The organism is Shewanella electrodiphila (assembly GCF_023283985.1).
GTDB classification, from domain to species: Bacteria; Pseudomonadota; Gammaproteobacteria; order Enterobacterales; family Shewanellaceae; genus Shewanella; species Shewanella electrodiphila.
In genome coordinates, this window is the sequence record NZ_JAKIKU010000011.1 from 1 (window position 1) to 57,671 (window position 57,671).

Here is a 57,671-nt window from a genome sequence, read left to right on the forward strand (position 1 = left end):
CGAGACCCAGTAGACTATTCGAGTGTTTTGCTTGGAGTCCTTTGTCGCGTTCTTTCTTGTTATCGGTCTCTCAATAGAGGAGCCATCGCTCAATCGAACTACGACAAGGAATGCTTTAGTTGCAGCTAAAGCCTGGGTCTCACATTACCCGAAACAGGGAAGTATTTGTAAATTAGGTGGGTTTATTATCCATACAAGCGCATTAAGACGGGACTGCTAACAGTTGGCTCAGTTTCGCTCCGCTACACATTTTAGCCAACAATTATCAGCCCCTTATGCGGGCGTTATATGGCATTCGGGTATCACCTATATGAAGCAAATAGAATTTAAAATGTGGCAATTAAAGGATCGACCCAGCATCAAAGAGCAGATAGACCTTTGGCTACAATTACAAGGTGATTGCTCTAGTGCTTGGAGTAGTTGTGACTTTGAGGCTACTGGAATTAAATTATTATTCCGTAATGAAACCAATGATATTGATGGAAAGTGTTTAGTAATAGCGAGTATATTCTTATCAGATGATATGCAAAGAAAAGGTTTTTTGAAATCCTTACTTAAATATTTGGTTGGTAAATCTCCGTATGAATTTATAGCCTTTGAAGATATAGATAACCCAATTTTACTTAGCTTTTGTAAAAGGAATAGCTTCGAGCCCGTTAGTAAAATGTACCCAAATTCTATGCTCGTCCATAAGAGTAAATTACAAAGTTTATCAGCAGTAGAATTTTCATATTAGTGTACTGGCTAGCCATATAACAAGCGCTTTAAACGGAACGTCAACAGTTGGCTATTGTTCGTTCCTCACAAATTTTAGCCAACTATTTCCGTCCGCTTAAGCGGGCGTTACGATATATACACTTGCCATACATTTCCTAATAGGACTCATTACTTTAAGAGCTTCAAATCCAACAAGCTTTTGTCCAAAAGTGAGTTTGGAAGTGATCAAACTTTATCATCAAAAAATCACATTCATGATCAGATAAATTATCAAATCCGCGCCTGAAAGCTACTCAAATCTCGCTGAACTATATGCTCCACTCGTATGCTAGCTCGCAATTTTCGCCTCAGCGATTGGGTTGGTAGCCAAAAACTCAAACAAGCCGGTTTGCATGTTTACATTCCAAAAGCGCCCAGCAAGGGTGAGTGACAAACTGTCAGTTTCTAATATTGCTAAACCATGTTGCTGCCAGGCTTCGAATAACGGGTGTAAATGGGTCACAACGTCAGCCTCTAGGGCTGTAAAGTTAAGTATTCCAGAGTCTAAGCCGCGCTTAAATATGGCGTCGAAAGCCGCCGACGGATTAGGGCTTAATATCATGCCAGGTACTTTGGCGGGTAAACACTGTGATGCCAATTGGCTATTTACTTCTGCCTCTTTACTAGGGGCTTGCGCTTGATGCCATTCGCTTAAATCTCTGGCATTCATCATGCCGTGACCATGAATACTGCCACCTGCGCCAGCACCAAAAGGGAGAATTTCAATGCCGCTCTTGGCTAACGAGTTATAAATACTGCGCTCTCGATCATCGCGGCGCCAGTGGCAACTTGATAGTCGTTGCCAGTCCTTTGATTCCAATCTGTTAGCACCAAAGGCATACATATTGGCACGGGTTTGACTGTCAGCTTGAAACTCGCTGGCTTGTGTACCTAGCACTTTGCCCTTTTCACTGGCTTTATCGATACGGGTGCCACCTAAGCCAATTAATTGATAGAGATCTACGCCTTGTGCGCCACAAGCCATGGCTGCTTCAATATCTTGTTGCCAGATGTCCATGGTTTGGCCGGGTAGACCAAAGATAAGATCGATAACAATGCTAGCGGTTGGGTGCTGACTAAGTTGCTGGAGTCTATCGAGTAAGGTTTGTTTATCATCAAAACGCCCTGCAGCACGGCGAACATCGGTATCAAAGCTTTGTACACCGAATGAAAAACGGTTAAAGCCGTTATCCAAAGCGCTATGCCACTTATCGTCATCAAAACCATTAAGGCGGCCTTCTAGGGTGATTTCAGCATCTTTCCTTAATGGAAACTGCTGAATGGCTTGACCTAGGGCAGCAATTTCTTCTGCTTTGATATCGGTGGGCGTACCACCGCCGACATAAACGGTATCAAATGGGCGGCTTTGCGCTAGAGGTGTTTGCGCTGCTATGGTCAGCTGCTGACATAGGCTAGCCATATAATCACTGATCCGTTCAGGTTTAGCGCCATTTTCAAAAAAGTTACAAAAGCTGCAACGTTTTCGGCAAAAAGGAATGTGAATATACAGTGCGCGTTTATCAGCGGTAGTCGAGGTGTGCCACCATTGCTGCCACAAATTGCTGTCTACCTTTATCGGCTTACTGCCACTGCGACCTGCATGGGGTGCGCTTTTTACCTTAAAAGCATGTTGTAAAGGATCTGGGCTTGCAATGCCTGTCATGGTCGACGTCAATATCATGGTAATTCTCAGCAAATTAAAAAATAATTACCGTAATGATAACTATTATCATTTGATCTTTTGTTGGGATAGATCAAATTTGCTGGCTTTGCATTGTAAATATTGTCGCACTGGCCCAGTGAAATAGTGAAATAGTGAAATAGTGAAATAGTGAACAGGTGAAATGCTATTAGCTTCACCTGAAGCTTTACCAAAAGTGACCAAGATTCAGCACAAAAAAGCCCCATAGCATCTTTAAATGTTATAGGGCTTTTTATGGACTTTAATTCTAGCTATCGATACTGACTCTCTATACGGCTTTCTTTACAAGCTTTCTATACAAGTTTGCTTTGCGAGAGCTACAGAATGAATGTCGCTACTAAATCATTTAATGATTTTGCCTGCACTTTTAAGTCTTTTGCTTTTTGAACACTGATTTCTGCCGCTTGGGTTATATCATCAGTGACGTCTTTAATCGCAACCGTATTTTGGGTAATTTCGTTAGTGACCTGAGTTTGCTCTTCTGCAGCGGTTGCAATTTGGCTAGCCATATCTGAAATTAGCACTACCGCTTGAGTGATTTCTTCAATGGCGATAGCGGCTTCAGTTGCGTCATTAACACTGTTGCCAGCTAATGCTTGGCTGCTCTGCATTAATGTTACTGCACTCGATGTCGTTTGCTGCAAGGTTTCAATGGTTTCATAAATTTCTTGCGCTGAATCTTGGGTGCGGCGAGACAATACGCGCACTTCATCAGCCACTACGGCAAAGCCACGACCTTGATCGCCGGCTCGTGCTGCTTCAATTGCTGCATTCAGTGCCAGTAAGTTAGTTTGTTCTGCAATACCCTGAATGGTAGAAAGGATACTTGTAATAGCATTGGCATGACGGCTCAGCTCGCCAATCACATCAGTTGCTTGAGTGACTTCGTTCGCCAGTAAGTTGATTGATTGTCTGGTATTATCAACCAAATTTTGACCTTGCTGGCTACTGTTACTCGATTGCTGGGCGGCCGTTGCTGTGCTTTCTGCATTACCGGCAATTTCTTGAGTGGCACTGGCCATTTCTGTCACTGCAGTGGCAACCATAGTGACTTCTTGCTGTTGCACTTGCAGTTCTTTCTCAGTTAAATGGGTGTTAGCAAGGCTTTCATTGGCCTCTTTATCAAGTTTCTGTGCTAGTCCACGGATTTGAGAAATCAATTGGTGCTGACTGCTTACAAATCGGTTAAAGCTATCTGCAAGGGTGCCTACTTCATCTTTCGACTCTATTTCAATGCGTTGAGTTAAGTCACCGTTACCATCAGCAATGCGAGCTAATGCTTGTGATACCCGTGATAGTGGTGCTAAGAGTTGGCTAATTAACCATGAAATCATCGCCATACTAATTAACAATACCAGTGCTGAAATCCCTAATTGCGTCATGAGTAATGAACTTAAAGGTGCTTCAAGGGTGTCTTTATCAAGGACAACAATTAATTCCCAATCTGTATTAGGGATATCTTCAGCCCAAACTAATTTATCACGGCCTTCTGGGTCAAAATGAATTGGGATCAGTTGATCGTCTTTGCGCTGTTGGTTTAGCAGGTTGTAGTCTAGGTCATTATCAATGGCGCTAATATGCCCCATGGCTTTACTGGCATCTTTATAAGCGATGACGGTGCCATCTTTATGCATCATGATGGCAAAACCATTTGACGGTAGTGTCATGCGATTTACATCATCAACTAAATCATCAATGGATAAGTCACCACCGACAACACCGTGATGAGTTTGCTGTGCAATGGTAACAACTAAGATATTGTAAGCCACATCAAGGTAGGGCTTGGTGAGAATAGGCTGATGTTGGTTACTGGCTTGTTGGTACCAAGGACGCGAGCGAGGATCGTAACCAGTACGGTCAATGTTTGGATCAGAATCAATCATTTCACCAGATGACTTGCCAAAATAAGTGAGTTCATATCGACCTGAAGCCTGAGCTTGTTGTAGTGCATCTAGAGTGTTGCTATTCACTTTGTCGCCCAAAGCATTAATCACATCTTTACGAGTAGTAAGCCATTCACTGATCCGTTCTGCTTGCTGAGCACTCAATCGTTGAACTTGCTCAAGGTTAGATTGCAACAAGATGTCTTTTTGGTTCGAATAGCTCTGCCAAGATAACAACGCAATTACCATCGAAAGGGCAATCAGTACGGGAACGAGAATTTTCTGCTTTAACGAATTAGAGATCATATTAACCAAGGTAATGTTCAGTGAATAAAAGCCAATACAGTGATGAGGTCATGTAGCTTATTCCTCTAACTGAGCGGCGGCGGATAATGGCATATGCCAGTATGATTTGATAGCAAAGTGGCGGTAAAACAAGCTAATAAAACATATGGGTAACGAAAGCGACACGAACTGGAAACAAGTTGTTTTTATCAGCAATCAACTATCGATCACTAATCGACTGCCGCACGAGAAAACACCTTATAGGAAAGTAGAGCGACCTGCTTGGAGTCAAACTTTAACGAGGGGATCGTTAAACCTTAGACCTATTTATTTAACCTAAGATTTACCAACCGATAGAAGTGGATCTGTTAAAGAAAGCGTTAATGAACAGGCAAATTGTTCATCAACGCTATATTGTTCATTGACGCTATATTGTTCATTAACGCTGAGGCATTCGAGTTTAGCTGGCATCCACATAAAGTTGTTTAAATAGGCCGGGCTGAGCTTTAAGACTTTGCTCTGTGCCTGATTGGGTTATCTTGCCATCATCCAATACGAATATGCGATCCGCTAGGCGCAAGTTGTTCAGCCTATGGGCAATAATAATCGCAGTGCGTTGCTGTAAAAATGCCTTCAGATTGGATAGTATTTTTGCTTCTGTGGCGGCATCGAGTGCCGAAGTCGCTTCATCTAAAATCACCACTTGGGGCTGACTTAACCACATTCTTGCAATGGCTAACCGCTGCATTTGACCACCTGATAAACGGGTATTCGAGCGGCCTAAATCAGTATCAAGCTTGTCTTGCCACTGAGACACAGTATCACTGAGCTCAGCATGAGCAAGTGCTTGCCATAACTGCTCATCAGTCATTTCAATACCAAAGGTTAAATTGTCACGTAAGGTGCCAGCAATTAATTTGGGATGTTGCGGCACATAGCCGACTTGCTGGCGAAAACGATTAATCCCATAGTCATGAATGTCTTCACCATTAATCATAATCTGACCTGAATGCGGCGTATAGAAGCCCAACAGTAAATTGATTAAGGTGGATTTACCGCCGCCACTCATTGCCAGTAAAGCTATAGACTCGTTCGCTTTGAGATTAAGGTTGAGCTGTTGAAATAAGTTTGGTTGTTGTTCAAATCCAAAGCTGACAGCGTTGAAATCAATGCTAATGGCTGAAGTTTGTTCAAGTGCCGACTTTGATAAAATAGGCTTTTCTTGGAGTGGTTCTACTTCTAATTCTACGTCTAATTCCAATAAGTGATTGAGTCGCTCCATCGATGCCTGCGCCCCAAAACGGGCATATTGAATATTGAGCAGCTCTTGTATCGGCCCCATCAAATACCAGAGATAACTGAAGACCGCGAAAATTTGGCCAACAGTAAGATCTGATACCAATACCATGAAGATAGCCATGGCGCGAAAGCATTCAAAACCGAGTAAGAATGTAGTGAAGCTCAGCTTATTGAGCGCATCGGTTTTCCATTGATTGGCAATAGCATGCTGGCTTAGATCTGTGGCTAATCCAAATACCTTTTGATAGTAATGCTTTTCTTGCTGGGCTAAGCGTAATTCACGGGTGGCATCTACGGTATCGACCAAGGCTTGTTGAAAAGCTTCAGTGGCGGCATTTTCTTTACGGCGCAAACTTTTTACGTGCTCAGCAAAACGAGATGAAAAGTAAATCACTAAAGGATTGAGTAAAATAATCATTAGCCCTAGCTGCCAATTAAGCCATAACAAGACACTGGCAATGGCCACGATAGTGAGCACACTGATGATTAAACGGGATAAGGTATCACTGACAAAGCGTTCAACGGTATCCACATCTGTGATGCAGCGTGAAGCTAAACCTGCACTGCCGTACTTATCGAATGCACTCATCTTAATTTGCGGTAATTGCAGTAACATTCGCTGACGAATCGCTAAACTGATCCGTTTAGCTATCTTGGTGAACTCACGAGCCTGTACCACTTGCGTCAGCATTGTCAGTAAGCGTAATACGATAACCGCCACTAATACGATACTGATATACACCCCAGGCAGGTGCCAAGCTTCAGGTAACACAGGCTGTAAATTATTCAGTAACCAACCGGTTTGTCCTAATAGCACTTCATCCACTAATAGCGGCATTAACATAGGAATAGGCAAACTCAATAGGGTGGCTAAAACAGCAATCAAATTGGCTTGAATTAACTGCCGTTTATGCGTGACGATTTTGTGCTTTAACCAAGACCAATTGAGCCTGGACTGGACTGTATCCTGAGCGTCTTGCTGTGTTTCTGATTGTAAGTCTGATTGTGTTTTTGCTTCTGTTTTAGAAGAAGTTTGCGAATGCTGTTGAGCCAAAACGAATGTCCTTAATGACACGTGCACCAAAATATCGACTCAGACCGTTTGTACGGCTGAAGTCGATATAGATGAACATGATTTAAATAAAAGCTAAAAAATCAGAGGCAGTTTACTGTTAGGGTCGATCACTAAGGTGGGTTTGTAGTGCCAGACTTTTTCGATGATGTCAGCAGTTAATGCCTCGGCAGGTGTACCGTCACTGACGACTTCGCCTTGTTCTAATACCACTAACCTATCAGCATAACGGCAAGCTTGATTTAAATCGTGCAGTACCACGACTACACAGTAGTTATGCTCATGGGCTAATGTATGTGCTAGTTCAAGTACTCTGTGTTGTTGGGCTAAATCTAACGCTGAAGTAGGCTCATCGAGTAATAAAATCGGTGTGCTTTCGGCTTGAGCCAATTGTGTTAGCACGCGAGCTAATTGCACTCGTTGCTTTTCCCCCCCAGAAAGTGTGGGATAACTGCGGTATTTAAGTGCAGATAACGCAACCTGTTGCAATTGCTTATCGACTAAATCCTGTCCTTGCTGTTGGCTGATGGATAATGGATATAACCCCATTTGTACCACTTCATGCACTTTAAATGGAAAGGTCAGCGACGCATGTTGCGGTAACACGGCTAATGACTTAGCTAATTCGGCTCTGTTCCAGTTAACGAGTGATTTACCTAGCATGGAGATGCTGCCTGCTGACAGTTCAGTTTCTTGGCACAAGCTTTTCAATAACGTGGATTTACCTGCGCCATTGGGGCCCAATAATGCAGTGACTTGGCCTGGCATAATCTCAAGGTTGATATCATTTAATACTGGTTTTTTGCCAATATGCACCGAGAGGTTATTAATACTGACGACAGAGTTTTCAGTTGGGGAACGTGAGGTTGAGCTCTCAGTCCCAGCAGACTTTTGTTTAGGCATAAAAGTCGCAGTCTTTCTATCTGAAGGTGCTAATTCAACAGGCTTTATACCAGCAAGTGCTAAACCTGTTACTTGAGGCGCCGACTTATGTGTTTTAAACATTGATTTAAATTCGAGATTTCTCAGCATGTTACACCAACTTATTACGTTGTTTGAGTAATAAAATGATAAAGAATGGTGCACCTAAAAGTGCCGTCACTAAACCAACTGGTAATTCAGAAGGGGCAACAATAGAGCGGGCACCAATATCGGCGACCACTAACATTGCTGCACCTAACATGGCGCTTAATGGCAGCAATAAACGGTGATCTGGGCCAATCATCATTCTGACTAAATGAGGTACGACTAACCCAATAAAGCCAATAATGCCTGTTGCAGCCACTGCAATACCGACGCCGATAGCACACAGTACAATCAGTTTAAGTTTGAGTTTATCGACATCCAAACCAAGATGGCGAGCTTCGGCCTCACCGAGTAATAAGGCATTTAAGGCTTTGGCGCTTTGGTTGAATTGCCAACTTATCACCGCTAATGCGACCAAGCTTAAAATGACGTAATGCCACTGAGCGCCAGCCACTGAGCCCATTTGCCATAAGGTTAAGTCTCTTAACGCCATGTCATTGGCCATATAGGTCAATACGCCAATACCTGCTCCAGCAAGCGCAGCCACAGCCACTCCAGATAGGAGTAATAGCACGACGGAAGTGCCACTTGGACTTGCGGCTAAACGATAAACAATTAAGGTCGTCGCAAGGCCAGCAACAAAGGCACTAAAAGCAACTAAGTATTCACCGCCATTAGGAAATAGCACGATACAAATTGCTGCGCCCAATGCCGCGCCAGAAGAGACACCAATAATGCCAGGATCAGCAAGTGGATTTCGAAATAACCCCTGCATCACTGCGCCACATTGTGCCAGTGTGGCACCTACTGCTAAGGCTAAAATTGTCCGCGGTAAACGGACATTATTAATCACCAATTGCTCATGGGGAGCCACTGATGCTAACTCTTGACCTGTTGCCCAGTTCACCATGGCATTAAAGCTGGTGGAAGGGCTAATTTGTAATGGTCCGATGCTGACAGACAACAGGCTTGTTATCACCAAAGCGGTGAGTAAACAGGGCCAAAGCCAACGTTGATTTTCCATGTTAAATCCTAATAAAACGGGTTGATATTGCGCAAGTCATCACCACTTTGATGGTCATGATGTCGCTACAGCTTTTTAATGCTAATAAAATCGCTAGCGAGGTCATCAGCAGCAGTGATGGCACTTAATCCTAAACCACCAATTAACGCTTGAGATGGCAGGTTTTTAATGTGTTGATGTTCACCTGCTGGGGTGTGCGCAAGCAATGGCATGGCTTTCAATAATGCAGTAACAGGATCGCTTGATTCACTCTCGCTGCGGTTTGAAATCAGGATCACATCGGGTTGTAGCGCTAAAATACCTTCCTGAGAGACACTTTTATAACCGTCAAACCCCGCAATGTTTTGTCCGCCAGCGAGGTTAATAATGATATCTGCAGCGGTATCGTTGCCGCCTACACGTGCAGGTCTATCAGGTTGTAATAGCAAAAATAACACCTTTGGTGCATCGCCTAGTTCATTGAGTTTTTGCTGTTTTGAATCTAATTGATTAAAGGACAAATCAATTTTTTGTTTTAGCTCAGTCGCCTGAGATTCACGATTAAGTAACTTGCCCATTTGCTCAATGTTACTGACGAGCTCTGTTCTGGTATTGGCGCTGGGTAAAGAAACCACTTCAACGTTGGCACTGCTTAATACTTCAAGGGTGTTTTTAGGTCCCATGGCTTCTGAGCCCAATAGGATCGTAGGCGATAAAGCTAAAATCCCCTCAGCAGATAACATGCGGTGATAACCCAACTTCGCTACAGAATCTAACTCGTCTGGGATTTGACTCGTTGAATCTACACCGACTAGTTCGTCACTGGCATCCAACGCGAGCACTAACTCTGTGATGCCTGCGCCCGCACTTACAACGCGATTTTCAGCCATCGCACTTTGGCTTAGTAGGGCACTTGAAAGCAGCATGCTTGCTGTCATCAAGCGAGTCAGTAATGAGTGTTTAGTATTGAACATTGATTGCTTAAGCATAATTAACTCCGAATAAATAAAATCGTTGGAACATTCCTAAATGGATGGATAAAAGATGATTTAGGGTTCCATTAAAATTTGGGTATTAGTGATTTGTTGTCGCTGAAGTAATGCCAATACCGTCATTAATGGCTGAACAGGGGCATTTTTATCAGCAGCGACAACCACATTGATATTTGGTGACGTATCCAAGACTTGAATGAAAGCGGCTTCGAATTGGTCGAAATTGTCGAATTGCTTAGCATCTAACGCCCAATGGGGCGCATCAGTTAAAATATTGATTGAAATATGCTCTTCTTGAGACAAGGCCGTTAAGCTTGAGTCTGTTTCTGTAGGTACATCCACAGGCAATGTCAGCAGTTGGGTATTGGCTGTAAGTAACAGGAATACCAATACTATAAAAATGATGTCGATGAGCGGGGTGAGATCAATTCCTACATTGACCTGAGCTGAAGCCCCAGCTTGACCGTCTGCGCTGATCATCTGTTTGACTCCGCTAGAGTCGCAGTCGCAGCAATAGAGGCTGTTGCTTCGGTAGTGGTATTTACTGTGTTTTGATTTAAAGCATTGCCTTTAAGACAAGGTGCATTGGCGCCACATGGGACATCACAACCAATGTTTAATGCTTGATCAAAGCCGTCTAACCATAGGTTCATTTGGTTTAGGGCGTGGGCAATTCTGTTGCAGCGTTTCTCGGCCCAAAGTGTTAGTAAGTGCGCCATTGTGATTGCAGGCACGGCAATGATTAAACCTGCTGCAGTGGTATTCATCGCAAGCCCCAAGCCTGTTGCCAGTTGCGATGGGGTCACAGGACCATCAGATAGCCCAAGTTGACTAAACATTTCAATCAGGCCAAGCACAGTACCTAAAAGGCCAAGCAGGGGAGTGATCACACCAATAATCTGCAGTACCTTTAGCCCAGATTGCAGCTTTTCTTTTTGCTTAAGTAACCATAAATTTAAGATTTCTTCGCGCATTGCACGAGGTTGGTCACCGTGGGATAGCAAGAGTGCCGTGCCCTTAGCCAGCATACTACGACCTTTGCTTAATAAGGTAATCAGCTGCTGCCTTTGTTCGGGAGTGGCACTGCGAGTTTGTTGTCTTAACTCCGTTAGCCAAACATCCCGTCTTAATTGCTCATTCACTAATAAAGCGAGTCGCTCAAGGATGATCAATAAGGCTAAAAAAGCACAGATAAATAGCGGCCAAGTTAAGTAACCTAACTGCTCTGACAGTTGTAGATATAATGGTTGAGACATGTTGATTTCCTATATTCAGGCTTAATTTAAAGCGAACTTCACAGGTACTCTGACGGTATAAGCAAAAGCGGTTTGTGGAGATGGCGCAGCAAATTGCCACTGCTCAACTGCATTAATAGCTGCTGCATCGAGTAGGCTGTAACCTGAACTATCGACGAGGGTAAGCGAGAGTTGCTCACCAATTTGATTAAACATGACTTCCACTGTCGCGGTGCCTTCAAAGCCACGTTTACGTGCCTTTTTAGGGTAATTAGGTTGTGCTGGTGGTGCTGAAAATGTCGGTTGTTGTAAGGCAACTGTTTCTTGGGTGACTCCTTGTTTAGCGTCGACTTGCTGTTGATTGTGAGTTGCACTGGCATCGGTGCTGGCAACCTCTGTTACTTCGGTTGGAGGCTGATCAGCTGTTTCTGGTTTAGAAGTTTCAGGATTAGAAACTGAGGTTTTAGAAACTGAGGTTTTAGAAACTGAGGGTTTAGCTTGTTCAATTTTGGTAATGACTTTCTCTGCTGCAGGCTTTTTAGGAGCAGCTTTAACCACTTGTTCAGGTTCAGGCTTAGGTTTAACCACAGGTTTAGGTTTAGCCACAGGTTTAGGTTTAGCAACGTGCTCTGGTTTTTTCACTTCTTCTACAGTATTTTCGATACTTGTTGCCTGTGTACTTGCTTGCATAGCAATCATGACACTGACAGCTTTATTTGAGCCCATTGCCGCACCCTCAGATAACTGAATCGATGGCTCACTATTTTGAGAGGCGAGCACCCCTCCTTGGATTAAAATTGTTAAACATCCGAAAGCAAAATATCGTTTAGGTGTCATCTGAAATATTCTTCTACAACATCAATGTGGTCAAATGTTGAACATATCTAAATTAAGCAATTAGTTAGCTTTGAATCTTTACATTCTTTACAAAGCCATTAATAACAATTAGTTAGGGTCTAACATTATCTTTATTGATTTGAATGTACAACAAACTGAATGAGATCGCAAATGATAATGATTTTCATTTGATCTAAGTTTTATTCTCAGGTAAAGTGCGGCAAATAGTTCGTCAGAGATAACACTTTGTGCTGATGTTTTTTCCTACTGATTGGTGATTTACGCGTTTTAACACCACAGTGAGTAGCACACCTAATTCTCTATGAACGACAGAAAAGTCGCATTTATTATTGAGGATATAACAATGACCAAGAAGCCACTCGTTGTAGCAATGGCAATGGTTTTTAGTACCACCGCATTCGCACAAGAAAACCAAACCATTACAGAATTTGATGAAGTGCTTGTTACCGCTACCCGTATTAGCGAAAAAGTATCAGATTCCAGCCGCAGCGTGACGGTGATCAGTGAAGAGAAGATGCAAGAGTCTCAGCCTTCATCTGTCGCTGATGCGTTAAAGAATGAAGCCAATATTAGTGTGACGAATGGTCCTCGTGCATCATCACAAGGCGTCGAAATTCGTGGTTTAAGTGGTCAACGTGTATTACAAACTATTGATGGCGCACGTCAAAATACCAATTCTGGTCACCGTGGTACTTACTTCATGGATCCAGAGTTACTTAGCTCAATCGAAGTGGTACGTGGCCCTGCCAGTAGTTTATGGGGCAGTGGTGCAATTGGTGGCGTGGTCGCACAAAACACCAAGTCAGCCCATGATTTTTTAGATGAAGGCGATACGTTTGGCGGCTACATCAAGCAAGGTTTTGAAACCAATGGCGATAAAATCAAAACCAGCGGTACGCTTTACGGTTTAGCTGACAACATTGATTGGTTGTTAAGTGGTAGCTACCACGACAGCAACAATATCAAAATTGGTAATGATCAAAGCCTTGAAAACAGCTCATCTGAAGCAACCAGTGGTTTAGCTAAAATCGGCTGGGAGCCAACAGACGATCAACGCCTGCAACTATCTGCACGTTTTTCTGATACAGATGAATTAGTTCCAAGTAACCCATCGACCCATGTTGGCAGCTCAGTACCATTAGTGCAGCGTAATACTGAAGATCAAAACGTGACCTTAGATTACAGCCTAAACCCAACAGACAATCCGTTATTAGATTTAAATGCGACTGTGTATTGGAATAGCACTAATTACGATGAAGATCGTGTCACTAAAGATCAATTTGATAGTACTGAATTTGAAACCATTGGTTTTAGTGTCAATAACAGCTCTGCATTTGGCAACACTGTACTGACTTACGGTATTGATGGTTACAAAGATACGATTAACACAGTGCGTGACGACAATGGCCAAGCCAGTGAACGACCAGATGATATTGATGGTGAAACCACAGTTTGGGGCGCATTTACTAAAGCAGATATCAAGCTCACTGACACCGTTGCCTTAGATGTTGCTGTTCGTTACGACACCTTTGAAAATGAAAGCAATAACTTAGGTCTGTCATCAGATGATAATGCCTTTACGCCTTCTGTTGGACTAGTGTGGAACACCACAGATTGGTTAACCTTAAGCGCTCGATATGATGAAGCATTCCGCGCACCAAGCATGGAAGAAATGTACTCAACAGGTACGCATTACTGTATTCCTTCAATTCCTGGCTTCTTACCTGACGGTCTGTGTAACACCTTTGAAATCAACCCAGATTTGCAAGCTGAAAAAGCGCAAAACAAAGAGCTTAAAGCCGATATGCGTTTTGCTGATTTAGCCGGTGATGATGAGTTAGCAATTACCTTAAGTGTGTTCAGAAATGATGTTGATGACTTTATCGAGCAAAGCGTTTCTAACCCGCTATACGGCATTCCAGGGTTGGAACAAACCACCTCTTGGGACAATGTGGATGAAGCTAAACTAACAGGTTTTGAATTCAATACCCGTTACCGTTACAAGCAAACTCGGGTGACATTTAACTATGGCCAAACCGAAGGCAAAGACAAGAATACTGATGAGTATTTATCAAATATTCCAGCTAAGAAAATGGGCATAGATTTATCGCAATCCATCATGGAAGGCGATATGAAATTTGGTACTCGTTTCACTTATGTGGCTGAGCAAGATGACTTGCCTGTAGACAACCTTGAGCAATATGACTCTTACAAATTGTGGGACGTTTATGTGGCTTGGGAACCAGCAATGGGCACATTTGAAGGTTTACGTGTCGACTTTGCAGTAGAAAACATCGGTGATGAGGAATATCGCCAAGCGTGGCAAACCTTGTATGAACAAGGCAGGAATTTCAAATTGTCAGCGCGCTATTCATTTTAATCCCTTACCCGTTTGCGGGTGAATAACGCTGAAGAAAAGGTTGCAGGTTTAATGGCTGCAACCTTATTACAAAAAGCCTCTCAAGCATTAATGCTTGAGCGGCTTTTGCAGTGTTAGCCAGTCGTATATTAGGGTTATCAATTATTGGAAGTATTCCATGACAGTATCAGTAGCACAAATTCAGCAATACTTAAGCGAAAACCCAGCAGCGATGCCAGGTCAAGTGGCACAAGCGCTATCCATCACAGAGCTTGAAGTGGTCACAGCATTACCGACAGAACAACTGGCTTTATTGCCATTAACAGAAAAAGATAACCTGCTGACATCACTACCTGAGTGGGGCAACATGACCACGATTATCTCAGTATCAGGCAGTATTTTTGAATTTAAAGGTAGTTTTCCAAAAGGGAAATATGCCCACGGTTACTACAATTTAATCACTAAAGGTGAGGGGCTACACGGTCACTTGAAATTAGATGACATCAGCGCCATTGCTTTAATCAGCAAACCGTTCAGAGGCACAGAAAGTCACTCTATCAACTTCTTTGGTGCACAGGGCGAAGTGGTATTTAAAGTGTATTTAGGTCGCGATAAAAAGCGTGTGCTGCTAAGCAGCCAAGTTGAGCGTTTTCAAGCACTCAAAGGCAGCGTCACCGCAGCAGTTTAACTGATAATAATTAAATAAAAGGAATGTGTGATGTCGACTGAAAAAGAACAACGCTTACGCGAAAAACTACTACCTGAAATTGAAGAATTTAAAGCTCAACGCTCAACTTTACAGCTTGCCACACAAGATGCAGACGGTGTACCCAATGCCAGTTATGCCCCTTTTGCTTTAGCTGATGATGGCTTTTACATTTTAGTCAGTGAATTAGCCCGTCATGGCACTAATCTACAAGCCTCTGACAAGCTTTCAGTCATGTTGGTTGAAGATGAATCAGAATCGAAAAGTGTGTTCGCCCGTAAACGATTAACGTTTGATGCAACGGCTGAAGTTGTTGCACGAGACAGCGAAACATTTACTAAAGGCGTGGCTGCGTTATCGGCTCGTTTTGGTGAAATGATTGATAACTTAGCTGCGCTAAAAGACTTCAACTTATTCAAACTAAACCCGCATCACGGATTATACGTAAAAGGTTTTGGTCAGGCATTTAGTTTATCTGGTGCAGAACTATTAGATGTTGACTGGAAACGCGATGGTCACCATGGCACCCCGAAACAAGCATAGATAATTTCGTTGAAACAAGTCGAGCCATATTTTGTATGGTTGGGCTTGTTTATATAGGAGTTTATAGAATAAAAGTCGACACTAAGTCATTGAGTGAGTTGGCGTGGCCTTTAAGATCTTCTGCTTTTTGCACACTAGTTGAAGCGGTTTGGGCTATTTCATCTATGACGTCTTTAATCGCCACTGTATTTTGTGTTATTTCGTTGGTTACTTGATTTTGCTCTTCTGCCGCCGTTGCTATATGGGAAGCCATATCAGAAATCAGCGCCGCCGCTTTGGTTATTCCGTCAATAGCTTTATTAGCTTCGTCAGCATCTTTAACACTGTTGTTAGCTAAGGATTGGCTGCTTTGCATCAAGTTAACTGCATTTGACGTCGTGTTTTGCAAGGTTTCGATGGTTTCATAAATCTCTTGTGCAGAATCTTGGGTACGACGAGAAAGCACTCTCACTTCGTCGGCGACCACTGCAAAGCCACGACCTTGTTCTCCAGCGCGAGCTGCTTCAATAGCTGCATTGAGTGCCAATAAGTTGGTTTGCTCAGCAATGCCCTGAATGGTTGATAGAATACTGGAAATGGCATTAGCATGACGATTCAGCTCTCCAATAACATCAGTGGCTTGCGTGATTTCGTTAGCCAATAGATTAATCGATTGACGAGTGTTATTAACTAAACTCTGGCCTTGTAAGCTACTATCACTTGATTGCTGGGCGGCGGTGGCAGTATTTTCTGCACTTAATTTGATTTCGTGGGTTGCGCTTGCCATTTGAGTGACCGCAGTGGCTACCATGGTCACTTCTTGTTGCTGAGTCTGTATGCCATTTTCAGTATGGTGACTACTGGACAAGCTTTGGTTTGCTTGTTCATTAATTTGGCTAGCAAGCTGACGTATTTGACTGATCAGTGAGTGTTGGCTGCCTACAAAGTGGTTAAAATTATCAGCGAGAGACCCTACTTCATCTTTTGACTCAACTTCAATGCGTTGGGTTAAATCACCCGTGCCATCAGCAATGAGAGATAGTGCTTGGGATACTCGCCCTAAAGGCATCAATAGTTTATTCACTAGCCATGAAATAAACGACACGCTAATAACTAATATTAAGAGAGATAAGCCTAATTGGCGTAGTAATAAGGTTGCTAAAGGTGCTTCAAGTGTTTCCTGATCTAGTACTAACAACAGCTGCCAGTCAGTGTGCGGAATATCCTCAATCCAAACAGATTTATCGCGCCCTTCAGAGTCTAAATATAGTGGAATTAGTTGATTTGTTTGGTGGCTTTTCTGTAATAAGTTGAGATTAAAATCACTATCAATGGCGCTAATGTTAGCCATGGATTTACTGGCATCTTTATAAGCGATAACTGTGCCATCCTTGTGTATCATAATTGCGAAACCATCAGCGGGTAGCTTCATTTGTTTAACATTTCCTACAAGGTTTTCAATTGAAAGATCTCCACCCACCACACCATTTTCAACTTGCTTGGCCATTGTTATCACAAGCATGTCAGACGAGACATCTTCATAGGGTTTAGTTAACACTATTTGACTTTGCTCTATGGCTTTTTGATACCAAGGTCGCGAACGAGGATCGATACCAGAAAGATCAATACTTGGATCTGAAGCGGTCATTTCACCAGATGTTTCTCCAAAGTAAGTTAGCCCAAATTGACCCGAGTTTTGTGCCTGTTTTAATGCATCAAAAGTAGGATAGCTGGCCTTGGGGCTGAAAGCTTCAATGACACTTTTCTTAGCTGTGAGCCATTCACTAATTCGCTCTGTTTGTAAGGTACTTAAACGCTGAAATTGTTCAAAGTTGGATTTTAGTAACATTGTTTTTTGAAGTGAATAGCTCTGCCAAGACAGTAATGCGATGATAGCTAAAAGCGCCACGATTGCAGGAAAGATTAATTTAAATTTTAAAGAATGAAACTTCATATCAACCAACTTGAAAACTTACGGTGAAAATTAATCTAGCGAGGTTACATCTCTGCTAAAAAGTGTTAACTAATGTTTCGGATGTTGGCACAATTGTTGTTCATTTCAAAGCAAATTAAATTACCCAAACATAGAAAAGAGACTACGCGCACATACCGTTAATTTCATTGACATTTTTAATACAATTTGATGACATTGTTAGATGGTGATTTGCGAGATGGCCTCTGTTTTTCTTGGTTTTTCTTGGTTTGAATTTGGCTTGTGTACAGGCTGGTTTATACGCTGTTTAAAAGCAAATATAAGCGGTAAACTACTATAACCTACACAAAAAATAAAAGAGAACCCCATGAAGAATTATGTTTATATCGCCACTAGCTTAGATGGGTATATTGCCGATAAAAACAATAATATTGATTGGCTTCACGAAACGCCAAACCCAGAAGGTTCTGACATGGGTTACAGCGTTTTTATGAGCCGTATTGATGCATTGGTTATGGGTCGTAATACTTATGAAAAGGTGATGAGTTTTGACTGTGACTGGCCTTATCACAAACCTGTATTCGTACTTAGCAATACCATGACTACAGTTGCTCCTGAAGTGGCGGATAAGGTGTTTATTGTTAGCGGTGAGCTTGAGCAAGTCGTGAATGAACTTAATCAAAAAGGGTTTAACGAACTGTATATTGATGGCGGGGTGACGATTCAAAATTTTTTAAAGCAAGATCTGATTGATGAACTGATTATCACCACCATTCCGACTCTACTTGGCGGTGGTATTTCTTTATTTGGTGAGTTAGCTGCACCGTTAAAATTTAAGCATATTAGCAGCCAGCAGCATCTAGGTTGTTTAGTGACAAATAGCTTTATTCGAGTACGTGAAAGCTGAACTGACAGAAAAGGTTAGCGAGTTACTCAAAATAGCCGTATATATCGATGACGAATTCTCGCTGTTTGGCGTACTCCCCAGGTGTATTGCCAATGGTGTTTTTTAAATAACGGATTAAGTGGGGCTGATCACTAAAGCCAAACTGCAATGCGACATCACTCCAATCAATCTCATTTTGTTGATATTTTGATAAGTAAGTCAGTAGATTATCGAGTTTATTAATCGACTGGCATTGCTTTAATGTCATGCCAATAACCCGCAAAAAACTACGCTCTAATGTGCGCTGTGAACAATGCAGTTGTTCACCCATGTTTGAAATTGCAACCGCTTGCGGTAAAGCTAAGGCTTTTTTGACTAATGCGCTGTGCTTATCTTCTTTCGCTGTTTGTAGCCATGGCAGTAACAGCTCATCTAATTGGGCTGTACATTCAGTTTGCTGAAACTCAGCCGCTGATAATAGCCCTTCGATATTACAGATTTTGTTTTGAGAAAGTGGCTTAAATATGTCTGAGACATCGACTTGAGCAATATCATTAATTTGCAGCGCAGTTGGCGCAAGGTTTAAGCCGTATAAGGCGCCAGCATGAAACTTTACGCCTAGTAAGGTCATAGGTTCACTATGATCCATCGTGTAGGTTTTGTTATAGGGAAATAACCAATGACTGCCTTTTCCCTGAGTGGTCGTGGCTTCTGAACGATAGTCATACGCTTGCGATTTAGGCGTGATAATTAAGTGGCCACAGGTATCGGGGTTAAGCTTTGGGTGATCGATGCCGTCATCATCTTTATGGGTTTTAATAAACCAATAGCATTCAACAAAATGCGAGACAATGTCATTTTTCGGCGGGATCACCCAGCCTTTCATGCGGTAACCTTTGGCGTACAAGCCTCGTCTGCGCAACATTCGTTTTGTAAAAATCCAATCACAGATTCGAGTTGCTCAAATTCGGCAACGCAAAATAAAGTACGGCCTTCACGTCGCTGCGAAATCAAGCCTGCAGAGGCCAAACTAGAGATGTGGTGAGATAACGTCGAACCAGGAATAGCTAAAGACTCCTGTAATCCACCGACAGCAATGCCCTGATAACCCGCGCGAACCACTTTATTATAAATGGTAAGCCGTGTTGGATGACCCAGTTCTTTCAATGCTTTAGCGATAGTCTCAATTTCCATAACCATACCTTTCGTAAATTATATTTCGATAATACTAGAAATATCTTGATCTATCCAGTTTAAAGGAATATATTTCGACTATTCTAGAAATATAGTTAATTAGGTGTAAATGATGTTTGATTCTAACTTCATCAATATGGACATGCTCAAGGAAACCCTCGACATGTTTATGTTTTTAGCCGTTGAGCTAACCATTTTATTTTTGGCGATCAGCTATTTTGTCGGCGTATTGCAGCTATACATTCCACCGACAAAAATTCAACGTATTTTGAGTAGTAAAGGCGGCCGTGGTTACATTGTCGCTGGTTTTTTGGGTGCAATAACCCCGTTCTGTTCTTGCTCGACCATCCCTTTTTTAAAAGGGCTATTAAGAGCAAAAGCAGGGTTTGGCACCATGATGGTATTCTTGTTTGCAAGTCCTTTGCTAAACCCAATTATCATTGGTTTATTTGCGGTGACATTTGGTCTTAAAGTGACTCTGTTCTACTTTGTGATGGCAATGGGCGTATCAGTTATTGCTGGCTATACTCTTGAAAAACTTGGCTTTGAGAAATATGTGAAACCTGAAGCTTATATCGCCCCTGAGTCAAAAGGCTGTGGCAGCGGATGTGGTGGTAAAGCTAAAGAAGTCAGCAAATGGCGCAAAGTATGGAACAGCACATGGGCAGATTTTAAAACCGTTTTACCGTACTTATTAGGCGGTATTGCGATTGGTTCATTAATTTACGGCTTTATGCCAACAGAGTTTGTGGCCAGTTTTGCTAGCGAAGATAACCCATTTGCCATTCCTGTAGCTGCAGTTATTGGTATTCCTTTGTATATCCGAGCTGAAGCGGTGATTCCATTAAGCGCAGCATTAGCGGCAAAAGGGATGGGATTAGGTGCGGTCATGGCGCTGATTATCGGCAGTGCAGGTGCCAGCTTAACTGAAGTCATCTTGCTTAAATCAATATTTAAAAATCAAATGATTGCGGCGTTTTTAGTGGTCATTATAGCGATGGCGATTGGTGCAGGCTTGTTGTATCAGTTTATTTTTTAAGCTCATTTTATGATAAAGCACTCAACACAGGTTAATCGCCGTGTTGAGTGCTTCACTCTTTTTTGCTCTTTTTTTTTAATGTCTTGTTTATTCGCTTTGCTCTGAGCAAGCGGTAAACGTCTCGGCTGAAACGCCCAATTCTCCGGAAAAGTTTTCGACTAAACAGGCTGTGGTTTTCTCATCATCTTCATCTTGCATATGTTTTTCTACGCAAGTTCGCATCACTGAGCGAAACACCGATTCAACTTTGGCTTCTGACTGATTGGTGCAACTGGCCATATTGGCAAATTCACCTTCTGCTTTCATTTGATTGACCGACATATCAATCATGAGATTCATTTGTTCAGGGCTGATAGTGGCAGCATTGCTCGAGGGCGCTATTGATAACGACAATAGTAATAGGGGTAAAATAATCGCGGCTTTCATGTATTAATCCTTTAATGTAATGTCCATATTGATGGTAAGAAATGAAACCTAAGATAAAGTCAGTCACTGATTCATCTTAGTAGAACTTGCATCATCATTTAAAGATAGCAGCATTCATTTGGTGATTGAACCAGCGATTGAACCAGCGATTGAACTATCGATTAAGTAAGAGTAAATAGCCAATTAACACTTTGTCTTGAATAACGGGAAACATTGATGAAATCAATCATGGAGTATCTACGGCTGATATTATTTGTCAGTGGTGTACTGCTTGGCGTGCAAGTGCCTGCATTTGTCGATCAATATGGTCAGCGACTTCAAGCCCATACCCAAGAAGCCAAGCTCAGCTTGGATGAATTTCAGCGTGATGCCGACCGATTTTTTGCTGGCGATATCCAAAAGTTAATTAGCCACTATCAACAAAACCCAGATCAAGTGATTAACGCCGGCGGCGACAGTATTGAAGCGATTTATCAACGTTATCAATTGCTCAATGGCGCACTGAATCAGTTTAATCAAACGGCTTACAGTCGCTTTGAACAAGTGGCTTTTGAGCCAATGGAAGATATTAGGCAAGAAGTATGGAATAACTTTAGCCATACAATCATGCTAGATACGCGGGCAATTGCTATCGGATTAGTATTGGGTTTTCTACTGTCGTTAATCTGTGAACTATGTTTAGTGGGTTGTGGCAAAGGTTGTAAACATGCTTATCGAGCCCTAAAACCGAAAGGGCAACCAGCCCTTAAATCTGAGCACGACTAACCCATTCAATGACTTTTAATCCGGTCATTATGATTGTTATATTAACTGTTATTTTAATTGTTATTTTGATTGTGACTGTCATTAACCATACAAACCCTCGGTGTTTGTGATGGCCATTTCGCTTTATGCTAGCGCTTAACTAATTAACAGTTCATTTTAATATTACTTTTAAACGTAAATCGAAAGATAAGGATTCCCCATGATAGAACAAGGACAAGCTTTACCCGCTAGTACATTAAGCGAACTGACAGATGATGGCATGCTAAACCATGACGTAAGTGAATTTTTCGCGGCTAAAAAAGTCGTGCTATTTGCTGTACCTGGCGCGTTTACACCAACTTGTTCAGAAGCGCATTTACCGGGCTTTGTGGTATTCGCTGACCAACTTAAAGCCAAAGGCGTGGATTTAATTGCCTGTGTTTCAGTTAATGATGCTTTTGTCATGAAAGCATGGGGCGCAGCACAAAATGCATCTGAACTCACCATGCTAGCTGATGGCGATGCAAGCTTTACCAAAGCACTAGGCTTAGACATGGATACCGCAGGATTTGGCGGCGTACGTTCACAACGCTATGCCATGGTTGTAGATAACGGTGTGGTGACCACTTTGAATGTAGAAGCACCAAAGTCGTTTGAAGTGAGTACAGCAGAAGCGATATTAGCAGCGTTATAAATGGCGCTAGTTTGACTCACTTTTATACTGTTGATTTCATGTCGATTATTTAAAGATACAATCGCAGGGTTCCACCCTGCACTGGTCAAAAGGGAGTGAACGGCTACTCCCTCTTGGATCTCCCACCCGCTCCGAATAAGTGCTGTTTCCTCGACGATAAAAGTGAATTAGCTAACGCTTCAGATGCGCCATCCATGGCTTAACTGAAGCTATGTTGGCATCCATGCCAACCTCACGCTAATTCACTTAATCGTCTCGGGCACTTCTCACGGAGACCATTGAGCCCGACAGTTCATATGAAGTTGCAGACTCTTTATGAAGAGAATGCGTAAGTCCAAACATGGCCTTTCTCGCACATCCATGTGCTTCGAGGCATTTAGTGCATCCTGCAATTAAGATTCGGCTAGCTTTCGAGGTGAAGGGAAGCGCCACGACTTTATGTCTTATTTAAAATGCATTAAATAATGAATAATTCACATCACTAAAACACACTTCTTCTTGCTGTTGTAGCCACAACGACTTCTGTTTCAATTCCTAAGCTTTGCTCAATGGTACTGACACTCTCTGCGACTTCAGTGGCGATAGCTTGGCTTTGATCTGATGCACTTTGTGCATGGGTATTGAGGCTTTCCATTGCGTTGACAAATTCATCTAAATAATTGACTTGTTGGTTAGCAAAGTCAGAGCCTTGTTTTGCGGTGCCGACCATTTCGCTGGCTTGGGCTTGTACCGTTTTGGCAACATCTAACAAGTGAGTTGCGCGTAATTGTTGGCTTTCAGTCGCATCACCAATACCTTGTACGCTTTGGGTTAATGCCTTATTAGATACCGTAAGTTGTTCTAAAATATTCATAATATCTTTAAGGGATATTTGAGTGCGGTGAGATAAGTTACGCACTTCATCAGCGACAACGGCAAAGCCGCGGCCTTGTTCGCCTGCGCGGGCAGCTTCAATAGCTGCATTCAAGGCCAGTAGATTCGTTTGCTCGGCGATGTTGCCAATCACATCAATAATTTTTGAAACATCAGTGACAGAAGTTGATAAGTTGGTCAGTGATTCATAACAGTTAGTCACTGCATGTTGCGATGTTTCAGTCGCTTCTAATACGGCTTCTGCTTGGGTTTGGCTTGCCTGCATATGTTCCATGGTGGCAGTGGCTTTTTGCTCAACAATGGATGAGTTTTGTTCTACTTCACTGGCTAGTTCTCGTAAATGGCTGGTTTGTGTTTGCGCGACATTAACCACTGCTTGAGTTTGTTCTGTGGTGGTCGAGATTTGCTTGATCCTGTCAATTAATGAGCTTAATGAGTGCGATACTTTAGACACTTGTTGACGCTGACTTTCGTCTTCTTGCTCAAATCGGTTTAATAGTTGGTTGAAGTGACCTGCTATTTGGCCTGTTTCACAACGGCTATTAATTTGTAGTTGCTCACGCTGATTGGATTCACTTAGTTTCATAAAGGCCGCATTTAAGCGTTTTAGCGGTTGTACAACTCGGCGTTGTTGCAGCCATAAATAACCAAAGGCAAATAAACCAATGATAATCACCATTGAATATAAAATGGTTTGTAGCTGCTTTTTTAAATCATGATCATATTCAGCGTGCACTTTTCCTAGACGCAGCAACTGTTGCTCCACTTGATCAGTGTCGGCAGACAATTGTGATTGCACCAAAAGATTATCGGCGAGTAAGTTATGGGTATTGGCCACTTCTTTGTCATAGCGCAGGCTTAAACTGAGTAGTTCATCGCGATAAAATTCACCTATTTCAAACTGCTCAGGCTCATCTGCACCTAAGGCAAATTCATCGACTTCTTCTTGTTCAAAAATTCCAATAAGAGAGAGTTTTGTTAATTGCTCATGCCATTGATTTAGTGCTTGTATATTACGTTGTAGGCTAGCTTCTAAGCGACTGTCTTTACCTATTAAATAGCCTTCAGTGAGTTGTGATAACTGAAACACCAATGGTGGTAGCTCACGGGTTAATTGTAAATATGATTGGGCTAAATCAGCATCCACTGCCAAGCCTTTTTCGGCGTAAGCGGCGAGGCGCATATTATTATCAAGCATTTCAGACTCTGAGTAAGCCAGTAACTGCCTTGGGTTACCTGCTAGTTTTCCTGCCGCAAGGTAGCGGTTATTCAAATTTGCGACAAATTCAGCTAAAAATTGCTGTATAGAGGTGGTGGCTGCTGTTGCTGAAGCTAAGTCAATTTGGCCGATTTGATGGGAGATTTCGGTGAGTTCTTGCCTTGCTTGGCTAAGAATTTCACTGTCTCCCGATTGCAAATAGGCATTGATATTGGGGCGAACCTTGAGCAAAAAAGTGTGTTGTATCTGTTGCAGAGTATTTGCTTGTAATTCGACTTGCTGACGTTTGTCTGTGCTCCAAAGGACTGTGGCAGCTAAAAGTCCTGCCAGTAGCAACAATATTGCCGAAGCTGTTAAGGAAAGAGTGGAAATCTTCATTGAAATGTTAGCTTTTTGGAGATTAAGTGTTGGTGATTTTATGAATTAAATATGACAGTAAGATTACATTTTGTGTATCAACTTGTATCTTGTTGCGTAATTAAATCCTTGTTTATTATATGGTTAAATGTAAAAAAGACTAAGATGATTGTAATGAAATAGAGGGTTAACACCTAAGTAGAGTTATTGCTCTATCTCTTATTGGATATAAGGTGTTACTTGCTTATGAACGACCGAATGTATGAGATCAATTGTTAAATGATCGCTAGATAAAATGAAATTAATCTAAAATATATTGATCTAAATCAAATGCATGTTTATTATCTTGTCAAAACATGCATTTTAAATACATATTAGAGGTTGTTTATGTTAGATCAGCATACTAAAGACGTTGTTAAGAGCACTATTCCATTATTAGAAGCGGCAGGTCCTGCACTGACTACGCATTTTTATCAACGTATGTTTGAACATAATCCTGAGTTAAAAGATGTATTTAACTTGGCCCATCAACATACTGGTGGCCAACCTGTTGCCTTATTTAATGCCGTTGCCGCTTACGCAAAAAATATTGATAACCTAGAAGCACTGGGCGCCGCAGTTGAGCGTATTGCTCATAAACACACAGGTTTCTTAATCAAGCCAGAGCAGTACGCCATTGTTGGTGGTCACCTTTTAGCGACACTTAAAGAACTCGGCGGCGATGCTGTGACTGAAGAAGTGTTGACCGCTTGGGGCAATGCATATGGCTTTTTAGCGGACATTTTTATTAATCGCGAAGCGCAGCTATATCAACAAACAGCGGCTAAAACTGGCGGTTGGGAAGGCACACGCCGCTTTGTGGTTCAAGCAAAAACGCCTGAATCCACGGTTATCACTTCATTCCTGTTAGCACCAGAAGACGGTCAGCCAGTCGTCGAATTCACTCCAGGGCAATACTTAAGTGTGTCGCTTGATCACGAGCAGTTAGAGTTTAAAGAAATTCGTCAGTATTCATTATCAGATGCACCTAATGGCAGTACGTACCGCATTAGTGTTAAGCGTGAACAGGGCGGTAAAGTTTCTAACTTACTGCATGAGCATTACCAAGTCGGAGATATCATCGATGTGGTTGCACCTGCGGGTGATTTTGTGCTGAATACCGCTGCTGAAACGCCTGTAGTGTTGTTGTCGGCTGGTGTCGGCCTTACGCCAATGAAGAGCATGTTGAACCAGCTATTATCGCAATCACATACAGCGAATATCACTTGGGTTCATGCCTGTGAAGATGGCGCACAGCACAGCTTTAAACAAGCAATTAAAGCCAAACGAGATGTGAATACCAACTTAGAAAGCTACGTTTGGTATCGTCAGCCTTTAGCGACAGATTTACCTGCCGAAGATTTTGATTTTGAAGGGACTGTAGAGCTTAATAACATCGCCGAAAGTATTGTGCCAAATGCCCAATATTACTTCTGTGGCCCTATCGGTTTTATGAAAGCCATCAAGCAGCAATTACTTGGGTTAAATGTGCCAGAGTCGCAATTACATTACGAAGTCTTTGGCCCTCACGCAGATTTATAATCTGTATTAAACCGATTTTTATATAGCAAAAAGCGACTCATCGAGTCGCTTTTTTGTTGAATGAAATTGACTTAAAACAGGGTTAGCTAAGAGCCACTTACTGGTTTTCTATTGGCAACCATACTTGCGCTCTAAGGCCGCCTTCAGGTCGGTTTTTAAGTTCAATCTTGCCGTGGTGACGGTCGATAATTCGTTTCACAATGGCTAAGCCAAGACCTGAACCTACTGAACCTCGGGCACTATCCCCTTGGGTGAATGGTTGAAACAGCTTTTCAATCTCTGCTTCATTAATGCCAGGGCCGTTATCTTCGATAATAAAACTGACACCTTTAGCGGTTTGATACGAACTGATTTTTATCAAGCCGTTACCGTAGCGAAAGCCATTTTCTACTAAATTACTCAATACTCGTTTAATCGCCACGCTTTGAAAAGGCACCAATGGACAATCTTGTAAATTGAGTTCAATGTTGCCTTCTCGGTGCATTTCCTGTTGGTTGATTTCCTGGATCAAGCGGTTGATATCATTAAGCTCTCTGGCACTTTCTTGGTCGTGACGCACATAAGCAATAAACTGGTTAATGATGTCATCCATATCTTCAATATCGGTGACTATGCCATCTTTGAGGTATTGATCTTCATCCACCATCATTTCAGAGGCTAAGCGAATTCGTGTTAGTGGCGTACGTAGGTCGTGGGATATGCCGGCCATCAGTAACGCTCGATCTTGCTCAAGTTGCTTCATACTGTGAGACATCTGGTTGAATGCATGGGTTACTTCAACAATCTCTGATGATCCACTTAAGGGTAATGGCTCTGGGAATTCGCCTTTAGATACAGAGAAAGCAGCGCGTTGTAAACGCTTAAGCGGCCTGTTGAGCCTGCGTGCAAACCACCATCCACCTGCGACACTGAGCGCACCAATTACCAATAAATACAATGTTAGTGGTGATAAATCATTTTCGTTTAGCCCTGTCAGCGGCACTTTTATCCACAGAGTCGGTGCTTGTGGCGGCCTGATCCACACTTGCAGTTGTTTACCTTGAGAAAAGCGTACTTCCGCTTCGCCGCCAAGGTACTCAGACATTTGTTCGGACAAAAAACCATAATAGGTGGCCGATTCGAGCCCCGCTGCAATGGCGTTTTGCTGATTGTAAACTTTCATCTCATCATCGCGCACTTTTGCATTGAGGGCATCAACAACGGTGAGGTTTTCACGGGTGATGACAACACCATCAATAAACAATAAGTTTATTTGTCGTGCGATGAGTTGGTTGATTTGTTCATAACTGGGTTTAATAAAATAAACCGTTACAGAGAGGTAAGAAACCAGTTGATTAATCAGTAGCAAACTACCAATAAGCAATACGGTTTGGCTGAAAGAATTACGTGGCAGAAAACGCTGCCACCATTTCAGTTTGATTGCTTTTGGCTGACTAATGGTTTGTGACTGGCTGATAGAAATTAACCCCGAGCAGTGCCGTCAGGCACGAACACATAACCTAAACCCCAAACTGTTTGGATATAGCGTGGGTTAGCGGCATCAACTTCGATTAATCGGCGTAAGCGAGACACTTGTACGTCAATAGAACGCTCTAGTGCTGAGTAGTCACGACCACGGGCAAGGTTCATGAGCTTATCGCGCGATAATGGCTCTCTTGGGTGAGATACCAATACTTTAAGCACGGCAAATTCACCTGAGGTGAGAGCGATACTTTTTTCTTCATGGAACATTTCGCGGGTTGCAAGGTTCAATGAAAAGTCACCAAAACTAATCACTTCTTCTTGTTGCGCAGGCGCTCCAGGCACTTCTGCTGTTTGACGACGCATCACAGCTTTAATGCGCGCGAGTAATTCACGTGGATTAAACGGTTTTGGTAAATAGTCATCGGCGCCAAGTTCTAAGCCAATAATGCGGTCAACTTCGTCGCCTTTGGCGGTGAGCATGACAATTGGGATTGGGTTTTCTTGTTGACGTAAGCGACGGCAGATTGATAAACCATCCTCACCCGGCAGCATTAAGTCTAAAACCAATAAGTGAAAGTTTTCGCGCTCTAATAAGCGATCCATTTGTTCAGCATTAGCTGCGCTGCGCACTTGATAACCTTGTTCAAGTAAATAGCGTTCTAATAATGATCTGAGTCGCATGTCATCATCGACAACGAGAATTTTAGATGTTTCCTGGCCCATGAAATATCCTTTTGTCTAAATTTCGGCGCTAAATACAGTTAGTAAGCTAAATATAGCGACTTTATTAGAGTGCAAACAAGAGGTGTAATAGTAGTTTATGATTGTGCAGGGATAATATGACGAAGTTATTAGATTAAGTCTATGAAATTAATTGAATTTAATGATATTGATTGGAATATTAGAAATTGTAACTAAATCAGTTTTTTCGCATTAATCGCGAAAAAGTATCAATCACGCCATCTTCGTTGTTATCGAGGAGGAAGATGAGCTGATCATCATGAAGTTTGACATTAAAAGCTGCCGATGCAATTTCACCGTAGCGACTGAAGCCTGTTTGGTTGTTGTCATCATATTGAGCCTGAAAATAAACTTCTTCAGAATCTGATTGATGCTGATATTGACCCCATTCCATTCCCGTGAGTTCGTCATCATGGTCAAAGTTAATTTGTAACTGTACATATAAGCCATTATCGAGCATCAATACGGCATACAAGTCATCATATTCTTGGTTATACCAGTAACCTTCAATGTCTCGCGAGCGCAGTTGTTCGTATTCAACAATATTGTCGATAGAATTGTCGGCTTGTTTATCCATATTCAACTGCAATCTTGATGCGTCATTATTGAGGTAAACATGACTGTGATTGTGCTTAGTCAGTAAGGTGATAAACCCTTTGGACGGGTTATTGCTAAAGGTGGGGTTGAAGGAAATGGATATTGGCATATCCACAAAAGCGGTGGTATTAGATAACGCAAAACTGCCCCATTCAGCGAAACTATTACTCGGCTCATTTAAGTCCAGCCCAATTTGCAGGTAACTTTGATCTTCATTTATTTGCAGTAGTTCAATATGCCCAGCTTGCTGGCTAAGCCAGTTGCCTATGATGTATTCAGGTAGGTGGTTACTCGGTTGTGCCTTGAAACTTATCAGCATCAGAAGCGTCACACCAACTAACATCATCCAGAAAACTCTACTACACATAAAAGTTCCTTTTTTATGTTATTTACTCGATACAGGGTAAATAAAAACCGGATCTCAAGTTTAGTAAAGAAACATCATAGGGCAAGAAATTGTAGAATAATTCGCCATAAAGTTGACGTATGTATGAGTAATGCACTGTTTTTGGGCAGGTGTCAGGTTTATTATACCTCTAAGTTAGTATAAGAAATCTTGTTGATATACCAATCTTGGGGGCCATTGGGGGTAGGGACAACGGCATCGTCATCGACTTCTTTTTTGAGTAATGCACGGGCCATGGGTGAATCAATAGAAATATAGCCTTTAGCATCGCCGTAAATCTCATCAGGACCAACAATGCGAAATTGCAGAATATCACCGGCATCATTTTCAATTTCGACCCAAGCGCCAAAGAAGATTTGTCCTTCTTGTTCTGGGGCATACTCAACGACTTTTAAACTTTCAATACGTTTGCGCAAAAAACGGACTCGGCCATCGATTTGGCGCAATAAACGTTTGTTTTCTTTGTAGTCAGCATTTTCGCTACGGTCACCAAGGCTAGCTGCCCAAGCCACTTTTTTGGTGATCTCAGGACGGTATTCTCGCCATAGGTAGTTCAATTCAGTTTTTAGTTTGGTCATCCCTTCCGGGGTGATGAGATTGGTCTTCACTTGGTTTGCTACTCAATGATGCTGATATATCTGATTGAGTGAAATTACCTAAAAGGAGTGCGGTTGTCGATAGCGCTTTTTGATAAGTATGGGGCTAGTTACCCATATTTCGGCTTTGACTGCGACGTTGATGACGTAATTGCGATAACTGACTCATCGCAGTGATAACCTTTTGGCTCTGATTACAGATAACAGCTTGTCTGGCATCAATGCTTTGGTTACTTGCGTTAGCCTGAGGATCGGCTTGCTTCAAACACTGTTTGGCATAATGCTCAGTGATTTGCACAATTAACGCTTCGGCTTGGCTGAGATCATTGCTGTTTATTTCTTTGACGAAGAGGAGTAAAAAGCAATCGAATAGAGCACTAAAAACATCAGCATTAGCAAACTCTGACTCAATACAGACTTGCCTGCGGGACTCATCAATTAAAGCGGCGACTAAGTTGGCAATTGTAGTCGCGTTGGTTGCCCCGACTAAAAGGCTGTTTACGTAGGTGTCTTGTTGCCAAAACGCGACCAATTGATGCGACCATTCGGCCTTATCCCATTGCTCGCCCATTGCGTGAATGACTGACATAACAAGCTCCTACGAAAACAACATATATCGAGTATAAAACCAGGTTAAACAGCTACCTAAATAACTTTCTTGGCATAGGTAATATTTTAAATGCTTCGGCTAGTTCCGCTAAATAGTCATTAGCCAATAGCGAGATTCCTACATAAAAGTCGGTCTCAGCATTGATTTTGGCCAGCTCTAAACAGCGTCCTGCCCATGGCAACATATGTTGTTGCAATAGCACTTGGATAAACTGTGTTAGCTGCTGTGCATCAGTGTCAGAATCTGGGTTAGTCGCGGCCTCTTGCAAGGTAGCAAAGCTTGAGTCCAGTACACTAAAGAACAAACCGATATGATCCACTGGCTGTGGCATTGTTAGGTCGAAGTTAACCCCGTATTGCTTATAAAAATCAATGAGGGCAATGGTTGATGCATCGAAATGCACTTGATCTTCACCTAAATACGCAGAACCCTGTGGAATAGCTTTAGGCTCACCAGGACCAAAGAAAAGCTGGCCGTAGTCGACTTTTAAATCAAGTAACTGTTCGGCTTCATTCCAATGATTCAGATAGGTTGTTAGAGCGTCACGTCCTTGTTGATTATCGCTACGGTTGGCAAATGTAGGCCAAGTTGCAGCGACGTCATTTTCTACCATGCTGTGAATTAATTCAGCATCTGGATAATGACAAAATAGGTTATGTAAAATACGTGCGATTGCTTGGTATTCACTTAACTGTTCAACTGACTGTTCAATACTCATTTAACTTTTCCTCAAAAAGGGCAGTGGTGAAGCACCACCGCCAGATCTGATTATACTTCGTTAGGGTTCAAGATTTTACCTGCACCAGCACCTGCTGGTTGACCATTGCGGTTTGCTTTAATGATCAAGTTAGGTGTAGTGATTGATGGATCAGGTAATGGTGCAATATGCCCATCACCAGCGCCATATTTAGCTTGAATGTTTTCTACTGTATCAAAATCCATTGCACGCATTGGGCAAGATTCAACACAGATAGGCTTACGCCCTTCAGCTAGTCTGTCATAACAACCGTCACACTTGGTCATCACTTTACGTTCTTGATCTAATTGCGGCGCGTCATATGGACATGCACGTGAACAGCTTTCACAGGCAATACATAAGTCTTCAGCTACATGCACTAAACCGTCTTCACGACGTTTGTGCATTGCACCTGTTGGACAAGCCTTAACACAAACTGGCTCGCTACAGTGGTTACAGCCAATAGACATGTAGTAAGCAAATACGTCTTGCTCAAAAGTACCAGTTGCTGGATCGACATTCCAAGATCCGCCACCGTATTCATATACGCGGCGCCAGTTAACACCATTTAAACTAGGTACGCCGTTTTCAACTGGCTTAGTTGCATTGCGAATCTCTTCGCCTTGTCTGTCTTTACAAGAGATATGGCAGGCTTTACAGCCAGTACATTTTGTCGTATCGACATAGAAACAATATTGGATAGCATCGCTCATGGTAGCGCTCCCTTATAAAACTTTACGAAGTTGAACACGGTTAGTGTGTTGTGGATTACCTTTAGCCACTGGGCTAGGCATGTAACGGGTTAGCGAGTTAATCGCGCCGCCAATGTCCACGACTTTGCCAGAAGAGCCAGTGCGACCATTTGGATCAGGTTTGAACCAAGCGCCTTGACCTAAAGCAACGACACCAGGAAGTACGCGAGGTGTGATGCGTACAACCACTTCAATAGAACCACGTTCGTTATACATTTCGACAGTGTCACCAGAGGCTACGCCGTACTGTTGAGCATCAATCGCGTTCATCCATACTGCATCTTCAACCGCTTCACGTAACCAAGGTACGTTGTGGTAGCTAGAGTGAGTACGACCCTTAGTGTGGTAACCCGCTAATTGCAGTGGGTAATCATCTTTGGTGTCTTCATCTTCATAGCTGTCCCACGTTACTGTGTATTGTGGGATTGCAGTAATGGTGTCGCCTTTAACTTTGTTTTGTTCCCAGTTTGCTGAGCGCCATGCAAGCTCTGCAGAGTGGATTTCAATTTTTCCTGAAGGTGTTGCTAGTGCTTCACCGCCATTAACAAAACCTTGTAGCGCCACGTTGCGGTTTTCCATGTTCTTGCGGAAGAAACCAATTTCTTGTGCTTCTTTGTAAGTTGATGGGAACGCAGGAGTTACACCTAAGTTTTTGCTGTTTGAACGAGTTTGTTGGTAAAGCTCTTCTAACCACTCATCTTCTGTTTTACCTTCAGTAAACTCAGCACCAACACCCATTGCATCAGCGATCATTGCTGATACTTGGTACATTGACTTACAGTCCCAAATTGGGTCTACAGCGGCTTTCATTGCTGTGATGTAACCCATTGCGCCAGAAGCATAAGAGTCATCAACTAAGTCATTTGATTCTAACCAAGAAGTATCTGGAATGATGATGTCGGCAAATTTAGCGCCTGGGGTCATCCAGCAATCACAAGAAACGATAAGCTCAACGCCGCTTTCATCTTTTAAGATTTCTGCAGTACCGTTAATGTCAGCGTGTTGGTTCAATAGCGAGCTATCAGAAGCTGAGATGATCACTTTGATATTAGTGCCAAGTGGCGTATCTAAATCGTCAGTACCCGTAATACCGTGAGTACGGGCAGTCATGGTTTCACCATTGTGAATCGCTTCTGACCAAGTGAAGAAAGAGATTTTTTCTTTCACTGGGTTAGTGCCTGTAGGGATAGAAGCACGGTACATGTTAGTCATGTTTGGTAGTTCACCGTTTGATGAACCTTCACGACCTAATTTACCTGCTAATACACCTAGCATGTAGATAGCACGAACGGTTTGTTCACCGTTTGCTTGGCGGTTAACACCCGCGCCAGCAATGATGTAAGGCTTTTGAGAAGCCATTAAATCGTCTGCAACTTGCTTGATGTTGGCTTCAGAAATACCAGTGATTTTCGCAGCCCATTCAGGCGTACGCGCTTCACGGTCAGCAAACTTGCCTTGCGCCATGATGTAGTCGTAGTAGTTCTCTGCACTGTCCATTGCTGCAGCGTATTCAACTTTTTTCGCATCGCCACTGGCTGCAAATTCTGCTTTTTGTGCTTCGATTGAAGCAGCGTCATAACCGACACTGTTCTTATTGATGAAGTCGATAGAGTTTGCGTCAACCCAACCTGAACTGATCATCAAGTAAGCAATCGCTTCTGCTAATGCAGCATCAGTACCTGGACGGATTGGTAACCAAGATGATTCTTTACCTGTCATTGAGTCAGTGTAACGTGGGTCGATCATCGTGACTTTAAGGCCGTTTGCACGTTGCAGAGCCTGTAAGTAATCGTAACCTTCACCTGAGCCTGATTGACGGATTTCACTTGGGTTGTAAGCAAAACCTAATAAAAAGTCACTGCTTTCAAGTGTTACTGTGGCAGAACCTGATGTGCTGCCAGTACCAAAGGTGTGTTTAGCCGCTTCAGTTTGTTGCGCCCAAGAGTAGTTACCGAAGTATTGTAAGCAACCGCCAACTAAGTTGAATAAACGGTTGAAACAACCATTTGATGCGAAACCATAATATGCGCCAGAGCCGTAGCTTCTGAAAATCGCCTTATTACCGTGTTCAGCAATAACAGAAGTCAGTTTGCCACCGATAGTGCTCGCTGCTTCTTCCCATGTAATTGGCACAAACTTACCTTCGCCGCGCTCACCAACACGTTTCATTGGTGATTTTAAACGGTCAAATGCATAAGTGCGTTGACGTAATGAACGACCACGTGCACAAGCACGAACTTGGTGCATACCGTACTCATCTTGTACATCATGATGAGTTTCAACGCGGGTAATCATCCCGTCGCGGCTGTAAACTTTAACTGGGCAGTTTGAGCCACAGTTTACTAGACATGCCGACCAAGTTAATGCTTCATCAACTGGTGGTTGCGGTGGTACTGGCTCAGCATCTTTTGAGCTGGAATTACAACCAGTAACGGTGGCAGCACAACCTAAAGCAGCACTCATTTTTAAGAAACTTCTGCGTTCCATTATTAAATCCTCTTACTAAAATTTATTCAGTGCGTTCGTTCAACGACTACAGCACATAGCTGAAATTCAGCATGATCTGATGGGCGTTATAATTGTGATTAAGCTCGCCCAGGGTAACCATGCCTGGCACTTGATCAGTGGTCATTTGAGCGTCATCAGTGTCGTAATAACGTTCGTAGCGATAAGTCAGTTTTAATGCCATGTCATCACTCAAGGCATAGTTAGCGTAAAGACTCGCGCTATGGTTATAGGAGTAGTAATCACCGTATGGGTTAGTACCATCAGCGGTAACATAAGTGTCACTGCTTGAATTACTGAACAGGTAATCAGCGCCTAAAGTCAGCTTATCTTCCATTAAGCCGCCGTAACTTACGCCTGCACCTAAGTTGATAAACTCATCTTCAATGTCGGCGTACCAGTCAGGGTCGCTGTAGTTTTGACTCCCTGCCTGGGCTGAATTAATCCATTGTTGGCCTGCGAAACCGTAAGCAGAGAACTGCTTAGTCAGTTGCATATTGACGTTAATGTCGTAGCTGTAATCTTCTGATTCAGTTAATCCGATCACAGTGTCGTCATAGTTATCTTTTGCATAACGACCAGTAAAATCGATGCTTAACCAATCAAGCGGTGTGTGACTCATGCGCAGTTCAACTTCGTTACGCTCTCTGTCCGCAAGGTAGTATTTGCGCATCAGTGAATTGTCTTCACTCGAGGTTAATTCAGTGGCTTGATATTCAGAGCCGCCACGATTGCTGTGACCTGCTTTCATATCAATGGTGAAGTTATCAATGGCGCGGATAGACAATTTTGCCCATAAGCTATCTTCATTAGTTTCTTCACGGTCGCTGTAGGTGCGTTCGATATCTTTGCGGTCGTAACCTGCTTGTAGGCGGTAGCCACTGGCGATGCGGTAACTGGCATTGACCTTGAACGTTGAACGCTCAACATCTGTGGCGACATTTTCTTTAAAGGTGCCGCTGACGCTATCGAAGTTGTATTGCTGGAATTCAAATACCGAACTGTTGTTTTCACGGTTGCTGTAGTCAACACTACCGCCAATGCGTAAACGGTTGCTGAGCATTGAAGTAATACGGATATTGGCATCAGTAGTATCGACTTCACCGTCCCAGTTTTGAATTGGGTTACCTGCAACTTGAATTAAATCGTCATCTTGGATCATACGACCAACAATAAAGCGACCTGACATAATAGTGCGGTCTAGTTGGTACTGGCCTGATAACGACACTTGGTGTGCTTGATTGTCTGGTGTGGCTGAGTAGACATCGTAGTCAGTAGGTAAGCTGAGGTTTTCAGTATTATTTTTGTACTGACTGCCAAAGTAGCTTAATTCCGTTAACCAGTTTTGCCCGGTTAACGCTGCGCCAGCAGTAAACGAGTCCGTGGTGGAATCAACACGCTGACCAAAGTTAACAGGACTTGGGCTGACTAAGCTGCTGCTCTTGTAACCGGTTTTATCTTCACGGTCGAAACGCACATACCCTTGATAAAAGTCTTGATTAAAATCAGCACCAATACCGACTTTTTCACGTTGCTGAGATAACTCAAATACGTAAGTGTCGCCAGGCAACATCATGCCGTCATCGTAATAAAGATTACTTTGCGCATCACCTGATTTGTAAGTGGTAATCAGTGAATAATCGGCATCGACATTAAATAAGCCTTTTTGACCCACACTGATGTTCGCTGTGCTGTTTTCAAAACCTAATTGATGGGCTTGAATACTGGCTTGGTAGCCATTTTCATCTTGGTATTCAACATCGCCACTAAGGGCAGTGACAAAGCCATCTTGATCGGTACCTAATGCATTAGCAGCATGGACATCATCGCTATCGATGTATCCAGCTGAAATATCGATGTTGCCGCTGTAACCTGAAGTATTAGTACAACGCTTACACTCATACTTTTCTTGGTTTAGGTTTTCAGTATTGGCATTACCAACTGCAAAGTTAGCGGCCATGGTTGGCGCAGAAGCTAACAATAAAGAAGCGGTAATTACATTCAATTTAAAATTCATGATATGGCTCCTAATTAACGCTGCAGCAAGCTGCCAGCTGGGTGGTTAGAACCATGGATTTGGCTGTGGCAGTTCAAACAGCTTTTTCCGCCGCCAAAGGCATCCATTCCAGGTTGTAAAACAACGCGACTCGCGTGACCGTCATCAGCGTGACATTGTTGACATAGTTGCGGTGCACGGTTGTTGAGCATGCCTTCGTTAACGCTGCCATGTGGGTTATGACAAGTGACACAGTTTTCAGTGACCGGTGCGTGCTCCCATAACATTGGGCCGCGTTTTTCAGCGTGACAGCTGTAACAGGTGTCATTAACAGTCGGTTTATTGAGTGCACTTTCTGACATTGAGCCATGTGGCGAGTGACAATCGATACAGGTCATTTGATCCCATTTCATTGGGTGAGCTGAGCGCTTGTTCATGTCGGCTTTTTCACGGGTGTGACAGCTAGTACAAGTATCATTAACGGTAAGTTTGTCTAATGCAGGATCTTTAGCGGCATGCACTACGTGGCAATCTGCACAAGCAATCTCTTCGAGATTATGAGTGCTGCTATGCCAAGCCATTTGTTCTGGGTCGTTATGGCAACCTTGGCAAACGGTGTTTTGGGTCGGTGCATCAAGTTTGCTGTCTTTACCAAACTGGATCATTGGCTCTTTACCACCACGGTTGTGGTTGCCTTGTGGACCATGACAGGCCTCACATTGAAGACCCGCCATTGGAGAGTCCTTGCTGGTTAAGTCGCCATGTGCGCCTTTGAAAATGTCAGTAACGCCTTCAGTGCGTTGGTGACACATTAAGCAGCTGTCTGCTCCTTTAGGGGAATACTTACCTTCAGCAAACTTCTCCACTAATTTTTGAGAAACTTGTTCACCTGTCATGTCATCCCATGGCGCTGCTGCGGCATTAAATGAGCACAAATAAAGGATTACACTGATAGAAGCTAGGATGTTTCGACACCAGTTCATCATGTCACCTGACCTTATTAAATCGAATTTATAAAAATGGACTAATCAATAAGGGGTATTTTAAAGAATTGTAAATTTCAAATCTAAGAATTGCGTTTATCATAAAGCGACATTTGTGATCAGGATCTATATCAGGGGTAACAAAAAAAATTAAAATACTTTCTGCAATGACATTGGTATAAATAAAAAGTTCCCCTTATGATTAAATATAAATGCAGACCGGCAATTCATACAAAAATAGTATGTGAGTATTGCGAAAGAATTAACTTTCCGTTACCGGCTGAATATGCACATTTTAAATATTTGTCTGATGAAGAATTAATAAGTTTTAATACCATAACTAACTTATTAAATTTTATTGAAAAGAATACTAATAATCCTTTTTTCTTTGTCGACTTCGTCCAGTTTTTCAATCAACGCATCGAAGAATTCACTCGAATCGACCTGTCTAGTAATGTGAGCAATGCCAGTAAACTGATTGCGTTTACCCAGTTCTACAATCAAGTGTCAGATCTTAATTGGACCAACACAGAGACAGCCGATTCTGTTGGTTTGATTGCAAAACGTTCACAGCAATCATTAGCTTCGAAGTACGACGATCTCTTTATATATGCATCTATGATGTATGTTTTAAAATTTAGTGAATCAAATAAATCCGATATAATCATAGAGTTACCTTTCGGTCGTTCTTTCTATGGCTATAATGTCGATCTACTGGAAAACGTGAAGTTTAACTGCCAGTCCTTTTCTGTTTTCGTTAAAAAAGATGAACGAGATAAGGTGCTTGTCAACGCATTAATACCGCGAAAAATCTCTAATTTAGAACGTGTTAATGCGGCAGCTAATAGTATTTCACCTGCAGATTTAAGCTTGGTAGCATTAGCAAATATGCTTGGTATGTCGTCTAGGAGTTTACAGCGAGAAGTTAAAATTGAAGGTTTTTGCGTAAAAGACATAATTAAAAAAACCAAAGCGAATGCTATTATTTATATTTTAAATAAAAATAATGGCAATATAAAAGTGACCGCTTATGAGTGTGGTTTTAATAATCTTTCAGTATTTAGTCGTCAATTTTCTAACACTGTTGGTTGTTGTCCTACAGAATATGTCAAACGTCAAAATATTATTTAAACTTAAACTATGAAAAGGTAAGATTAAATAAATGTATCAATTGTTACGTTTGCGAATGATTATTAATTGGATTTATTGTTAATTAGAAGTAAGTCACATTAGCCATTAATTAAGTTGCTTCCTCTATCACTTTAGAGGTGTTTTGCTGAGCCTTGTCACAGTATCTAGATTCATTTCTGAACCCAAACCTCGTTATTTGAAAAGCAAATTGTGTTTTGTGAAGCACTAAAACCGTGAAAAAATCGTAATCTCAATAAACGTTTTTAGCTGATTATGCTATCTTTGGGCGATATTTGTTATTCAACGCCGAATAAGACCCTTTATGCTTAGTATTGCTCAAATTATCGCTCAAGAACTGAATGTTCGTGAGCAACAAGTCTCAGCGACTATCGCGTTACTTGATGATGGTTCTACCGTTCCTTTTGTTGCTCGTTACCGTAAAGAGGCAACGGGTGGTTTAGATGATGCCCAGTTACGTACCTTAGATAGCCGTTTAGGTTATTTACGTGAACTAGCAGAAAGAAGGCAAGTTATTCTTTCAAGCATTGATACCCAAGGAAAATTAACGCCAGAATTAAAGCAGGCGATAAATATTGCTGATAGCAAAACTCGTCTTGAAGATTTGTACCTTCCTTATAAGCCTAAGCGTCGCACTAAAGGTCAGATTGCTATTGAAGCAGGCTTATTGCCACTTGCTGATTTTTTATTAGCTCATCGCCAAACTAACCTTGATGCGAAAGCAGCTGAATTTATCAATCCAGAAGCCGGCTTTGCTGATAACAAAGCAGTGCTCGATGGTGCGCGCTTTATTCTGATGGAACGTTTTGCTGAAGATGCGGATTTATTACAGAAAGTACGTCAGCATTTACGTCAGCAAGCTGTGCTTGAAAGTCGAATGGTTAAGGGCAAAGAAAAGGAAGGTGCGAAGTTTCGTGATTACTTTGAGCATACTGAAACCATCACTAAAGTCCCATCTCACCGCGCTTTAGCCATGCTTCGTGGTCGCAACGAAGGCGTGTTGAGCCTGTCGATGAATGCAGATCCCAAAGCAGAAGTGGCGCAAAGCAGCTATTGCGTGGTGATTATTGCTGAGCATTTCAATTTAAAACTGTCTGACTCTGACGTTGATCAATGGCTAAAAACAGTGGTCACTGCAACTTGGCGGGTAAAAATTGCCCTGCAAATGGAAACTGAGTTCATCAGTGCGATGCGTGAACGTGCAGAAGCTGAAGCGATTAATGTATTTGCTCGTAATCTAGGTGATTTATTAATGGCGGCGCCAGCGGGTGCTAAAGCCACAATGGGCTTAGATCCTGGGTTACGTACTGGTGTTAAAGTCGCGATTGTGGATAACACAGGTAAATTTGTTACTCACACCACTATTTTCCCACATGCGCCGCAAAACGTTTGGGACAAGTCGATCCGCACTTTATCTAACCTAGTAAAAATGCATAAAGTTGAGTTGATTGCGATTGGTAACGGCACAGCATCACGTGAAACTGACAAATTAGCGGCTGAAGTGATTAGCTTTATGAAAGAGACCCACCCGAGCCTGACTAAGATTATGGTCAGCGAAGCCGGCGCCTCTGTTTACTCTGCTTCTGAGCTAGCATCCGATGAGTTCCCGAATCTGGATGTATCGATTCGTGGTGCGGTATCGATTGCACGTCGTTTGCAAGATCCGTTAGCGGAATTAGTTAAAATTGAACCAAAATCCATTGGTGTCGGCCAATATCAGCATGATGTGAGTCAAAGCCAGTTATCTAGTTCACTTGAAGCCGTTGTCGAAGACTGTGTGAACGGTGTTGGTGTCGATTTAAATATGGCTTCAGCGCCATTGCTGGCTCAAGTGGCTGGTCTCAACAAAACCTTGGCTAAGAATGTCGTTACTTATCGTGATGAAAACGGCCAGTTTGAGACCCGTAAGCAATTATTGAAAGTCGCGCGTTTAGGCCCTAAAGCTTATGAGCAGGCTGCCGGTTTCTTACGTATTCCTCAGGCAAAAAATCCATTAGATGGCTCTTCTGTTCACCCAGAAGCCTATAAATTAGTGGAATCGATTGCTAAAGCGAAACAGCAAACGGTTACGCAGTTAATGGGCAATACGGCATTACTATCAGAGCTTAAAGCAGTAGAGTTTGTCACTGAAGAGTTTGGTTTACCGACTATTACTGATATTTTGGCCGAGCTTGATAAACCTGGGCGAGATCCTCGTGGTGAGTTTAAAACTGCCAGCTTTAAAGATGGTGTTGAAGAGTTAAAAGATCTCAAACTTGAAATGATCCTCGAAGGGGTTGTCACTAACGTGACTAACTTTGGCGCCTTTGTAGATGTGGGTGTGCATCAAGATGGTTTAGTGCATATTTCATCATTAACAGATAAGTTTGTTAGCGATCCGCATACTATCGTTAAAGCGGGTGACGTGGTTAAAGTCAAAGTGATGGAAGTTGATACTGAACGTCGCCGCATTGCATTAAGTATGCGCTTAGATGAGCCAGTACAAGCTAAAGCATCATCGAATAAGCCACAGGCTTCAGGTAAAGGAAGTACTGGCAAAGGCAAACAAGCAGCTTCTAAAGGTCAGTCAGCTAAAGGCGGCCAAGGTAAGCAAAACAAAGCCCCTGCCAATGCGGCAATGGGCGATGCATTTGCTAATGCGTTTGCAAAACTCAAAAAGTAATATTGTTCTCGCTATTATTAAATAGCTAAACAGTGACATTAAAGCCTTAATGACATCGAGGTAACTCGTTGTGTTAAGGCTTTTTTATTGCTTGTTGATATGATGCGAAACGGCGTTGATGGTTATTCTTCTATGTAAGTCAGACAAATTTCATCAAAGTTTGTTTTTGGTGAGATGACTTCTTTATTCTTGAGCATTTCTTTATGGTCTTGCTTACTGATTAGCTCATTATCGATAGTAAATACTTGGCGTTGACTAAGCTGACTTTTCACTAAAAACTGGCAATGCTCTTGGTGAAATGCCTCGTCAAATAATCCATTATCTTTGATACGCTGTAGACCTACTTTTATTCGGTTGGCTAATTGAGGGTGTGCGGGCGATACATGAAATAGTGTGACTAATGGAATATGTAATAAGGTGTTTTTTTCGACAATTAAATCGGGATAAATTTTTCCATAGGTTTCAACTTCATCATAGGCTTCATTAATTCCGCGACCGAAACTGATAAAGCGCTCTTTATCAAGCATATGAAAAAGCCCATCGTAACTCGAACCAATAACCACATCCATTCCTGCTTTTTCCATTGCAAAGCGTGTTGACCAAAACATCCCTGATCCTGTCGGTATCAATTTGAATTGCTCGAATGTGTTGATGTCAGAAAATAGTGATTGGTTTTGCTGTTTGATGATGAAGATGCGAAATCCTTGAACACCTTTTCGTAGTGGCACATCAATGGCAATAAGTTTTTCACTCCATTGTGTTTTAGGCGCTTCGGCGATGACATTGATTAACTCGCCAGTCATTAATTCAGGTAAGACTCTACCTGATGTCATTGGATAATCTGAGGTGGTTATCTCCCAGTCTCCAAAATCATCTTCTGTATGAATTAAAGAAAGCTGCATAAGCTTATAGCTATATTCGTAGCGGGTATCATGGACAGAGTCAGGTTGATTCAATATAACCACATCTTTTGCTAGTACTGGCATGACTAGTGCTGATGTTACTAGGAGCAGGACGCTGAAAAACAAACAAATATTCACAGCAAAGGTATATCTTGATGATGTCATCTTTGCCTCTTTTGTTTGGGAATGGAATGATTGGCTAATCCAATATAATTAATTACTTATCAATACTCAATAATTATAGGGTTGTGAATCAAAACCTAGCTTGTGCAGGCCATAAGTCATCATATTTGCAGCAAATAACGATCATGGCGGAAGATATCATTTAGTGGAGCTAATGCAATAAAAAACGCTAAATCGGTATCGACTTAGCGCTTTATAGTGGGTGAGGAGATCGCTTGCGTATTTAAACAGAAGATAAAGCCCTGAGTTTAAGCGATGTGAGTCATTTCATTTAAAATAAACTGCTCAACAGCGCCTTCGGTTGCACTCATATATTCAGCTAAATGCGTGTTACCCATATGTGTTTGCCATAACTCACGAGTTTCCCAGTTTTCATAAAACATGAAATGAGCTGGATTTTCGTTATCTTGATGTAAGTCGTAATTGATGCAACCTGCTTCTGCGCGAGTGATCTCAATCAGTTTTAATAGCTCTGCTTTTACTAATTCAATTTTGTTTGCTTTAGCAATGATGTTTGCCACAATAGTGAGTCTAGTCATGTTGAATAATCCTATTCTTATATTGAAATTTAAATGGCGCTATTTGCGCTGTGCTCGTTTGATGAATCTATATTAGTCCTTGTCATGAACATCTTAAACAGCGTAATGTTTGATATATTCTCAAATTAAAATTGATAATTATGCTATTAGAAGACTTGATTGTGATTTCAAAGGTAGCTGAATTTCGCAGTATTACCGCGGCTGCCGAAAACCTTGATATGCGAACGGCAACAGCCAGTGCGGCAGTTAAACGGGTAGAAAATGCCATAGGTGTTGAGTTGTTTGTACGTACTACACGGCATTTAAGGCTCTCTACTGCAGGCGAGCGTTATATTCCTCAATGTGAGAAAGCCCTGTCTATGCTGGCGCAAGCTAAGCAAAATATTAAAGATGATCTCGATATCATTGACGGCAATTTACGTATAGCACTCTCGTCTGATTTTGGGCGTAACTTGGTGATACCTTGGCTAGATGAATTTATGGATAGTCATCCACAGGTGAATCTTCGCACCAGTATCAGTGACAGTAATATTGACTTCTATCGTGATGCTGTGGATATGGCACTGCGTTATGGCTCGCCAACAGAGGCCAACGTATACGGGTTTAAAATCTGTAATGTGCCGAAACTTTTGTGTGCCAGCCCTGAGTACATCGCCAAGTTTGGTCAACCTCAACACCCTGATGATCTTACTGAACATAATGGCCTGTTATACCAACTGTACGATATTGTGCATGATGAATGGTGTTTTACTGATAGCCATAATCACCAATATAAAGTGAAAATGAACAGTAACCGTGCAGGTAATGATGGTGAACTGGCAAGGCGGTGGTGTTTGGCTGGCAAAGGCTTGGCGGTAAAGTCATTCCTTGATGTTTCAGCAGATCTTTTGTCCGGTAAGCTTGTGAGTGTAATGCCTGATTTTACACCTAGCCCAACAGAACTATGGCTGATTTGCCCAAGCCGACAGTCGATTACACCTGCTGTAAGGCTATTGAGAGATAGCTTCAGAGAGAAAACCCTGCATATTCTTAAGCAGTTAGTTGATGAAGGCATCCTTGAACAGCGGAGTCTTGATAAAAACAGCTTTTAATCAAACTATAAGAAAACACACAGCAATAAACATCGTCATCTATGACGTGGCCAGTTATGAATTGGTCAGTTATGAAGTGGCAGTTATGAAGTGATAGTTATGAAATGACAGTTATGAAACGACAGTTATGTAGTGATAGTTATGAAACGACCGTTAATAAAAGTACTTTAAGGATAAAACAGTGCTGGGCTAGTTAGCGGATAGACAGTGGTTTATTTACACTAACGCAAATAGCTGGTTGTGATCTGAAGGGGTGGTTTGTTGCTGATAAAACTTGCCGACACGCTCGCCGAGTTGCTGGTAAAAAGCGTCTGACTGCTCTTTATTGGCCTCATTTAATAATAAGCTTTGGATAGTGCGGTTGTTATCTTGTTTGGCGCTTTTATCTGCTTCAACTGGAGCTGAACTGGCATTTTTTTGTTGAATGTCACGACGTTGGATTGTCGGATTACTGTTAGCGGCAACACGCAGTAATTGCGGAAAAATGCCTTTTGGCCCTAACGCTTGTTGTTGAGTTAACTGCTGATCAGTCGATTGTTTTTGCTGCTGCTTTTGCTCGATCAACTCATGACGGGTTAAACGCTCATTTTGCTGATTGTAAGCGCGCTCTTGGTGCGCTTTAGACAATTCTTGCGGCGGCAATATCGGTTTAGCTTGCTGGTTATCCGCGCGCGCAAGATCGGTTGCAACATTACTTGTCGCAATCGGTACTTGGGGATAATTGGTCACTACCAGCATAAAGCTCACTTTGATTATATCGAATAACGTTTAAATTATAGTCAATTTACAAGTGGTTTTATAGGCTTAGTCTGTATGTTTTTCGATCCAAGGCAGTAATTCAGCTAAAAACGCTTGTGGGTGTGAAATGAACGGTGCGTGAGATGCTTTATTGTGAACAACGTCTTCTATACTTGTTGCTTGGGGTAAAAGTTTGATGATCTTTTTCGGAACTAAACTGTCACATCTGCCCCAAATCCTTAACCATGGTTGTTGGATAGTACTCAGCTGTGAACGTAAATCCACCGTACGCAGCATCCCTAAACCTTGATCAAGCACGACTTGGCTAGGTAAAGGTTTGGCTAATACCAGTTTCTTAATCGCGGCAATATCATTTTTAGCTGTGTCACTGCCCATGGCTTGAATCGCTAAAAAACGTTCAACGGTTTTGGCTAAGTTAATTTGCAGTTGCTCAGAAAACTGCGCTAACACCTTAGGTGCGATACCCGGCCATGACGCTTTGTTTTCAGGTGCTTGATTAACCCTATCTTGGTCACTATCCGTTTGAGCAAAAACGTCTTGGCCACTAAACTCTTGAACAATAGCTTCTTGAGCCATGAAACATGGTGATGAAGCCACAGTGATTAAGGCTTTAACTGACTCAGGGTAAGTTATAGCGATTTGAGTGGCGACTAAGCCGCCCAATGACCAACCAAGCCACACAGCATTTTTTGGTAATTGCTGCGCTAGTTGTGCTGCCCACGCATTGATATCTCCAGTATTTTCAGCACTATCACCAAATCCCGGCAAGTCGACATAATGCACTCTATAATGACTAAGCGCCGTTTGTAATGGATGAAAAACGGCAGAGTTAACTCCCCAACCATGTAGCAAAACAAGATCTTGGCCTTCGCCCACAGTGTGAACGTGTAACTGAGGTAAGTTGGACTGCACGGGGTTTCCTCAAGATTGAGTTTGGGTTAATTGCCATACAGGATAAGGATATTATATGGATTGGCAACTCCGACAAGCCTGCTATGCAGGCTTTCGCATTGTTAAGCATACAATTTTGCGTAATCTCCCTAATCGCTGCATGTTATGCAGCCAGGATATTGAGCAGTATGATCTGCAGAAACCGCATTCTGGCGTGTGCCAGCACTGTTTAGTGGCAGGACTTTATCAGCATGAAGTCTGCTTAGGATGCGGTAAGACCATGATGCTATTACAGCGCTATTGTGGCCAATGTCAGTCAACTGAGCCAATTATGGTTATTGCGCCATGCAGTTATCATCAAGGGTTAGGTGAATTGATTGCAGCGATAAAATATCAACAACAATGTGCCTCATTAGCGGCGTTAGTGCAGGTACTGGCTATTCGAGTGATGGATTTGGTTGCGAGGGATATGATTCAATTACCACAAGTGCTCATTCCTGTGCCGCTGCATCCCAATCGCTTAAAGTCGCGCGGATTTAATCAAGCATGGTTAATTGCCAAAGCATTAAGCCAACAACTGGGCATTGTCATGGATGATGCCTTGTTAGTGAGGGATGTTGATACCCAAGCACAAGCCGGATTAGATGGCAAAGCAAGGCGATTAAATTGCGCGGGGGCATTTAGCTTAAACTTAAATGCTTCAAGCTCAAACACTTCAAGTTTAAACACTTCAAGTTTAAACACTTCAAGTTTAAATGCTAAAAGCGTGACTTATCAGAGAGTTGCATTGATTGATGATGTCGTCACTACTGGCACCACAGTGAATGAAATTAGCCAATTGTTTGCAGCCGAATATGTCCATGTACAATGCTGGTGCTTAGCTAGAGCTGAAGCACCAGGGTTACTTAAATAATGTTTGGGCTATTGTGATGGCACAAAATACAGTGCATTGGCATAGACTTTTTCTGAGCCTAGCCAGATGTTTCGGAATAATAAATTATCCGCCAGGGCGACAATTTTACCTTTACCTTTGGTTTCAACTATCATCGCAGGGGTATTGGCAAATGCGCGTTGATATTCATTAGCAAGGTAGCCACTAATCAATAAGTCGTTCTCATATTTCGCTGCGACAATAAATGGCGTTGAAGTGAGGTTGAAACTGATTTCGCGGTTTTTCATCACAGGCAGTGGATTAGGTAAACCAAAGGCGACAGGGTGAGTCGCATCAAGCTTTAAGGCTACGATCGCGCCGCCGATAGATTGACGTGCTTTTAATTTAGATTGATCGCCATAATCCATGCCCGATGTGATGAAGAGATTATTCAGTTCACGACTGGTTTTGGGTTCAGAATTTAAGATATTACGCTTATTAAGCCAAACTAATGCCCGCTTTTGCGCCACAATGGTGCCGCCTTCTGTTACGTATTGACCTAACTTTCTTGAGGTCGCATCGCTGATCAAATGATAAGGCCCATCAGCCATAAAAATATGGCTGTATGCCGATAAATCTAGTGATACCAAACGTTCTGTATTCACCATGGTTGTGGCTATACCTAGAGTCTTATCAAGGTAATGCCACATCTGACCGGTTTCTGAAGCATTGGTGTCTGCGCCTGTGATGATCAAAGGTGTTACGGGTTTTACTTTGATGAAATCATCGCTGCCTAAGTCCATTCCTGTAGCAGCATGTGAACTGGCAGATGCGACAACATCGACTTGGTGTTGTTGCGCGAGCGTTGCCACGATTTCTGCTAACTCAATGGCAGTGAAATTTTGCTGTTTCAGTGGGATTTGCAAACTACCAGCAACAAATTTTATGGCTTGTTTGCTGGTTTGAGGTTTTTCAGCTGTGCGATTGCCAATATTGACATTAAGGCTGAATGGTTTTTGCGCATACTTAACTATTACGCCTTGTTGGAGCAATTGCTGCAGCAATGGAGCCGCCGCAGCTTGTTGCCAATCAATCACCAAAGCCACGCTGTCTTTAGGGTAGGTTGCTTTGGTTATCTTGCCGTTTGGTTTGTCTGATAAGTACTTGGCACTGGGTTTGGCTTTTTTGATCAAACTTAAGCTTAAGGCTGATTCAAAATTCCACGTCGAAATATCGTAAAAGGTTTCATCTTTAAACTCGGTTCTTTTATCAAATAACGCCTCTAATAAGTCGTGTTGCGGCTGACTATCTGGAATAAACACACTGTCTTGAGGTGTGAAGTTAATATCATCATCTTCAATGACAGTGTTGAGGTATTTAACGCTAATTTTGTGCTGGGCTAATATGCTCACCAACTCATTGATATGCGTTGCGCCGCCATGGGCTTTGACTAATCTGCCAGACTGTTTACCTTCTCGATAACGCTTGATGTTGCTTGAGAAGAAGTCAGTTTGATACTTCATCAACTTTTTACGTAATGCGTGCGCACCTTTTAGGCTAGAAATAGAGGTCGCAAATTGGTTATCAATACTCTCAGCTAAAGTCACCACACCATTGGGTGAGTCTTGGGCTTGGCCGCGTGAGCTGGCTTGTTCAAACAAGATACCGACAGCGCCATTGATATCAGGGTAGGTTGAGCCTTTACCGTAAAAGAAGTCATCAAACATTTGACCGCTAAAATACACTTGTTTGACTTCATCTAAAGCTTGGCGATGAAACGCTGCCAGCTCATTTGATAATGCTTGATTGGCAGGTTTGGTTAATGGGTTAACGCGGTCAGGTACTCCAGGCTGGAAAAAGTACGACTGTTGATGCCACATTTCATGGAAATCACCCACATAGTGGGGCTGCCATTTATGGAAAAAAGCCACGCGACCTTGAGATGCAGGGTGGCGCAAGAAAAGCCAATCGCGGTTTAAATCAGCTAAATAGTGATTAAAACGTCCACCTGGCCAGTCTTGATTATGTTCACGGTGATTATTATCAGTAACAATGACTTGGCCTTTATTATTGTTGGCCCAATTTGAAAAGCGGTCAAAACCATCAGGGTTTTGGGTTGGAGTAAGTAAAATGACGGTATCGTCGAGTAACTCTTTTACCCAAGGCGTATTAGCTGCAGCTAGGTAGTGACTTAATGCCAATGCGGCATGGGCGCCACTGGCTTCATCACCATGAATAGAATACGCTAGCCACACGACCAATGGATTTTGATTAGTGCGGTTGGTTTGCATGGTGCCGTATTTAATATTACTGCGATATTCGATGATGTCGGCAAGGTTTTTCTGGTTTTTTTCAGAGGTGATCACCGCTGTGATTTGCTCGCGGCGTTCTTCACTATAACCTGCTGAATCTAAAGATACTCGGTCGCTTTCACTTGCCAGTAGTTGCAGGTAGTGATTAATCTGATCATGGCGTAAATGCCATTCACCCAATGGGTAACCTAAATACTCTGCAGGTTGAGTTAAATGAGTATTGATATCCTCAGTGAGTAAAGCTTGTTCAATACGGGTATTGGCAGCAGAAATATCACTAGCAGATGCCATAAAAGGCATGCAGATAAAAAATGTCATCAGCGTTCTAACTGAAAAACGAGCGAGCAAGGCATGTAAGCTAATCATATGAGAAACAAGATCATAAAAAGAAAACCGTAGGGTAACAATAAAGTGATTAGTCTTAAATCTCCATTAAAAACCGACACAAAGAGACTATTTTTTGTCACACTTGCTTGATGCAGGACTATAAAGCAGAGGCAACTAAGAGTATCATGTCGCTAAACCTACTAAATTACTCAAGTACTACCTTATTTAAGTCAGTTCTTAATTAAGTTAATGCTTACTCAAGTACTACCCAACGGAGCAGTTTTTATGATCAACATTACTGATACGGCTCAGGCTCATTTTGTAAAATTACTGGCCGATCAACCTGAAGGCACTCATATCCGTGTGTTTGTCATCAGTCCAGGTACCGCTCAAGCTGAGTGCGGTGTATCTTACTGTCCACCAGATGCTGTTGAAGCTGATGATACTGAATTACCGTTTACAGGTTTTAGTGCCATGGTTGACGAAAAGAGTGCACCATTTTTAGAAGAAGCGAGCATCGACTTTGTGACTGACCAACTTGGTTCACAATTAACGCTTAAAGCACCAAATGCTAAAATGCGTAAAGTGGCTTCTGACGCACCACTAAAAGAGCGTATTGAGTATGTGATTCAATCAGAAATCAACCCTCAGTTAGCAAGCCATGGTGGTAACATCATGTTAGTAGAAATTACTGAAGAAGGCGTTGCTGTACTTCAGTTTGGCGGTGGTTGTAATGGTTGTTCTCAAGTTGATATCACATTAAAAGATGGTATCGAGAAGCAGCTATTAGATATGTTCCCTGGTGAGTTAGCTGGCGTGAAAGACGTGACAGATCATCAACATGGTTCACATTCTTATCAGTAAGCACTAAGGTGTGATGACTGATAATAAACGCAGCGTTAAGCTGCGTTTTTTTATGTCTATAGATCCGTTATTGACTCATTGATCTGAGCTATATAGCCAACATTTATCCTGTATTGATGAATAAATGAGTACTTTAGGCTTAGTGTTTAACGTACTATTAACAAGCTTGTGTTATACCTTAAGTAAGCTAACGCCGAGGAGTATGGTGTGATTAATGATATTTACCCTTCTAAACTGCCAACTCGAAACACAGGTTTTACCTTAATTGAGCTTGTGGTTGTGATTATCGTATTGGCAATTTTAGCCGTTATTGCAGTCAGTAAGTTTATTGATGTTAAGCGTGACGCAGAGATAAGTCGAGTTCAGGCCATAGCAGCATCATTTGAACAGTCTGTGACTTTTTCTCACACTCGTTGGCAATTGATTGGTGGCAGTGATCCGATGAATGATTTGCCTGACTTTGCTAATAATGACCTTGATATGAATACTTTTGGCTACCCATTAGGCACAGGAAAAGGTAACCCTATGGGCAACCCTGTGAACATAGGGCCAGGGCAAGGCGGTTGTGTCGATTTGTGGAATGCTTTGATAGAAAGCCCGCCATCAGTTGCTATTAGAAATACAACGGACGATGTTGAATTTGAGTCATATCGCCATGCTGCAGACGGTGGCAGCGGTGCGACCCAGTGTACTTATGTATTAAGGACATTAGGCGATACAGCGGGAAGAAATAGAGCTGAAATTAAGATTGTTTACGACTCTATCGAAGGCACCGTGAATGCCTTTATCGAGGACTCTTAAACTTAGGCTTGAGTCATTTTTTGATGGCTTGATAGGGCATTGATGACTAAATCACTTTGATACGAGATTCAATAAAAACGGCTTGCTGATTTCAGCAAGCCGTTTTTATTTTTAGCTTAAAGCATTGATGCAAAATGGCTTATTTAGACCGTTTCTTGAAAATGCGGCGGTAAAAAGTCACTGCGCTGAATAGTAAGATCGCAGTACCGATAAACGCGATAACAGTAATAAAGGCCACATATTTGAATGGCATATTTAACGCATCATGTAAGGGTCTGACAAATGTCGCGACTTTGCCTGAAAGTGGGCGATCACTGTGCAACAGAGCTGATTGTATTTTGCCTTGCTCATAATTCATGGTGATGCTGTCAGCTTGACGTAACCAAACATCGCTGTGGGTATCAAAACGGATGCTGTAATTCAGCTCTTGTGGTCCTTTAGGTTTTTCTGCACCTGGTTCAGGTTTACGCTTACGCGGCTTGTTCACCGAAACCATATTGGAATCTGGCCACATATCTTGTGCAGTTTGTAGCTGACTTTGCCAATCACTTTTTTGGCTAACAGGATATTGTATTTCAGCTGCTGGTTGCTTTAATGCATCCATCCACAAACCTTTATAAGTGATTAAAAAGCCTGTGATACATAATAAGAATAATGGTACTGAGATAAACAGCCCTAACTGAATATGACTTTTTACCAGGCTGCTTGATTTAGTGTTACTTGGTATTGAGTGTTTCAGCCTAAAGGTTTTACGTACTCGCCACCAAAGGTAAATACCCACTAAAGTGACTAACCCACCAATCATCGAAGCCCAAGCGTTCAGGTATTTACCAAAATCACCTAACAGGAAATTTCTGTGTAACCAAAACATAGTGCTATAAAGCGGAATATCTCTCATTTTATAAGTTGAGAGCTCGTTCAAGTCTTGATCAAAAGCAATCGATTGACCACGAGTTGCGACTTCAATATATGGCGAGTATTCAGTTGGAAAGCGAACCGTCCCCATATCAGGGTATCGCTCGAATAAGGTCTCAGTGACATAGGCTTTTTGTTCAATGGATAGCGGCGCATATTGCTGCCCTTTATCATCCATTCTTTTCAGCATGTCCATACCGCCAAGATAAACACCTGTGACTAATACAATTAGCATTGAAATGCTGATGACAAAGCCAACCCAGTTATGAAACCATTTTAAAGCAGGGACTACATTCATATTGAAACTCTTAAGTGTAAGTTGGCCGTAACCAAATCATGACGATTATGTTTGCTGATATTGAACAAACTCGTGCTGACAACAAAAATTTCGTGAATGATAATTAATCTCATTTATTTACACAATTAAAGAAATGTAAAGACTGGCCTTATTCGAAATTATTGCTATTCAGATCACAAATTAGCTTATTTAGTCAGTTCTTAATGTTTTAACATTTGAATAACTATTCAGGTTATTTCTTGACCGTTAACTCACAGTGTACAGATTGAAACCTCATTTTTAATGGATTTTAAAGCAATCTTCTTTTTGTTAAGCGTTTGTTGCGTAGTGCTTTTATATTTTTGGGATAGGGGAGGTTACAGGGGCTGAAATTGAATGCTTATTACAAGTGAAAAGTTTTATTAACATTAATCTTAGTTAATATGCAATAACTATTCATCGATGGTAATGAGATTTACTCTCATTAGTGCAGTCCTTCACACTTCTTTACATTAACTGACAAAAACTCTTCACAAACAGTGAAACGCAAATGATAATCCGTCTCATTAACGGTTATTGCCAATTTAAGGTCTACTTTGTATGAAAATTTCACCTATTGCGTTTGCGGTTGTTGCAGGTTTAGCCTCAGCATCATTAGCGGCTGAAGAAGCTGCAAATGAAACAGCATCAAGCCAAGATTTTGTTGCTAACATCGAACGTATTCAAATTACTGGAATGAACTTCAATAACTACAAAGTGGGCACCTCTTCTGGCGCAATGCGTGGTGACATTGATTTAATGGACACGCCGCAATCAGTTAACGTTATTCCTGATTTTGTCACTGATGAGCAGTTAGCAAGAAACTTGTCAGAAGTATTGGTAAATGATTCAAGTGTTACCGGTGGTAGTGAAAAGTGGAACCGCCAAGTGTTCAACATCCGTGGTTTTGAACTTGATTCTGGCAGTGGCTTCTTAATCAACGGTCAGCAGCAGTGGTCTCACTACGTGCAACCGATTGAAACACTACAACAGGTTGAAGTGCTTAAAGGCCCATCAAGCATGCTCTATGGCCAGTCAGGTCCTGGCGGCTTAATCAATATGGTGACTAAAAAGCCAACCTATGAAAACTTATTTGACGTTGCATTTGATACAGATGCAAACGGTTCTACACGTTTTCAGTTAGATGCGGGTGGCGCGTTAAATGATGCTGAATCAATTCGTTACCGTACAGTGTTAGTCAAGCAAGACACCAAATACTGGCGCGAATACCAAGATGGCAATGGTGAACAAGAGCAAGAGCGTGATCGCTTTTTAGGTTACTTAAACCTTGAATTCGACCTACATGAAGATGTGATGTTATCGGTTAAGTACGATTACACTGACGACAAAACAGGCATCGACAGAGGCGGTTGGTTAGATGATAACGGCGACTTAGTTGGTGACCGTGAAGATATTTGGGATATGTCATGGGCATTTACCGATAACAACGTTGAAAACTTAGGTGCAGACTTAACTTGGTATATTTCTGATGACTGGAAAATGACCACAGGTTATAACCATCAAACCTTTACTCGTCAGCGTTTAGATTCATCACCTTCAATGGTTTCTGGCATGGATCCAACCACTGATGGTTACCAAATCAAAGCCTTTGATCGTTATGATGACTGGCAGCATAAAACAGCCTACATGGACTTTACTGGCATCGTGAATGCTTTTGGCATGGAGCATCAGTTACTCGTTGGCGCTAACATTTTAGATTACTACTATGGTCAACTTAGAGATAGCGGCGACGCTCAAATAGTTATGCCTGGTGAAAGTGTTCCTAGACCAGATTTAGATTACAACAATGACACCACCAAATATGAGTCAAGCTACAAGCATTATGGTTTTTATGTTCAAGACTTAATGACCATTAACGACGAGTGGCAAGTACTTGCTGGCGTACGTTATGACGAACAGAAAAAAGATGGCGAAGGTGAAAATAGCTACGCTGTATCGCCTAAGTTTGGGGTAATTTACTCGCCAAGTGCTAACGGCAGTATTTACGCTAACTACTCAAAAAGCTTTAACCCACAGTCTATCGTAAACAACGAAAATGATGTCAACGATGGCATGGATTTAGACCCTGAGTATGGTGAGCAGTACGAAATCGGTACTAAGTGGGAACTGTTTGACGGTGGCTTATTACTAACTGGTGCGGTATTTGATACCACAGTGACGAACGTTGCAGTTCAAGAACAACTTGATACACCCGTTGGCGATAAAGAATATATCACCACTCAAAGCGGTAAGCAGCATCACCGTGGTTTTGAAATGGGTGCACAAGGTCAAGTAAGCGATAATGTATTTGTGACCAGTTCGATGATGTACTTGGATGCAGAATACGTGACAAGTGCTGAAGATACTGAACGTTTAGATGGTAAAACGCCAGTTGATGCGCCTGAATGGTCTGCCAACATCTGGACCCGTTACGAAGTCACTGACGATTTAGCATTGAACATAGGTGCTATCTACGTTGGCGAGCGTTTTGCTAATACGCAAAACACCATTGTAAAAGATGACTATGTTCGCTTTGACTTTGGTGCAGCATATACTTTCGCTGTACAAAATACCGACATGAGCGTGCGCTTTAACGTTAAAAACTTATTTGATACTGACTACTTAGGTGGTGGTACTAATACAGACGTTACTGTTGGTGAAGGCAGAAACTTCAGCTTAGCATTTGAAGCAAAGTTCTAAATTAATGTTTTGAACTAAGGTTCGAACTAAGGTTTGAACTAATGTTTGAACTAATGTTCTAAATTAATGTTTTGGAACTAAGATTTTGAATCTAAGCAATACCGTGTTTTAGTGAAAGGCCCTAACATCAGCAATGATGTTAGGGCCTTTTTTATGTCTACTTTTCAGCGTTACTGCTAAAGGTTTTTAGATAAAAACTCGTCAATCGCTTTAAACGTCATTAGACGATGCTGATTGTTGCTAAGGTAGTGATTGCCGTTATCAATTTCAACGTATTGTACTTTTTTGTCCAGCCCATCTAACTTGCGGTACATATCGCGGCTTTGGCTCACTTGCACCACTTTGTCATTGTCACCATGGATTAATAAAATAGGCACATTAATTTTGTCGGCGTGATAAATCGGCGAACGTTCATAAAGCGCATTATAGTCATCACCAATGATTTTTTTGGTCATTTCATGGTTGGTGTAAAAACGCGATAACTTAACCAAATCCTCCACGTCAGCTACGCCAGCAAAACTGATAACACATTGATATAAATCAGGTGTCATTGCCGCGCCCATCATTGCGGCATAACCGCCGTAACTGGCACCTGCAATACAAATTCGCTTTGGATCGGCAATGCCTTCATTGATTAAATAGCGAGTGCCATCTTCAACATCAGTTTGCATTTCTTTGCCCCAGCCTTGTAAACCTGCAGTGGTAAATTGATGACCATAGCCAGCAGAACCTCGAAAGTTCATTTGCAGCACGGCATAGCCACGGTTAGCAAAGAATTGCGCCCAATAATCAAATGAGTCGCCAGTATAAGATTGTGCTCCACCGTGAGGAAAGATGATGGTGGGGAGTTTTTTAGCTTCAATGCCTTTTGGTAGTGAAAGGTAGCTAGGGATGGTTAAGCCATCGCGAGCTTGGTAATTAACTGCTTTAGGTTTTACCAGTACATTAGGTGTTAGTTGAGCATACTTAGTGGTGATAACTTCTAGGCTATTAGCATCGCGATCCCCATAGAGATAAAGCCCTGGTTGAGTGGCGCTAGTGGCAAAAACAATATAGCGACGTTCATTTTTACTTAACTGAATCAAGTAATTTTGCGTATCGGGTAAAGCTTGTTTTAGCCGGCTGCTAAGTTGTTGATAGCTTTTGTCCCAAAAGTGGTATTCATTATCGCTTCCTACTGAAACCCCAATCGCTTGGCGAGTAATTTTAGAGTGCAGTAATCGACCATTAACATCTTGCTTTATTCTGCTATAAACCAATTCCTTAGTGAGTTTGGGGTCGGTTAAGTCGACCTTGAAAATAGCTAAATAACCTTGGTGATATGCTTTCACATAAAGCGTGTTTGGATTGACATCAAACCCTAAAGGAGTCACGGCATCTTCAGTGAACGCTTCATATTTCCATAGTAAACGTAGATCACTATTGGCTTCACCTTGCTCATAAACGCGATATTCAGTGTTTTCTGGGTCTCGGTAAATGGCGATACGTACTTTATGTTGTTGATCAGTGATCCACTTGCTGACATGTTCTCGGTAGTACTGCTCAGTCGTCACCTTTCCTGTGTTTAGGTTAACTTTAATGACACTATCTTCATTTACTCGTTGGCTAAACCCACCTACCGACATAAGAATATGTTCAGGATCTTTTGTTAATAAATCAACGATTTGATGCTTATATTGCGGAACATACTTGAAACGTTTAAGTGCTTTTTGGGTTAGTACATTATCAGTTTCGCCAGTTTTAATGTTGTATTTGAATAGCACTGTTTCATTAGCACGCTTTCCAAAGCGTTTTGAAGGTTTCATCGCAGAAATGAGTAGTATTTCATTACTTGCCCAGTTAAGAGTCAAAATTGTATAGCGCTGATGATTATTTTTTAACGGAATGTGAAATTGGCCAGTTTCGGTATTGAATAAGGCGACTATTTTATGAGGGACTTCGGCTTCACTGTCTACAATTAATGATGCGATATGCTTACCGTTAGGCGACAGAGCCATCCAACTGACATCTGGAATGCTCGCAAATGCTTCAACTGGGAGCCGCTGAGGTGTTGTTGCACTGGCGGTGGGCATTTGGCTGATAAACAACAAAATAATCAGCGCTAAAATCCGTTTCATAATAATCCTAGTGGTTTGGGTCAAAGTGTAGCTCTCATCCGAAGAGCAATTAATTTATGGCTATTAAAGCCGAGCTATTGCTGTACGAGCAAGAGTTAAACGAGCAAGTGCTTTACGAACAAGTGTTACACAAGCTAGTGCTATAAATGCTTTTGCAAAAAAGCTTCAATAGCGACAAAGGTTTTTATTCGATGCTCATTGTTACTTAAATAATGGTCGCCATTTTCAAGTTCAATGTATTC

At 42.0% G+C, this 57,671-nt stretch carries 48 protein-coding genes (1 of these 48 running past the window's edge); 16 read left to right on the top strand and 32 right to left on the bottom strand.

The window, feature by feature from the left end:
* Positions 1 to 223: 223 nt before the first annotated feature.
* A complete protein-coding gene (locus L2737_RS17260) occupies positions 224 to 736 on the top strand; it encodes a hypothetical protein (RefSeq protein WP_248956565.1) in 513 nt (170 codons plus the stop codon).
* Positions 737 to 1,045: 309 nt separating this feature from the next.
* Here L2737_RS17260 and hutW read toward each other — a convergent pair whose 3' ends face one another.
* From hutW to L2737_RS17305, 9 genes are all read right to left on the bottom strand, one after another.
* Positions 1,046 to 2,437, bottom strand: a complete 1,392-nt coding sequence (hutW, locus tag L2737_RS17265; protein WP_248956566.1) for a heme anaerobic degradation radical SAM methyltransferase ChuW/HutW — start codon at positions 2,435 to 2,437, stop codon at positions 1,046 to 1,048.
* Between the two features lie 338 nt (positions 2,438 to 2,775).
* Positions 2,776 to 4,647, bottom strand: coding sequence for a methyl-accepting chemotaxis protein (locus tag L2737_RS17270; RefSeq protein ID WP_248956567.1), 1,872 nt, complete (start codon positions 4,645 to 4,647; stop codon positions 2,776 to 2,778).
* Between the two features lie 439 nt (positions 4,648 to 5,086).
* On the bottom strand, positions 5,087 to 6,979 hold the full coding sequence (locus L2737_RS17275) for an ABC transporter ATP-binding protein (RefSeq protein ID WP_248956568.1): 1,893 nt from the start codon (positions 6,977 to 6,979) through the stop codon (positions 5,087 to 5,089).
* Between the two features lie 93 nt (positions 6,980 to 7,072).
* A complete protein-coding gene (locus L2737_RS17280; protein ID WP_248956637.1) occupies positions 7,073 to 7,900 on the bottom strand; it encodes a heme ABC transporter ATP-binding protein in 828 nt (275 codons plus the stop codon).
* Between the two features lie 130 nt (positions 7,901 to 8,030).
* On the bottom strand, positions 8,031 to 9,047 hold the full coding sequence (locus L2737_RS17285) for a FecCD family ABC transporter permease (RefSeq protein WP_102528624.1): 1,017 nt from the start codon (positions 9,045 to 9,047) through the stop codon (positions 8,031 to 8,033).
* A gap of 65 nt (positions 9,048 to 9,112) precedes the next feature.
* Positions 9,113 to 10,015, bottom strand: a complete 903-nt coding sequence (locus L2737_RS17290; RefSeq protein WP_248956569.1) for a heme/hemin ABC transporter substrate-binding protein — start codon at positions 10,013 to 10,015, stop codon at positions 9,113 to 9,115.
* A gap of 60 nt (positions 10,016 to 10,075) precedes the next feature.
* Positions 10,076 to 10,498, bottom strand: a complete 423-nt coding sequence (locus L2737_RS17295) for an ExbD/TolR family protein (protein WP_248956570.1) — start codon at positions 10,496 to 10,498, stop codon at positions 10,076 to 10,078.
* The gene (locus tag L2737_RS17300; protein WP_248956571.1) at positions 10,495 to 11,274 is read right to left on the bottom strand and encodes a MotA/TolQ/ExbB proton channel family protein; all 780 of its coding nucleotides are present in this window, start codon (positions 11,272 to 11,274) and stop codon (positions 10,495 to 10,497) included. Before L2737_RS17300 ends, L2737_RS17295 begins: the two co-directional genes overlap by 4 nt.
* 21 nt (positions 11,275 to 11,295) lie before the next feature.
* The gene (locus L2737_RS17305; RefSeq protein ID WP_428848401.1) at positions 11,296 to 12,090 is read right to left on the bottom strand and encodes an energy transducer TonB; all 795 of its coding nucleotides are present in this window, start codon (positions 12,088 to 12,090) and stop codon (positions 11,296 to 11,298) included.
* A 364-nt stretch (positions 12,091 to 12,454) separates the two neighbouring features.
* On the opposite strand from L2737_RS17305, the gene L2737_RS17310 reads away from it, so the two are divergent.
* The 3 genes from L2737_RS17310 (at position 12,455) to hutZ (ending at position 15,719) form a co-directional block, all read left to right on the top strand.
* Positions 12,455 to 14,491 (top strand): TonB-dependent hemoglobin/transferrin/lactoferrin family receptor, encoded by a 2,037-nt coding sequence (locus L2737_RS17310; RefSeq protein ID WP_248956573.1) that lies wholly within the window; start codon positions 12,455 to 12,457, stop codon positions 14,489 to 14,491.
* A 157-nt stretch (positions 14,492 to 14,648) separates the two neighbouring features.
* Entirely contained in the window at positions 14,649 to 15,158 is a 510-nt protein-coding gene (gene hutX / locus L2737_RS17315; protein WP_248956574.1) for a heme utilization cystosolic carrier protein HutX, read from the top strand.
* A 30-nt stretch (positions 15,159 to 15,188) separates the two neighbouring features.
* Positions 15,189 to 15,719 carry a heme utilization protein HutZ gene (gene hutZ / locus L2737_RS17320; protein ID WP_248956575.1) on the top strand — a complete coding sequence of 177 codons (531 nt, stop codon included), beginning with the start codon at positions 15,189 to 15,191 and terminating at the stop codon, positions 15,717 to 15,719.
* A 61-nt stretch (positions 15,720 to 15,780) separates the two neighbouring features.
* Here hutZ and L2737_RS17325 read toward each other — a convergent pair whose 3' ends face one another.
* Positions 15,781 to 17,652, bottom strand: a complete 1,872-nt coding sequence (locus L2737_RS17325; RefSeq protein ID WP_248956576.1) for a methyl-accepting chemotaxis protein — start codon at positions 17,650 to 17,652, stop codon at positions 15,781 to 15,783.
* Between the two features lie 346 nt (positions 17,653 to 17,998).
* Between L2737_RS17325 and L2737_RS17330 the strand changes: the two genes are divergently transcribed.
* Positions 17,999 to 18,538 carry a dihydrofolate reductase family protein gene (locus L2737_RS17330; protein WP_248956577.1) on the top strand — a complete coding sequence of 180 codons (540 nt, stop codon included), beginning with the start codon at positions 17,999 to 18,001 and terminating at the stop codon, positions 18,536 to 18,538.
* 22 nt (positions 18,539 to 18,560) lie between these two features.
* Here the strand turns inward: L2737_RS17330 and L2737_RS17335 are convergent, their stop codons facing one another.
* Both L2737_RS17335 and L2737_RS17340 read right to left on the bottom strand, forming a co-directional pair.
* The gene (locus L2737_RS17335) at positions 18,561 to 19,442 is read right to left on the bottom strand and encodes a helix-turn-helix domain-containing protein (RefSeq protein ID WP_248956578.1); all 882 of its coding nucleotides are present in this window, start codon (positions 19,440 to 19,442) and stop codon (positions 18,561 to 18,563) included.
* A complete protein-coding gene (locus L2737_RS17340) occupies positions 19,400 to 19,711 on the bottom strand; it encodes an ArsR/SmtB family transcription factor (protein ID WP_102528633.1) in 312 nt (103 codons plus the stop codon). The genes L2737_RS17335 and L2737_RS17340 overlap by 43 nt, the downstream gene beginning before the upstream one ends.
* Positions 19,712 to 19,820: 109 nt before the next feature.
* Between L2737_RS17340 and L2737_RS17345 the strand changes: the two genes are divergently transcribed.
* Positions 19,821 to 20,750, top strand: a complete 930-nt coding sequence (locus tag L2737_RS17345) for a permease (protein WP_428848402.1) — start codon at positions 19,821 to 19,823, stop codon at positions 20,748 to 20,750.
* Positions 20,751 to 20,837: 87 nt separating this feature from the next.
* Here the strand turns inward: L2737_RS17345 and L2737_RS17350 are convergent, their stop codons facing one another.
* Complete coding sequence (locus tag L2737_RS17350; RefSeq protein WP_102528635.1) at positions 20,838 to 21,176, bottom strand: hypothetical protein; 339 nt, start codon at positions 21,174 to 21,176, stop codon at positions 20,838 to 20,840.
* Positions 21,177 to 21,392: 216 nt separating this feature from the next.
* Between L2737_RS17350 and L2737_RS17355 the strand changes: the two genes are divergently transcribed.
* Together L2737_RS17355 and L2737_RS17360 are read left to right on the top strand one after the other, a co-directional pair.
* Positions 21,393 to 21,941, top strand: a complete 549-nt coding sequence (locus L2737_RS17355) for a DUF2937 family protein (RefSeq protein ID WP_248956579.1) — start codon at positions 21,393 to 21,395, stop codon at positions 21,939 to 21,941.
* Between the two features lie 199 nt (positions 21,942 to 22,140).
* On the top strand, positions 22,141 to 22,614 hold the full coding sequence (locus L2737_RS17360; protein WP_248956580.1) for a peroxiredoxin: 474 nt from the start codon (positions 22,141 to 22,143) through the stop codon (positions 22,612 to 22,614).
* Between the two features lie 481 nt (positions 22,615 to 23,095).
* Here the strand turns inward: L2737_RS17360 and L2737_RS17365 are convergent, their stop codons facing one another.
* Positions 23,096 to 25,084, bottom strand: coding sequence for a methyl-accepting chemotaxis protein (locus L2737_RS17365; protein ID WP_248956581.1), 1,989 nt, complete (start codon positions 25,082 to 25,084; stop codon positions 23,096 to 23,098).
* A gap of 366 nt (positions 25,085 to 25,450) precedes the next feature.
* Between L2737_RS17365 and hmpA the strand changes: the two genes are divergently transcribed.
* Positions 25,451 to 26,644: an NO-inducible flavohemoprotein gene (gene hmpA / locus L2737_RS17370; protein ID WP_248956582.1), complete on the top strand. Its 1,194-nt coding sequence runs from the start codon at positions 25,451 to 25,453 to the stop codon at positions 26,642 to 26,644.
* Positions 26,645 to 26,741: 97 nt separating this feature from the next.
* Here the strand turns inward: hmpA and envZ are convergent, their stop codons facing one another.
* The 10 genes from envZ to L2737_RS17420 form a co-directional block, all read right to left on the bottom strand.
* Positions 26,742 to 28,064: a two-component system sensor histidine kinase EnvZ gene (gene envZ, locus L2737_RS17375; protein WP_102529590.1), complete on the bottom strand. Its 1,323-nt coding sequence runs from the start codon at positions 28,062 to 28,064 to the stop codon at positions 26,742 to 26,744.
* A 41-nt stretch (positions 28,065 to 28,105) separates the two neighbouring features.
* Positions 28,106 to 28,831, bottom strand: a complete 726-nt coding sequence (gene ompR, locus L2737_RS17380) for an osmolarity response regulator transcription factor OmpR (RefSeq protein ID WP_102529589.1) — start codon at positions 28,829 to 28,831, stop codon at positions 28,106 to 28,108.
* Between the two features lie 196 nt (positions 28,832 to 29,027).
* Entirely contained in the window at positions 29,028 to 29,813 is a 786-nt protein-coding gene (locus tag L2737_RS17385; protein WP_248956583.1) for a hypothetical protein, read from the bottom strand.
* A 161-nt stretch (positions 29,814 to 29,974) separates the two neighbouring features.
* Positions 29,975 to 30,460, bottom strand: a complete 486-nt coding sequence (gene greB / locus L2737_RS17390; RefSeq protein ID WP_248956584.1) for a transcription elongation factor GreB — start codon at positions 30,458 to 30,460, stop codon at positions 29,975 to 29,977.
* A gap of 94 nt (positions 30,461 to 30,554) precedes the next feature.
* Positions 30,555 to 31,037, bottom strand: a complete 483-nt coding sequence (locus L2737_RS17395; protein WP_248956585.1) for a hypothetical protein — start codon at positions 31,035 to 31,037, stop codon at positions 30,555 to 30,557.
* A gap of 52 nt (positions 31,038 to 31,089) precedes the next feature.
* A complete protein-coding gene (locus L2737_RS17400; protein WP_248956586.1) occupies positions 31,090 to 31,776 on the bottom strand; it encodes a TorD/DmsD family molecular chaperone in 687 nt (228 codons plus the stop codon).
* 50 nt (positions 31,777 to 31,826) lie between these two features.
* Positions 31,827 to 32,507 carry a DMSO/selenate family reductase complex B subunit gene (locus tag L2737_RS17405; RefSeq protein ID WP_102529584.1) on the bottom strand — a complete coding sequence of 227 codons (681 nt, stop codon included), beginning with the start codon at positions 32,505 to 32,507 and terminating at the stop codon, positions 31,827 to 31,829.
* Positions 32,508 to 32,519: 12 nt separating this feature from the next.
* Positions 32,520 to 35,033: a DMSO/selenate family reductase complex A subunit gene (locus L2737_RS17410; protein WP_102529583.1), complete on the bottom strand. Its 2,514-nt coding sequence runs from the start codon at positions 35,031 to 35,033 to the stop codon at positions 32,520 to 32,522.
* Positions 35,034 to 35,079: 46 nt separating this feature from the next.
* Positions 35,080 to 37,068, bottom strand: a complete 1,989-nt coding sequence (locus tag L2737_RS17415; RefSeq protein ID WP_248956587.1) for an MtrB/PioB family decaheme-associated outer membrane protein — start codon at positions 37,066 to 37,068, stop codon at positions 35,080 to 35,082.
* A 14-nt stretch (positions 37,069 to 37,082) separates the two neighbouring features.
* Positions 37,083 to 38,033: a DmsE family decaheme c-type cytochrome gene (locus L2737_RS17420; RefSeq protein WP_420709429.1), complete on the bottom strand. Its 951-nt coding sequence runs from the start codon at positions 38,031 to 38,033 to the stop codon at positions 37,083 to 37,085.
* A gap of 195 nt (positions 38,034 to 38,228) precedes the next feature.
* Here L2737_RS17420 and L2737_RS17425 point away from each other — a divergent pair, with 195 nt between their 5' ends.
* Entirely contained in the window at positions 38,229 to 39,161 is a 933-nt protein-coding gene (locus L2737_RS17425; RefSeq protein WP_248956588.1) for a helix-turn-helix domain-containing protein, read from the top strand.
* 322 nt (positions 39,162 to 39,483) lie between these two features.
* The gene (locus L2737_RS17430; RefSeq protein WP_248956589.1) at positions 39,484 to 41,841 is read left to right on the top strand and encodes a Tex family protein; all 2,358 of its coding nucleotides are present in this window, start codon (positions 39,484 to 39,486) and stop codon (positions 41,839 to 41,841) included.
* A 122-nt stretch (positions 41,842 to 41,963) separates the two neighbouring features.
* Here the strand turns inward: L2737_RS17430 and L2737_RS17435 are convergent, their stop codons facing one another.
* Together L2737_RS17435 and L2737_RS17440 are read right to left on the bottom strand one after the other, a co-directional pair.
* Positions 41,964 to 42,908: a hypothetical protein gene (locus L2737_RS17435; protein WP_248956590.1), complete on the bottom strand. Its 945-nt coding sequence runs from the start codon at positions 42,906 to 42,908 to the stop codon at positions 41,964 to 41,966.
* Positions 42,909 to 43,174: 266 nt separating this feature from the next.
* Positions 43,175 to 43,465: a putative quinol monooxygenase gene (locus L2737_RS17440; protein WP_248956591.1), complete on the bottom strand. Its 291-nt coding sequence runs from the start codon at positions 43,463 to 43,465 to the stop codon at positions 43,175 to 43,177.
* 140 nt (positions 43,466 to 43,605) lie between these two features.
* On the opposite strand from L2737_RS17440, the gene L2737_RS17445 reads away from it, so the two are divergent.
* Positions 43,606 to 44,556, top strand: coding sequence for a LysR family transcriptional regulator (locus L2737_RS17445; protein WP_102526174.1), 951 nt, complete (start codon positions 43,606 to 43,608; stop codon positions 44,554 to 44,556).
* A 216-nt stretch (positions 44,557 to 44,772) separates the two neighbouring features.
* Here the strand turns inward: L2737_RS17445 and L2737_RS17450 are convergent, their stop codons facing one another.
* Positions 44,773 to 45,294: a hypothetical protein gene (locus tag L2737_RS17450; protein ID WP_229370795.1), complete on the bottom strand. Its 522-nt coding sequence runs from the start codon at positions 45,292 to 45,294 to the stop codon at positions 44,773 to 44,775.
* A 66-nt stretch (positions 45,295 to 45,360) separates the two neighbouring features.
* Positions 45,361 to 46,227, bottom strand: a complete 867-nt coding sequence (locus tag L2737_RS17455; protein WP_248956592.1) for an alpha/beta fold hydrolase — start codon at positions 46,225 to 46,227, stop codon at positions 45,361 to 45,363.
* A gap of 55 nt (positions 46,228 to 46,282) precedes the next feature.
* Here L2737_RS17455 and L2737_RS17460 point away from each other — a divergent pair, with 55 nt between their 5' ends.
* Positions 46,283 to 47,119, top strand: coding sequence for a ComF family protein (locus L2737_RS17460; RefSeq protein ID WP_248956593.1), 837 nt, complete (start codon positions 46,283 to 46,285; stop codon positions 47,117 to 47,119).
* Positions 47,120 to 47,127: 8 nt separating this feature from the next.
* Here L2737_RS17460 and L2737_RS17465 read toward each other — a convergent pair whose 3' ends face one another.
* Positions 47,128 to 49,707 carry a M14 family metallopeptidase gene (locus L2737_RS17465; protein WP_248956594.1) on the bottom strand — a complete coding sequence of 860 codons (2,580 nt, stop codon included), beginning with the start codon at positions 49,705 to 49,707 and terminating at the stop codon, positions 47,128 to 47,130.
* A 294-nt stretch (positions 49,708 to 50,001) separates the two neighbouring features.
* On the opposite strand from L2737_RS17465, the gene nfuA reads away from it, so the two are divergent.
* A complete protein-coding gene (gene nfuA / locus L2737_RS17470) occupies positions 50,002 to 50,580 on the top strand; it encodes a Fe-S biogenesis protein NfuA (protein WP_102526169.1) in 579 nt (192 codons plus the stop codon).
* A 207-nt stretch (positions 50,581 to 50,787) separates the two neighbouring features.
* Entirely contained in the window at positions 50,788 to 51,381 is a 594-nt protein-coding gene (locus L2737_RS17475; protein WP_248956595.1) for a type II secretion system protein, read from the top strand.
* Between the two features lie 139 nt (positions 51,382 to 51,520).
* Here L2737_RS17475 and L2737_RS17480 read toward each other — a convergent pair whose 3' ends face one another.
* Complete coding sequence (locus tag L2737_RS17480; protein ID WP_248956596.1) at positions 51,521 to 52,594, bottom strand: PepSY-associated TM helix domain-containing protein; 1,074 nt, start codon at positions 52,592 to 52,594, stop codon at positions 51,521 to 51,523.
* A 579-nt stretch (positions 52,595 to 53,173) separates the two neighbouring features.
* Between L2737_RS17480 and L2737_RS17485 the strand changes: the two genes are divergently transcribed.
* Entirely contained in the window at positions 53,174 to 55,312 is a 2,139-nt protein-coding gene (locus L2737_RS17485) for a TonB-dependent siderophore receptor (protein ID WP_102526167.1), read from the top strand.
* Between the two features lie 176 nt (positions 55,313 to 55,488).
* On the opposite strand, the gene L2737_RS17490 is transcribed toward L2737_RS17485, so the two are convergent.
* Positions 55,489 to 57,429: an alpha/beta hydrolase family protein gene (locus L2737_RS17490; protein WP_248956597.1), complete on the bottom strand. Its 1,941-nt coding sequence runs from the start codon at positions 57,427 to 57,429 to the stop codon at positions 55,489 to 55,491.
* 140 nt (positions 57,430 to 57,569) lie between these two features.
* On the bottom strand, positions 57,570 to 57,671 hold the 3' portion of the coding sequence (locus tag L2737_RS17495; RefSeq protein WP_248956598.1) for an alpha/beta hydrolase family protein. The gene runs 1,833 nt beyond the window's last position; the window shows 102 of its 1,935 coding nt (coding positions 1,834–1,935); its start codon lies off the right edge, out of view; it ends in the stop codon at positions 57,570 to 57,572.

Coding starts and splice junctions, on each gene's coding strand:
- hutW (WP_248956566.1), bottom strand. CDS start 2,437: ATGATATTGACGTCGACCATGACAGGCATTGCAAGCCCAGATCCTTTA.
- L2737_RS17270 (WP_248956567.1), bottom strand. CDS start 4,647: ATGATCTCTAATTCGTTAAAGCAGAAAATTCTCGTTCCCGTACTGATT.
- L2737_RS17280 (WP_248956637.1), bottom strand. CDS start 7,900: ATGCCTAAACAAAAGTCTGCTGGGACTGAGAGCTCAACCTCACGTTCC.
- L2737_RS17285 (WP_102528624.1), bottom strand. CDS start 9,047: ATGGAAAATCAACGTTGGCTTTGGCCCTGTTTACTCACCGCTTTGGTG.
- L2737_RS17290 (WP_248956569.1), bottom strand. CDS start 10,015: ATGCTTAAGCAATCAATGTTCAATACTAAACACTCATTACTGACTCGC.
- L2737_RS17295 (WP_248956570.1), bottom strand. CDS start 10,498: ATGATCAGCGCAGACGGTCAAGCTGGGGCTTCAGCTCAGGTCAATGTA.
- L2737_RS17300 (WP_248956571.1), bottom strand. CDS start 11,274: ATGTCTCAACCATTATATCTACAACTGTCAGAGCAGTTAGGTTACTTA.
- L2737_RS17305 (WP_428848401.1), bottom strand. CDS start 12,090: ATGACACCTAAACGATATTTTGCTTTCGGATGTTTAACAATTTTAATC.
- L2737_RS17310 (WP_248956573.1), top strand. CDS start 12,455: ATGACCAAGAAGCCACTCGTTGTAGCAATGGCAATGGTTTTTAGTACC.
- hutX (WP_248956574.1), top strand. CDS start 14,649: ATGACAGTATCAGTAGCACAAATTCAGCAATACTTAAGCGAAAACCCA.
- hutZ (WP_248956575.1), top strand. CDS start 15,189: ATGTCGACTGAAAAAGAACAACGCTTACGCGAAAAACTACTACCTGAA.
- L2737_RS17325 (WP_248956576.1), bottom strand. CDS start 17,652: ATGAAGTTTCATTCTTTAAAATTTAAATTAATCTTTCCTGCAATCGTG.
- L2737_RS17330 (WP_248956577.1), top strand. CDS start 17,999: ATGAAGAATTATGTTTATATCGCCACTAGCTTAGATGGGTATATTGCC.
- L2737_RS17335 (WP_248956578.1), bottom strand. CDS start 19,442: ATGTTGCGCAGACGAGGCTTGTACGCCAAAGGTTACCGCATGAAAGGC.
- L2737_RS17340 (WP_102528633.1), bottom strand. CDS start 19,711: ATGGAAATTGAGACTATCGCTAAAGCATTGAAAGAACTGGGTCATCCA.
- L2737_RS17345 (WP_428848402.1), top strand. CDS start 19,821: ATGATGTTTGATTCTAACTTCATCAATATGGACATGCTCAAGGAAACC.
- L2737_RS17350 (WP_102528635.1), bottom strand. CDS start 21,176: ATGAAAGCCGCGATTATTTTACCCCTATTACTATTGTCGTTATCAATA.
- L2737_RS17355 (WP_248956579.1), top strand. CDS start 21,393: ATGAAATCAATCATGGAGTATCTACGGCTGATATTATTTGTCAGTGGT.
- L2737_RS17360 (WP_248956580.1), top strand. CDS start 22,141: ATGATAGAACAAGGACAAGCTTTACCCGCTAGTACATTAAGCGAACTG.
- L2737_RS17365 (WP_248956581.1), bottom strand. CDS start 25,084: ATGAAGATTTCCACTCTTTCCTTAACAGCTTCGGCAATATTGTTGCTA.
- hmpA (WP_248956582.1), top strand. CDS start 25,451: ATGTTAGATCAGCATACTAAAGACGTTGTTAAGAGCACTATTCCATTA.
- ompR (WP_102529589.1), bottom strand. CDS start 28,831: ATGGGCCAGGAAACATCTAAAATTCTCGTTGTCGATGATGACATGCGA.
- L2737_RS17385 (WP_248956583.1), bottom strand. CDS start 29,813: ATGTGTAGTAGAGTTTTCTGGATGATGTTAGTTGGTGTGACGCTTCTG.
- L2737_RS17395 (WP_248956585.1), bottom strand. CDS start 31,037: ATGTCAGTCATTCACGCAATGGGCGAGCAATGGGATAAGGCCGAATGG.
- L2737_RS17400 (WP_248956586.1), bottom strand. CDS start 31,776: ATGAGTATTGAACAGTCAGTTGAACAGTTAAGTGAATACCAAGCAATC.
- L2737_RS17405 (WP_102529584.1), bottom strand. CDS start 32,507: ATGAGCGATGCTATCCAATATTGTTTCTATGTCGATACGACAAAATGT.
- L2737_RS17410 (WP_102529583.1), bottom strand. CDS start 35,033: ATGGAACGCAGAAGTTTCTTAAAAATGAGTGCTGCTTTAGGTTGTGCT.
- L2737_RS17415 (WP_248956587.1), bottom strand. CDS start 37,068: ATGAATTTTAAATTGAATGTAATTACCGCTTCTTTATTGTTAGCTTCT.
- L2737_RS17420 (WP_420709429.1), bottom strand. CDS start 38,033: ATGATGAACTGGTGTCGAAACATCCTAGCTTCTATCAGTGTAATCCTT.
- L2737_RS17425 (WP_248956588.1), top strand. CDS start 38,229: ATGATTAAATATAAATGCAGACCGGCAATTCATACAAAAATAGTATGT.
- L2737_RS17430 (WP_248956589.1), top strand. CDS start 39,484: ATGCTTAGTATTGCTCAAATTATCGCTCAAGAACTGAATGTTCGTGAG.
- L2737_RS17435 (WP_248956590.1), bottom strand. CDS start 42,908: ATGACATCATCAAGATATACCTTTGCTGTGAATATTTGTTTGTTTTTC.
- L2737_RS17440 (WP_248956591.1), bottom strand. CDS start 43,465: ATGACTAGACTCACTATTGTGGCAAACATCATTGCTAAAGCAAACAAA.
- L2737_RS17445 (WP_102526174.1), top strand. CDS start 43,606: ATGCTATTAGAAGACTTGATTGTGATTTCAAAGGTAGCTGAATTTCGC.
- L2737_RS17450 (WP_229370795.1), bottom strand. CDS start 45,294: ATGCTGGTAGTGACCAATTATCCCCAAGTACCGATTGCGACAAGTAAT.
- L2737_RS17460 (WP_248956593.1), top strand. CDS start 46,283: ATGGATTGGCAACTCCGACAAGCCTGCTATGCAGGCTTTCGCATTGTT.
- L2737_RS17465 (WP_248956594.1), bottom strand. CDS start 49,707: ATGACATTTTTTATCTGCATGCCTTTTATGGCATCTGCTAGTGATATT.
- nfuA (WP_102526169.1), top strand. CDS start 50,002: ATGATCAACATTACTGATACGGCTCAGGCTCATTTTGTAAAATTACTG.
- L2737_RS17480 (WP_248956596.1), bottom strand. CDS start 52,594: ATGAATGTAGTCCCTGCTTTAAAATGGTTTCATAACTGGGTTGGCTTT.
- L2737_RS17485 (WP_102526167.1), top strand. CDS start 53,174: ATGAAAATTTCACCTATTGCGTTTGCGGTTGTTGCAGGTTTAGCCTCA.
- L2737_RS17490 (WP_248956597.1), bottom strand. CDS start 57,429: ATGAAACGGATTTTAGCGCTGATTATTTTGTTGTTTATCAGCCAAATG.